The organism is Streptomyces sp. A3M-1-3 (assembly GCF_024213665.1).
Lineage (GTDB): Bacteria > Actinomycetota > Actinomycetes > Streptomycetales > Streptomycetaceae > Streptomyces.
Map to the genome: position 1 here is coordinate 26383 of NZ_JANAVP010000024.1, position 56145 is coordinate 82527.

At 70.1% G+C, this 56145-nt stretch carries 56 protein-coding genes and 1 tRNA gene (1 of these 57 only partly in view); 21 read left to right on the forward strand and 36 right to left on the reverse strand.

Translation table 11 applies throughout. From position 1 onward, the window contains the following. Positions 1-1767 (forward strand): MinD/ParA family protein (locus NLX86_RS24585; protein WP_254373950.1); only part of this gene is annotated, 1767 nt, incomplete at its 5' end. An 81-nt stretch (positions 1768-1848) separates the two neighbouring features. Here NLX86_RS24585 and NLX86_RS24590 read toward each other — a convergent pair. From NLX86_RS24590 to rimP, 8 genes are all read right to left on the reverse strand, one after another. Further along, a complete protein-coding gene (locus NLX86_RS24590) occupies positions 1849-2802 on the reverse strand; it encodes a bifunctional riboflavin kinase/FAD synthetase (RefSeq protein WP_254373951.1) in 954 nt (317 codons plus the stop codon). 286 nt (positions 2803-3088) lie between these two features. Continuing rightward, complete coding sequence (truB, locus tag NLX86_RS24595; RefSeq protein WP_254373952.1) at positions 3089-3988, reverse strand: tRNA pseudouridine(55) synthase TruB; 900 nt, start codon at positions 3986-3988, stop codon at positions 3089-3091. After that, on the reverse strand, positions 3985-4425 hold the full coding sequence (rbfA, locus tag NLX86_RS24600; RefSeq protein ID WP_254373953.1) for a 30S ribosome-binding factor RbfA: 441 nt from the start codon (positions 4423-4425) through the stop codon (positions 3985-3987). Before rbfA ends, truB begins: the two co-directional genes overlap by 4 nt. Positions 4426-4476: 51 nt before the next feature. Continuing rightward, positions 4477-4770 (reverse strand): DUF503 domain-containing protein, encoded by a 294-nt coding sequence (locus tag NLX86_RS24605; protein WP_254374023.1) that lies wholly within the window; start codon positions 4768-4770, stop codon positions 4477-4479. Positions 4771-4922: 152 nt separating this feature from the next. Then, a complete protein-coding gene (gene infB, locus NLX86_RS24610) occupies positions 4923-8030 on the reverse strand; it encodes a translation initiation factor IF-2 (protein WP_254373954.1) in 3108 nt (1035 codons plus the stop codon). A gap of 147 nt (positions 8031-8177) precedes the next feature. Further along, on the reverse strand, positions 8178-8471 hold the full coding sequence (locus tag NLX86_RS24615; protein WP_254373955.1) for a YlxR family protein: 294 nt from the start codon (positions 8469-8471) through the stop codon (positions 8178-8180). Between the two features lie 131 nt (positions 8472-8602). Beyond that, a complete protein-coding gene (gene nusA / locus NLX86_RS24620) occupies positions 8603-9607 on the reverse strand; it encodes a transcription termination factor NusA (RefSeq protein WP_254373956.1) in 1005 nt (334 codons plus the stop codon). 2 nt (positions 9608-9609) lie between these two features. Beyond that, complete coding sequence (gene rimP / locus NLX86_RS24625; RefSeq protein WP_254373957.1) at positions 9610-10110, reverse strand: ribosome maturation factor RimP; 501 nt, start codon at positions 10108-10110, stop codon at positions 9610-9612. Between the two features lie 183 nt (positions 10111-10293). Here rimP and NLX86_RS24630 point away from each other — a divergent pair, with 183 nt between their 5' ends. The 4 genes from NLX86_RS24630 to NLX86_RS24645 all read left to right on the forward strand — a co-directional run bounded on the left by NLX86_RS24630 (position 10294) and on the right by NLX86_RS24645 (position 13721). Continuing rightward, entirely contained in the window at positions 10294-11112 is an 819-nt protein-coding gene (locus NLX86_RS24630; protein WP_254373958.1) for a hypothetical protein, read from the forward strand. Next, positions 11109-11549 carry a ferritin-like domain-containing protein gene (locus tag NLX86_RS24635; protein WP_254373959.1) on the forward strand — a complete coding sequence of 147 codons (441 nt, stop codon included), beginning with the start codon at positions 11109-11111 and terminating at the stop codon, positions 11547-11549. Before NLX86_RS24630 ends, NLX86_RS24635 begins: the two co-directional genes overlap by 4 nt. A 26-nt stretch (positions 11550-11575) precedes the next feature. Beyond that, positions 11576-12469: an aminoglycoside phosphotransferase family protein gene (locus NLX86_RS24640; protein WP_254373960.1), complete on the forward strand. Its 894-nt coding sequence runs from the start codon at positions 11576-11578 to the stop codon at positions 12467-12469. A 262-nt stretch (positions 12470-12731) separates the two neighbouring features. After that, positions 12732-13721, forward strand: a complete 990-nt coding sequence (locus NLX86_RS24645) for a slipin family protein (RefSeq protein WP_254373961.1) — start codon at positions 12732-12734, stop codon at positions 13719-13721. A 12-nt stretch (positions 13722-13733) separates the two neighbouring features. On the opposite strand, the gene NLX86_RS24650 is transcribed toward NLX86_RS24645, so the two are convergent. The 8 genes from NLX86_RS24650 to NLX86_RS24685 all read right to left on the reverse strand — a co-directional run bounded on the left by NLX86_RS24650 (position 13734) and on the right by NLX86_RS24685 (position 23881). Next, complete coding sequence (locus NLX86_RS24650) at positions 13734-15428, reverse strand: proline--tRNA ligase (RefSeq protein WP_254373962.1); 1695 nt, start codon at positions 15426-15428, stop codon at positions 13734-13736. 70 nt (positions 15429-15498) lie between these two features. Next, complete coding sequence (locus tag NLX86_RS24655) at positions 15499-16068, reverse strand: GNAT family N-acetyltransferase (RefSeq protein ID WP_254373963.1); 570 nt, start codon at positions 16066-16068, stop codon at positions 15499-15501. Positions 16069-16085: 17 nt separating this feature from the next. Then, positions 16086-16931, reverse strand: coding sequence for a GNAT family N-acetyltransferase (locus NLX86_RS24660; protein ID WP_254373964.1), 846 nt, complete (start codon positions 16929-16931; stop codon positions 16086-16088). A 157-nt stretch (positions 16932-17088) separates the two neighbouring features. Beyond that, the gene (ispG, locus tag NLX86_RS24665) at positions 17089-18243 is read right to left on the reverse strand and encodes a flavodoxin-dependent (E)-4-hydroxy-3-methylbut-2-enyl-diphosphate synthase (RefSeq protein WP_254373965.1); all 1155 of its coding nucleotides are present in this window, start codon (positions 18241-18243) and stop codon (positions 17089-17091) included. Positions 18244-18444: 201 nt separating this feature from the next. After that, positions 18445-19746, reverse strand: a complete 1302-nt coding sequence (locus NLX86_RS24670) for an RIP metalloprotease (protein ID WP_254373966.1) — start codon at positions 19744-19746, stop codon at positions 18445-18447. Beyond that, the gene (dxr, locus tag NLX86_RS24675) at positions 19743-20993 is read right to left on the reverse strand and encodes a 1-deoxy-D-xylulose-5-phosphate reductoisomerase (protein ID WP_254373967.1); all 1251 of its coding nucleotides are present in this window, start codon (positions 20991-20993) and stop codon (positions 19743-19745) included. Before dxr ends, NLX86_RS24670 begins: the two co-directional genes overlap by 4 nt. Positions 20994-21017: 24 nt before the next feature. Further along, complete coding sequence (locus tag NLX86_RS24680; RefSeq protein WP_254373968.1) at positions 21018-21764, reverse strand: hypothetical protein; 747 nt, start codon at positions 21762-21764, stop codon at positions 21018-21020. A 110-nt stretch (positions 21765-21874) separates the two neighbouring features. Further along, positions 21875-23881, reverse strand: coding sequence for an acyl-CoA dehydrogenase family protein (locus NLX86_RS24685; RefSeq protein ID WP_302061712.1), 2007 nt, complete (start codon positions 23879-23881; stop codon positions 21875-21877). A 398-nt stretch (positions 23882-24279) separates the two neighbouring features. On the opposite strand from NLX86_RS24685, the gene NLX86_RS24690 reads away from it, so the two are divergent. Continuing rightward, a complete protein-coding gene (locus NLX86_RS24690; protein ID WP_254373969.1) occupies positions 24280-24438 on the forward strand; it encodes a hypothetical protein in 159 nt (52 codons plus the stop codon). A 252-nt stretch (positions 24439-24690) separates the two neighbouring features. Here the strand turns inward: NLX86_RS24690 and NLX86_RS24695 are convergent. Beyond that, positions 24691-24762: transfer RNA gene (locus NLX86_RS24695), tRNA-Val, on the reverse strand. A 180-nt stretch (positions 24763-24942) separates the two neighbouring features. Between NLX86_RS24695 and NLX86_RS24700 the strand changes: the two genes are divergently transcribed. From NLX86_RS24700 to NLX86_RS24715, 4 genes are all read left to right on the forward strand, one after another. After that, positions 24943-25536, forward strand: a complete 594-nt coding sequence (locus NLX86_RS24700; RefSeq protein ID WP_254373970.1) for a DUF4097 family beta strand repeat-containing protein — start codon at positions 24943-24945, stop codon at positions 25534-25536. A 34-nt stretch (positions 25537-25570) separates the two neighbouring features. Beyond that, positions 25571-26965 carry a hypothetical protein gene (locus tag NLX86_RS24705; protein ID WP_374213953.1) on the forward strand — a complete coding sequence of 465 codons (1395 nt, stop codon included), beginning with the start codon at positions 25571-25573 and terminating at the stop codon, positions 26963-26965. A 100-nt stretch (positions 26966-27065) separates the two neighbouring features. Further along, positions 27066-27638 carry a DUF4383 domain-containing protein gene (locus NLX86_RS24710; protein ID WP_254374025.1) on the forward strand — a complete coding sequence of 191 codons (573 nt, stop codon included), beginning with the start codon at positions 27066-27068 and terminating at the stop codon, positions 27636-27638. A gap of 30 nt (positions 27639-27668) precedes the next feature. Further along, positions 27669-27893, forward strand: coding sequence for a zinc ribbon domain-containing protein (locus tag NLX86_RS24715; protein WP_254373972.1), 225 nt, complete (start codon positions 27669-27671; stop codon positions 27891-27893). 21 nt (positions 27894-27914) lie between these two features. Here the strand turns inward: NLX86_RS24715 and NLX86_RS24720 are convergent, their stop codons facing one another. The 4 genes from NLX86_RS24720 to NLX86_RS24735 form a co-directional block, all read right to left on the reverse strand. Next, on the reverse strand, positions 27915-28574 hold the full coding sequence (locus NLX86_RS24720; RefSeq protein ID WP_254373973.1) for an O-methyltransferase: 660 nt from the start codon (positions 28572-28574) through the stop codon (positions 27915-27917). Positions 28575-28662: 88 nt separating this feature from the next. Next, a complete protein-coding gene (locus tag NLX86_RS24725) occupies positions 28663-29478 on the reverse strand; it encodes an HAD family hydrolase (protein WP_254373974.1) in 816 nt (271 codons plus the stop codon). Then, entirely contained in the window at positions 29475-32288 is a 2814-nt protein-coding gene (locus NLX86_RS24730) for a phosphoribosyltransferase domain-containing protein (RefSeq protein WP_374213954.1), read from the reverse strand. The genes NLX86_RS24725 and NLX86_RS24730 overlap by 4 nt, the downstream gene beginning before the upstream one ends. Beyond that, the gene (locus NLX86_RS24735) at positions 32289-33452 is read right to left on the reverse strand and encodes an HpcH/HpaI aldolase/citrate lyase family protein (RefSeq protein WP_254373976.1); all 1164 of its coding nucleotides are present in this window, start codon (positions 33450-33452) and stop codon (positions 32289-32291) included. Positions 33453-33638: 186 nt separating this feature from the next. Here NLX86_RS24735 and NLX86_RS24740 point away from each other — a divergent pair, with 186 nt between their 5' ends. Further along, positions 33639-34502, forward strand: a complete 864-nt coding sequence (locus NLX86_RS24740) for a TerD family protein (protein WP_254373977.1) — start codon at positions 33639-33641, stop codon at positions 34500-34502. 22 nt (positions 34503-34524) lie between these two features. On the opposite strand, the gene NLX86_RS24745 is transcribed toward NLX86_RS24740, so the two are convergent. From NLX86_RS24745 to NLX86_RS24770, 6 genes are all read right to left on the reverse strand, one after another. Then, complete coding sequence (locus NLX86_RS24745; protein WP_254373978.1) at positions 34525-35262, reverse strand: Tellurium resistance; 738 nt, start codon at positions 35260-35262, stop codon at positions 34525-34527. A gap of 99 nt (positions 35263-35361) precedes the next feature. Beyond that, a complete protein-coding gene (locus tag NLX86_RS24750; RefSeq protein WP_254373979.1) occupies positions 35362-36504 on the reverse strand; it encodes a DUF475 domain-containing protein in 1143 nt (380 codons plus the stop codon). A 49-nt stretch (positions 36505-36553) separates the two neighbouring features. Beyond that, entirely contained in the window at positions 36554-37129 is a 576-nt protein-coding gene (locus NLX86_RS24755; protein ID WP_254373980.1) for a TerD family protein, read from the reverse strand. A gap of 89 nt (positions 37130-37218) precedes the next feature. Beyond that, complete coding sequence (locus NLX86_RS24760) at positions 37219-37794, reverse strand: TerD family protein (RefSeq protein WP_254373981.1); 576 nt, start codon at positions 37792-37794, stop codon at positions 37219-37221. A gap of 126 nt (positions 37795-37920) precedes the next feature. Then, positions 37921-38385: a peroxiredoxin gene (locus NLX86_RS24765; RefSeq protein WP_254373982.1), complete on the reverse strand. Its 465-nt coding sequence runs from the start codon at positions 38383-38385 to the stop codon at positions 37921-37923. A gap of 121 nt (positions 38386-38506) precedes the next feature. Further along, positions 38507-38947 (reverse strand): DUF3052 domain-containing protein, encoded by a 441-nt coding sequence (locus NLX86_RS24770; RefSeq protein ID WP_254373983.1) that lies wholly within the window; start codon positions 38945-38947, stop codon positions 38507-38509. Between the two features lie 427 nt (positions 38948-39374). Between NLX86_RS24770 and aceE the strand changes: the two genes are divergently transcribed. Both aceE and NLX86_RS24780 read left to right on the forward strand, forming a co-directional pair. Beyond that, on the forward strand, positions 39375-42107 hold the full coding sequence (gene aceE / locus NLX86_RS24775) for a pyruvate dehydrogenase (acetyl-transferring), homodimeric type (RefSeq protein WP_254373984.1): 2733 nt from the start codon (positions 39375-39377) through the stop codon (positions 42105-42107). Between the two features lie 73 nt (positions 42108-42180). Beyond that, complete coding sequence (locus NLX86_RS24780; protein WP_254373985.1) at positions 42181-42954, forward strand: potassium channel family protein; 774 nt, start codon at positions 42181-42183, stop codon at positions 42952-42954. A gap of 50 nt (positions 42955-43004) precedes the next feature. Here the strand turns inward: NLX86_RS24780 and NLX86_RS24785 are convergent, their stop codons facing one another. The 3 genes from NLX86_RS24785 to NLX86_RS24795 all read right to left on the reverse strand — a co-directional run bounded on the left by NLX86_RS24785 (position 43005) and on the right by NLX86_RS24795 (position 45536). Beyond that, positions 43005-43316: a small hydrophobic protein gene (locus NLX86_RS24785; protein ID WP_254374026.1), complete on the reverse strand. Its 312-nt coding sequence runs from the start codon at positions 43314-43316 to the stop codon at positions 43005-43007. A gap of 49 nt (positions 43317-43365) precedes the next feature. After that, positions 43366-43749 (reverse strand): peptidase inhibitor family I36 protein, encoded by a 384-nt coding sequence (locus NLX86_RS24790; RefSeq protein WP_254373986.1) that lies wholly within the window; start codon positions 43747-43749, stop codon positions 43366-43368. A gap of 179 nt (positions 43750-43928) precedes the next feature. Further along, positions 43929-45536 (reverse strand): MFS transporter, encoded by a 1608-nt coding sequence (locus NLX86_RS24795; RefSeq protein ID WP_254373987.1) that lies wholly within the window; start codon positions 45534-45536, stop codon positions 43929-43931. Positions 45537-45627: 91 nt separating this feature from the next. Here NLX86_RS24795 and NLX86_RS24800 point away from each other — a divergent pair, with 91 nt between their 5' ends. The 3 genes from NLX86_RS24800 (at position 45628) to NLX86_RS24810 (ending at position 48595) form a co-directional block, all read left to right on the forward strand. Then, complete coding sequence (locus tag NLX86_RS24800; RefSeq protein ID WP_254374027.1) at positions 45628-46320, forward strand: TetR/AcrR family transcriptional regulator; 693 nt, start codon at positions 45628-45630, stop codon at positions 46318-46320. A 108-nt stretch (positions 46321-46428) separates the two neighbouring features. Beyond that, positions 46429-47640: an alpha/beta hydrolase gene (locus NLX86_RS24805; RefSeq protein ID WP_254373988.1), complete on the forward strand. Its 1212-nt coding sequence runs from the start codon at positions 46429-46431 to the stop codon at positions 47638-47640. Positions 47641-47716: 76 nt separating this feature from the next. Further along, positions 47717-48595, forward strand: coding sequence for a DUF4429 domain-containing protein (locus NLX86_RS24810; RefSeq protein ID WP_254374028.1), 879 nt, complete (start codon positions 47717-47719; stop codon positions 48593-48595). Between the two features lie 23 nt (positions 48596-48618). On the opposite strand, the gene NLX86_RS24815 is transcribed toward NLX86_RS24810, so the two are convergent. From NLX86_RS24815 to NLX86_RS24830, 4 genes are read right to left on the reverse strand one after another with little or no spacing between them, the layout of a single operon-like run. Continuing rightward, on the reverse strand, positions 48619-49638 hold the full coding sequence (locus NLX86_RS24815) for an aldo/keto reductase (RefSeq protein ID WP_254373989.1): 1020 nt from the start codon (positions 49636-49638) through the stop codon (positions 48619-48621). Positions 49639-49643: 5 nt separating this feature from the next. Continuing rightward, positions 49644-50027 carry a MerR family transcriptional regulator gene (locus tag NLX86_RS24820; RefSeq protein ID WP_254373990.1) on the reverse strand — a complete coding sequence of 128 codons (384 nt, stop codon included), beginning with the start codon at positions 50025-50027 and terminating at the stop codon, positions 49644-49646. Positions 50028-50083: 56 nt separating this feature from the next. Then, a complete protein-coding gene (locus tag NLX86_RS24825) occupies positions 50084-50407 on the reverse strand; it encodes a type II toxin-antitoxin system PemK/MazF family toxin (protein ID WP_254373991.1) in 324 nt (107 codons plus the stop codon). After that, positions 50388-50627, reverse strand: coding sequence for a hypothetical protein (locus NLX86_RS24830; RefSeq protein WP_254373992.1), 240 nt, complete (start codon positions 50625-50627; stop codon positions 50388-50390). Before NLX86_RS24830 ends, NLX86_RS24825 begins: the two co-directional genes overlap by 20 nt. A gap of 55 nt (positions 50628-50682) precedes the next feature. Here NLX86_RS24830 and NLX86_RS24835 point away from each other — a divergent pair, with 55 nt between their 5' ends. Continuing rightward, positions 50683-51504, forward strand: a complete 822-nt coding sequence (locus NLX86_RS24835; RefSeq protein WP_254373993.1) for a serine hydrolase — start codon at positions 50683-50685, stop codon at positions 51502-51504. Here the strand turns inward: NLX86_RS24835 and NLX86_RS24840 are convergent. Next, positions 51464-51958, reverse strand: coding sequence for an ATP-binding protein (locus tag NLX86_RS24840; protein WP_254373994.1), 495 nt, complete (start codon positions 51956-51958; stop codon positions 51464-51466). The two genes, NLX86_RS24835 and NLX86_RS24840, sit on opposite strands and share 41 nt — an antisense overlap. An 84-nt stretch (positions 51959-52042) precedes the next feature. Between NLX86_RS24840 and NLX86_RS24845 the strand changes: the two genes are divergently transcribed. The 3 genes from NLX86_RS24845 to NLX86_RS24855 all read left to right on the forward strand — a co-directional run bounded on the left by NLX86_RS24845 (position 52043) and on the right by NLX86_RS24855 (position 53861). After that, positions 52043-52891, forward strand: a complete 849-nt coding sequence (locus tag NLX86_RS24845; RefSeq protein ID WP_254373995.1) for a helix-turn-helix transcriptional regulator — start codon at positions 52043-52045, stop codon at positions 52889-52891. Then, positions 52851-53117, forward strand: a complete 267-nt coding sequence (locus NLX86_RS24850; RefSeq protein ID WP_254373996.1) for a DUF397 domain-containing protein — start codon at positions 52851-52853, stop codon at positions 53115-53117. The genes NLX86_RS24845 and NLX86_RS24850 overlap by 41 nt, the downstream gene beginning before the upstream one ends. 93 nt (positions 53118-53210) lie before the next feature. Next, positions 53211-53861, forward strand: coding sequence for a DUF262 domain-containing protein (locus tag NLX86_RS24855; RefSeq protein ID WP_254373997.1), 651 nt, complete (start codon positions 53211-53213; stop codon positions 53859-53861). Between the two features lie 443 nt (positions 53862-54304). On the opposite strand, the gene NLX86_RS24860 is transcribed toward NLX86_RS24855, so the two are convergent. Beyond that, entirely contained in the window at positions 54305-54970 is a 666-nt protein-coding gene (locus NLX86_RS24860) for a pirin family protein (RefSeq protein WP_254373998.1), read from the reverse strand. A gap of 59 nt (positions 54971-55029) precedes the next feature. Here NLX86_RS24860 and NLX86_RS24865 point away from each other — a divergent pair, with 59 nt between their 5' ends. After that, positions 55030-56145: the 5' portion of a helix-turn-helix domain-containing protein gene (locus NLX86_RS24865; protein WP_254373999.1), read on the forward strand. Its footprint extends 87 nt past the window's final position; only the first 1116 of its 1203 coding nucleotides appear in the window; its start codon is at positions 55030-55032; its stop codon lies off the right edge, out of view.

Below are 56145 nucleotides of genomic sequence, written 5' to 3' on the forward strand. Positions count from 1 at the left end.
TACGGATTCCCCCAGCCCCCGGCGCCCACCGCGCCCCACGCACCGGGCGGCCCCAACAGCCCCGCGCAGCAAACGCAGGACGGGTACGGATTCCCACAGGCCGGACCCAACTCCCCTGCCCCGCAGGACGGCTCCCCGCAGCCCACCGCGCACCCGGCTCCGCAGAGTCAGGCACCCACCTCCGCCCCGCAGCACGGGTACGGATTCCCCCAGCCCCCGGCGCCCACCGCGCCCCACGCACCGGGCGGCCCCAACAGCCCCGCGCAGCAAACGCAGCACGGGTACGGATTCCCCCAGCCGCAGGATGGCCACGGGGTCCCCCAGCCCGGGGCACACGCACCTGCGCCGCAGGGCGGGGGCAACGGCCCGGCATCCGCCTCCGTGCCCTCGCAGGGCGGGTACGGGTTCCCGCCGCAGCCGGGCCAGGCCGCGCCCTGGTCCGCCCAGCAGCCCCAGCCTCCCGCCGGGCCCGGCGCGCCCGCCGACCCCCGTACCGGGGCCGCGTGGCCGACTCCGGTCGCGCATGACCAGCGCCAGCGTTCCGTGCCGGGCGCCCCGCTCGGGTACACGGCCGCCGTGGAGCTGTCCTCCGACCGGCTGCTGCGCAACAAGCAGAAGGCCAAGAGCAGCCGGAACCCGTCCGGCGCCGCCGCCCGCTTCAAGCTCGGCGGCAAGAAGGAGGAGGCCGAGCGGCAGCGCAAGCTCGACCTGATCCGCACGCCCGTGCTGTCCTGCTACCGGATCGCCGTCATCAGCCTCAAGGGCGGCGTCGGCAAGACCACCACGACCACCGCCCTCGGCGCGACGCTGGCCACCGAACGGCAGGACAAGATCCTGGCCATCGACGCCAACCCGGACGCCGGTACGCTCGGCCGCCGCGTGCGCCGCGAGACCGGGGCCACCATCCGTGACCTGGTCCAGGCGATCCCGTACCTCAACAGCTACATGGACATCCGCCGGTTCACCTCACAGGCACCCTCCGGGCTGGAGATCATCGCCAACGACGTGGACCCGGCGGTCTCCACCACCTTCAACGACGAGGACTACCGGCGCGCGATCGACGTACTGGGCAAGCAGTACCCGATCATCCTCACCGACTCCGGTACCGGCCTGCTCTACAGCGCGATGCGCGGAGTGCTGGACCTCGCGGACCAGTTGATCATCATCTCGACGCCCTCCGTGGACGGCGCGAGCAGCGCGAGTACCACGCTCGACTGGCTCTCCGCGCACGGCTACGCCGACCTCGTCTCGCGCTCCCTCACGGTCATCTCGGGTGTCCGGGAAACCGGCAAGATGATCAAGGTCGACGACATCGTGCAGCACTTCGAGACGCGCTGCCGCGCAGTCGTCGTCGTACCCTTCGACGAGCACCTGTCGGCCGGCGCCGAGGTGGACCTCGACATGATGCGGCCGAAGACTCGGGAGGCGTACTTCAACCTCTCCGCGCTGGTGGCCGAGGACTTCGTACGCGCCCAGCAGCAGCAGGGCCTGTGGACGGCCGACGGCAACCCGCCGCCGCATCTGGCTCCGCCAATGCCCGGCGCCGGCGGCCGGCAGGGCTACCCCGGCCGGCCGCCGCAGCAGCAGCCGTACCCGCCCCAGCAGCCGCCCCAGCAGCAGCCGTACGGCGGCCGGCAGCAGCCCCCGGCACAGCCGTACCCGCCGCAGCAGCCGCCACAGCCTGGCTGGCAGCAGCCCCCGCAGGCCGGCCCCCAGGGTCAGGGCCCGGTGCCGCCCGGCTGGCCGCAGCAGCCGCCCCAGCAGTAGCCGGGCAGGCTGTAGCCGGACAAGCAGCGAGGGCTCGCACCGTCTCCGCGGTGCGAGCCCTCAACTGCTGTACTGCAGAACCTACTTCGCGTCGTACGCCTCGATCAGCTCCCGCGAGCGCTTCACATCGTCCGCGATCGCCTCGAGCAGCGACTCGATCGAGTCGAACTTCTCCTGGCCCCGCACATAGGCGAGGAAGTCCACGGCGACATGCAGCCCGTAGAGGTCGAGACCGACCCGGTCGATCGCGTACGCCTCCACGGTCCGCTCCGTGCCGTCGAACTGCGGGTTCGTACCGACCGAGATCGCCGCCGGCATCCGCTCGCCCGCCGCCGTCAGCCAGCCCGCGTACACGCCGTCCGCCGGAATCGCGGTGTGCGGCAGCGTCTCGACGTTGGCCGTCGGGTAGCCCAGCTCACGGCCGCGCTGCGCACCGCGCACCACGACACCCTCGACGCGGTGCGGACGGCCAAGGATCTCGGCCGCGCCCTCGACGTCGCCCTCGACGACCAGCCGACGGGTCAGGGTGGAGGAGAAGGGCTCGCCGCCGCCCGCCTCGCCGCGTACGTACAGGTCGACGACCTCGACGTCGTAGTCGTACGTCGGGCCGAGCTCGGACAGGAACGCCACATTGCCCGCCGCCCGGTGCCCGAAACGGAAGTTGGGGCCCTCGATGACCGACCGCGCATGCAGTTTGTCGACAAGTACCTTCGCGATGAAATCGGCCGGCGACAGCTGCGAGAACTCCGCCGTGAAGGGGAGGATCAGCACCGCGTCCACGCCCAGCTCGGCCATCAGTTCCGCGCGCCGGTGGTGCGGTGCCAGCAGCGGCGGGTGGCTGCCGGGGCGTACGACCTCGCTCGGGTGCGGGTCGAAGGTGACCACGACGGACGGCAGGCCCAGCTCGCGGGCACGGGCCACGGCCCGGCCGATGATCAGCTGGTGACCGCGGTGTACGCCGTCGTAGGAGCCGATGGTGACGACGCTGCGTCCCCAGTCCTGGGGGATGTCCTCCAAGCCACGCCAGCGCTGCACTGTGACCGCTCCTCGCCCGAACCTGTAGTGATTGCCCATTACGCAGGTCTAAGACTGCCATGCTCGCGGTCCTCGGCCCGCATCGGCCCAGTGGTCGAGGCCGAGCCCCCGGAACAGAACGCGAGTCGAACGCGCCCCCCTTGTGCCCCCTGGTTCACTCCGAGCGCCTGCCCGAAGGGGTGAATACGGGGGCTGGGATGGACAGACCTCTTGCGAGGGGGATCGTGGAGCGGTGAGTACGGCGGACCCTGCCTGCCTTACTCACCGCTCCACGGTAGTCACACCGTCAGGCGAAGACCGCAAGGCTCTTCGCCTTGCCGCCCTTGTTCTCCACGAGGGCGAGGAAACGGCCCTCGGGGTCGAAGACGGCGACGGCCCCCGCGGTGTACTCGTCGGGCATCTCCAGGCGGACGCCGTTCATCAGCAGCCTGGCCCGCTTCTCGTCCACGTCCCAGCGCGGGAACGCGGCGGAAGCGGCCTCGGCGATCGGCATGACGGTCAGCTCCTCCTGGAGCTGGTCGAGCGTCCGCGCCCGGTCGATCTTGTACGGGCCGACCCGGGTGCGCCGCAGCGCGGTCAGGTGCCCGCCGGTGCCGAGGTCCGCGCCGAGGTCGCGGGCGAGGGCGCGGATGTACGTACCGGAGGAGCAGACGACCGAGACGACGAGGTCGACGACAGTCGTCCCGTCCTCGGCGACGGCCTCGCGCATGTCGTACACCTGGAACGAGGAGACGGTCACCGGACGGGCCGGGATCTCGAACTCCTCGCCCTCACGTGCACGCTTGTAGGAGCGCACACCACTGATCTTGATGGCGCTGACCTTCGACGGGACCTGCATGATTGCGCCGGTGAGCTTGGCCACGCCCGCGTCGACGGCTTCGCGGGTGACCCCGGTGGCGTCGGTGGAGGCGGTGATGTCGCCCTCCGCGTCGTCCGTGACGGTGTTCTGGCCGAGCCGGACCGTACCGAGGTACTCCTTCTCGGTCAGCGCGAGATGACCGAGCAGTTTGGTGGCCTTCTCGACACCGAGGACGAGGACGCCCGTCGCCATCGGGTCGAGGGTGCCCGCGTGGCCGACGCGGCGGGTTCTGGCGATGCCGCGCATCTTGGCCACGACGTCGTGCGAAGTGAAACCGGACGGCTTGTCGACAATGACAAGGCCGTCCGGTGTGGTGGTGCTTTTCATTCCGCGGCTTCGTCCTCGCCCGGCTTGCGGTACGGGTCGGGCTCGCCGGCGTACGCGGCGCCCGAGGACGCCTCACGCACCGCGGCGTCCGAAGCCCGCGCCTTGTCCAGCAGGTCCTCGATCGTCTTGGCGTTCTCCGGGAGCGCGTCCGCCACGAAAGCCAGGGTCGGCGTGAACTTCGTCCCCGCCGCCGCACCGACCGCCGAGCGGAGGATGCCCTTGGCGCTCTCCAGCCCCGCCGCCGCGCTCGCCCGGTCCTCGTCGTCCCCGTAGACCGTGTAGAAGACCGTGGCCTCCCGCAGGTCGCCGGTGACCCGGGTGTCCGTGATGGTCACGTGCGTACCCAGACGCGGGTCCTTGATGCCGCGCTGCAGCTTCTCGGCGACCACCTCCCGGATGAGGTCCGCCAGCTTCTTCGCCCGCGCGTTGTCGGCCACTGGTCCGTCTCCCTCTTTCTTGCTTTCTCTTGCACAGTTCAGTCTTCGTCGTCAGTCTTCGTCGCCGTGCAGCCGCCGTCGCACCGACAGCAGCTCCACTTCGGGACGGGCGGCGACCAGGCGTTCGCACCGGTCCAGCACGTCCGTCAGATGCCCCGTGTCCCCCGACACCGCCGCCAGGCCGATCCTGGCCCTGCGGTGGAGATCCTGGTTCCCGACCTCGGCCACGCTCACCGCGTACTTGCGCTGGAGCTCGGCGACGATCGGCCGGACGACGGAGCGTTTCTCCTTCAACGACCGTACGTCGCCGAGGAGCAGATCGAAGGACAGTGTCCCCACATACATGCAGATCCGGATGTCCCGCCGGTACGGGATCGAGGGCCCTGCCATCGATTGGCAGGGACACAAGAAACCGTACACGGAACGGCCGGGGCCGATCGACGGAAATACGCTCCGCCGACCGGCCCCGGACCGCTGTACAGGTCCCGCTGCGCGGACTAGCCGCGCGGCTTCTCCCGCATCTCGTACGTCGCGATGACGTCGTCGACCTTGATGTCGTTGAAGTTGCCGAGGTTGATACCGCCCTCGAACCCTTCGCGGATCTCGGTGACGTCGTCCTTGAAGCGACGCAGACCCTGGATGTTGAGGTCCTCCGCGACGACCTTGCCGTCGCGGATGAGGCGCGCCTTGGTGTTGCGCTTGACCTCGCCGGAGCGGATGAGAACACCCGCGATGTTGCCCAGCTTGGACGAGCGGAAGACCTCGCGGATCTCCGCCGTACCGAGCTCGACCTCTTCGTACTCCGGCTTGAGCATGCCCTTGAGGGCCGCCTCGATCTCCTCGATGGCCTGGTAGATCACCGAGTAGTACCGGACGTCGACACCCTCGCGCTCCGCCATCTGCGCGGCACGGCCGGCCGCACGGACGTTGAAGCCGATGACGATGGCGTCGGAGCCCATCGCCAGGTCGATGTCGGACTCGGTGACCGCACCCACACCGCGGTGCAGGACCCGGATCTCCACCTCTTCGCCGACGTCGAGCTGGAGCAGCGAGGACTCGAGAGCCTCCACCGAACCGGACGCGTCGCCCTTGATGATGATGTTGAGATCCTGGACCAGACCGGCCTTGAGCACCTTGTCGAGGTCCTCGAGGGACACCCGGCGGGTGCGCTTGGCGAAGGCGGCGTTGCGCTCACGCGCAGCGCGCTTCTCGGCGATCTGGCGGGCCGTACGGTCCTCGTCGACGACCAGGAAGTTGTCGCCGGCGCCGGGGACGTTAGTGAGACCCAGGACCAGGACGGGGGTCGACGGACCCGCTTCCTCGACGTTGTTGCCGTTGTCGTCGAGCATCGCCCGGACACGGCCGTACGCGTCACCGGCGACCATCGTGTCACCGACGCGGAGCGTTCCGCGCTGGACGAGCACGGTGGCGACGGCGCCGCGGCCACGGTCGAGGTGGGCCTCGATCGCAATACCCTGCGCGTCCATCTGCTCGTTGGCCCGGAGGTCCAGCGAGGCGTCCGCGGTGAGGACCACGGCCTCCAGCAGGCTGTCGATGTGCAGACCCTGCTTGGCGGAGATGTCGACGAACATGGTGTCGCCGCCGTACTCCTCGGCCACGAGACCGAACTCGGTGAGCTGACCGCGCACCTTGGTCGGGTCCGCGCCCTCGACGTCGATCTTGTTGACCGCGACGACGATCGGCACGTTGGCCGCCTTCGCGTGGTTCAGCGCCTCGACCGTCTGCGGCATGACACCGTCGTTGGCCGCGACGACCAGGATCGCGATGTCGGTGGACTTGGCACCACGGGCACGCATGGCGGTGAACGCCTCGTGACCCGGGGTGTCGATGAAGGTGATCCTGCGCTCTTCACCGTTGACCTCGGTACCGACCTGGTACGCACCGATGTGCTGCGTGATACCGCCGGCCTCGCCCGCGACGACGTTCGTCTTGCGGATGGCGTCCAGCAGCCGGGTCTTACCGTGGTCGACGTGACCCATGACGGTCACGACCGGCGGACGGGAGACGAGCATCTCCTCGCCGCCCTCGTCCTCGCCGAACTCGATGTCGAAGGACTCGAGCAGCTCGCGGTCCTCCTCCTCCGGGCTGACGATCTCGACGACGTAGTTCATCTCGTCGGCGAGCAGCTGGAGGGTCTCGTCGGAGACGGACTGCGTGGCAGTGACCATCTCGCCGAGGTTCATCATCACGGCGACGAGCGACGCCGGGTTGGCGTTGATCTTCTCCGCGAAGTCGGTGAGGGACGCACCGCGCGACAGGCGGACGGTCTGTCCGTTGCCGCGAGGCAGCATCACGCCGCCGACGGACGGGGCCTGCATGGCCTCGTACTCCTGGCGCCTCTGCCGCTTCGACTTACGGCCACGACGCGCCGGACCGCCGGGACGGCCGAACGCACCCTGTGTGCCACCACGGCCACCGGGGCCGCCGGGACGACCGCCGAAGCCGGGACGACCGCCGAAGCCGCCGCCACCACCGCCACCGGGAGCGCCACCGCCACCGGGACGACCGGCGAAACCGCCGCCGCCACCGGGACGACCGCCGCCGCCGGGACCTGCCGGACGGCCCTGGAAGCCACCGCCGGCCGGACGACCGGCGCCACCGGGACGGCCTGCGCCGCCGCCGGGACCACGGCCACCGCCGCCGGGACCGCCACCAGGACGGGGACCGGCAGCCGGACGCTGCGGCATCATGCCCGGGTTCGGGCGGTTACCGGGGGCACCACCGGGGCCGCCGGGGCCCGGACGGGCACCCTGCGGACGGGGCATGCCACCGGGGGTCGGACGAGCGCCACCCTGGCTCTGCGGGCGCGGAGCGCCGCCGGGGGCACCCTGCGGACGCGGGCCGCCGGGACGGTCCTGACCGCCGCCGGGGCGCGGGGCACCGCCGGGACGGGGCGCCTGGGGGCGCGCCATGCCGGTGGAGCCACCCGAGGTGAACGGGTTGTTGCCGGGACGGGGACCCGCGGGACGGGCACCGCCCGGACGCGGGGCCTGAGCGCCACCGGGACGTGCCGGACGCTCGCCACCGGGACGGGGGGCACCCGTGGGGCGGGCACCGCCCTGGCCGGGAGTGGACGGACGGGACGCCGCCGGACGGGGGCCGTCCTGGCGCGGGGCGCCGGCGCCACCGGAACGCGGGGCGGCCGGAGCCGCCGGAGGCGCGGTGAACTCGGGCGCCGCCGGGGCCGGAGCCGCCGGGGCGGGCTTCGGGGCCGGAGCCTTGGGACCGGGACGCGGGCCGGTAGCGGCCGGAGTCACCGGGGTGCTGCTCACGGGGGCCTCGGCGGCGGCCGGCTTGGGGGCCGGGGCGCCGGGCTTCGGGGCAGCAGGACGGGCCGCCGCGGCCGGGGACGGCGCGGCGGGCTTGGCAGGCGTCGCCTTACGAGGCGCGCCGGGCTTGGCAGCGGTCTTGCCGGCGTTGCCGCCGGGCCCCTGCAAAGCGTCAGTCAACTTGCGTACTACCGGCGCCTCGATCGTCGAGGATGCCGAACGGACGAATTCACCGAGTTCTTGGAGCTTGGCCATGACGACCTTGCTCTCCACCCCGAACTCCTTGGCGAGTTCGTATACCCGGACCTTAGCCACTTCGCTCCTTTTAGGTCCGGGTTACGCCGGACCGTCGCTACTTCATGGGCGTACTCATCGCGTACTCATCGAGTGCTCATCGCAATCTCGACCTACTTCCAACTCGCGAGGTACCTGACCGCACGGTGCTCCGTGCCGTACTTCTTCTTACGGTGTCGCCTTCTCTGCGACTCTCTGCTCGACTGCTCGGCGTACTTCCGCGGTATCGAGCGCTTCCCGGACCCTGAAGGCCCGGGTGAACGCCCGGCGGCGGACCGCCAGGTCGATACAGACCAGGGCGGGGTGCAGATACGCACCCCGGCCGGGCAGCGTACCGCGAGGATCGGGGACACATTCGCCCTCGACCGCCACGATGCGCAGCAGATCGCTCTTGGCCGCTCGCTCCCGGCATCCCACACAGGTTCGCTCAGGGCATGCGCGGGCATGCGTCCGGCCAGACACGCTTAAGTCTACCTCCCCGCACCGACCTCACCTCATTGGGGCAAGAATCGAACGGATGTTGTCGAAATCCCTTCGGAACCCCAGCGGGATCCCGGCCGGATTTGTTCCCTGACCGACCCTGCCTGCCGGGGTCAGTCCTGGTCCGGGGCCTGGTCCGACCCCTGCTCGGTGTCCGGGCGGATGTCGATGCGCCAGCCGGTCAGCCGGGCGGCGAGGCGGGCGTTCTGGCCCTCCTTGCCGATGGCGAGCGACAGCTGGTAGTCGGGGACCGTCACCCGCGCAGAGCGCGAGGCCATGTCCACGATCTCGACCCTGCTGACCCGGGCCGGGGACAGCGCGTGCGCGACCATCTCCGCCGGGTCGTCCGACCAGTCCACGATGTCGATCTTCTCGCCGTGCAGCTCGGCCATGACCGCGCGCACCCGGCCGCCCATCGGGCCGATGCAGGCGCCCTTCGGGTTGAGCCCGGAGCGCGTGGAGCGCACCGCGATCTTCGTCCGGTGCCCGGCCTCGCGGGCGATCGCCTCGATGACCACGGAACCGTCCGCGATTTCCGGGACCTCCATCGCGAAGAGCTTCTTCACCAGGTTGGGGTGGGTGCGCGAGAGCGTCACGGACGGACCGCGCACCCCCTTGGCCACCCGTACGACGTACGTACGCAGCCGCAGGCCGTGCTTGTACTCCTCGCCCGGCACCTGCTCCTGTACCGGAAGCATGGCTTCCATCTTGCCGATGTCGACCAGGACGTTCTTCGGGTCCTTGCCCTGCTGGACGACGCCGGTGACGACATCGCCCTCGCGTCCGGCGAACTCACCGAAAGTGATCTCGTCCTCGGCGTCACGCAGACGCTGGAGGATGACCTGCTTCGCGGTGGTGGCGGCGATCCGGCCGAAGCCGGTCGGGGTGTCGTCGAACTCCTGCGGCTCCTGGCCTTCTTCGAGGTCGGCCGGGTCCTCCTTGGCCCACACGACCACATGGCCGTTGGTGCGGTCCAGCTCCACACGGGCGCGGCGGTAGCTGCCCTCGGTGCGGTGGTACGCGATGAGGAGGGCCGACTCGATCGCCTCGACCAGCAGGTCGAAGGAGATCTCCTTCTCCCGGACCAGACCCCGCAGGGCACTCATGTCGATGTCCACGGCTACGCCTCCTCTTCCTTCTTGTCCTTGCGGCTGAACTCGATCTCGACGCGCGCCTTGGCGATCTCGGCGAAGGTGACGCGGCGGGTGGTGGGCTTGCGCCCCTTCACGCCCGGAACCTCGAGGTCGAGCCCCTCGTCGTCCACCTGGAGGATGCGGGCGACCAGCTCGCCGTCCTCGTGCAGGGTCAGCTTGACCAGGCGGCCGGTGGCCCGTACGTAGTGGCGGTGCTCGGAAAGCGGGCGGTCCGCGCCCGGCGAGCTGACCTCGAGGACGTACTCGCCTTCCCCCATGGCGTCCGTCTCGTCGAGCTTCTCGGAGATGGCCCGGCTCAGCTCGGCACAGGCGTCCAGCTCCACGCCGTCGTCGGAATCCACGATGATCCGCAGCATCCGCCGCTTCCCCGCCCGCGACACCTCGATCTCCTCGAGATCCAGCTCCTTGGCGGCGACAAGCGGTTCCAGCAGTTCGCGCAGCCTCTCGCTTGGGGGGGTCGTACTCATCCGGGTGACTCCTCGGCCGCGTGTGCTGTTGTTGGGATCGTCGCGTGTCAGGTCAAAGGGTATCCGGTCCCGGAGGGTGTTGCCGTCCTCCCTGTTCGCGACCGCCACAGGTACGGTGATCACGCGCTCACGCGCCCTGACTTCCCCCACTCGCACCACTCGCACCCCACGAGGACGCCCACCGTGCCGTTCACCCTGCGCAGAAGCAGACGGAGCCTGCTGGCCGGCGCCGCCGGAGCGGCCGGCGCCGCGCTGCTCGCCGGCTGCTCCGACCGCGCCACCGATGCCGCCGGCGGCAAGGCCGAGCGCGCGTCGCTCTCCGCCGATCAGCGGACGCGTGAGCGCGCCGCACGGGAGAGCGCGTTGCTGCTCGCGCGGTACGACGCCACAACCGCGGCGCACCCCGCACTGGCCGCACGGCTGGCCCCGCTGCGAGCGGAAGTAGCGGCGCACGCAAGGGCATTCGGCGCACCGGCACCGAAGACCGCGGCGCCCCCGGGAGCGCCGGCGACCGCCCCTGCGGGGTCGGGCTCCGCCCCGGGCACGGCCGTCGGCCCCTCGGGTTCGGGCGCCGCGACCTCAGGCGCCGACTCGGCTGCCGGTCACGGTTCGGACCCGGCGTCGGGCACAGCCGCCGGCCCGTCGGGCCCTGCGTCGGCCGCAGGCCCGTCGGGTTCGGGCTCGGCCGCCGGCCCGTCCGGTTCGGGCTCGGCCGCAGGCGCGGGCACCGCCGGCGCGGGCACCGCCGGCGCGGGCACCGCCGGCGCGGGCACCGCCGGCGCGGGCACCGCCGGCGCGGGTGTGCTCGCCGGATTCGGCGATGCCGTGCCCGGCGAGCCCGAGCAGGCGCTGGCCGCGCTTGCCGCGGCGGAGCGGCGGACTGCCGATTCGCGGGCCGCCGCGCTGCTCGGGGCGCCCGGGGAGCTGGCCCGGCTGCTGGCCTCGGTCGCGGCCTCCGGAGCCGTACACGCCTACCTGCTCACGACTGGAGAGCCGAAGTGAGTGCCGCCGAGTTCGACGCCGTACAGGCCGCCCTGGCCGCCGAGCACGCCGCCGTCTACGGATACGGGGTGGTCGGCGCCCGGGCGCACGCGGACCGCAGGTCCGAGGCCCGGGAGGCGTACGACGCCCACCGCGCCCGGCGCGACGCACTGGTGCGGACCGCGCGCGACCTCGGCGGCAAGCCCGAGCCCTCGGCCGCCGCGTACGCCCTGCCGTTCGCGGTCGCCGACGGCACCGCGGCGGTGCGGCTGGCAGCCGAGATCGAGGACCGGGTCGCCGGCGTCTACTCCGACCTCGTACGGGCCACCCGTGGCCCTCTGCGCCGCCAGGCCGCGGACGCCCTGCGCGAGGCCGCGGTCCGGGCCGTGCGCTGGCGGGGCACTGGCGTAGCCTTCCCAGGGCTCGCCGAACGAGCGGAAGCACCAGAAACCACCTGAAGCAGCCTGAAGGGGACCACGCACGCATGGCTTTCGAACCGCCGGAGCGGCTTGTACGGGCGCTCGGCGAGACGCTCGGAGACACCGCCGGTGACTGGCTGGAGCACCTGCCCGGCCTGACCCAGGAGGCACTGTCCCGGCGGGGGTTGAGGGCCCAGCGGGTGCAGGTTCCGGGCGGCCGGAGCAGCCTCGTCGTCCTGGTGCAGTACGCCGACGGCACCCCCGCGACACTGAAGATCGCCCCGCCCGCCGCCCGCCCCGATCTGGAACAGGCCGCCCTCGCCCACTGGGGCGGATTCGGCGCCGTACGGGCACTCGACACGCGGCACGAAGACGGCGCGCTCCTGCTGGAGCGGCTGCATCCGGAGGTCTCGCTGCGTTCGCTGCCCGAAGCCAAGGCCGTGCTGGAGGCGGCCGGAACGATCCGGCGGCTGTGGGTCGAGCCGCCCCCCGGCCACCGGTTCGAGACGGTCTCCGAGCGCACCGCACGCCAGGCCACCGCACTGAAGGACGCCCCCGCCGAGGCCCAGCCGCTCGCCTCCCAGTCCCTGGCCGTCCGGGAGGAGCTCACCGCACTCCCCCCGGAAGAACTGCTGCTGCACGGCAACTTCCGGCAGGGCAAGGTGCTCGCCGGTGAGCGCGCGCCGTGGCTGACGGTCGGCCCCGAGCCCCTGGTCGGCGAACGAGCGTACGACCTCGCGCGGCTCGTCCGGGACCGCCTGGAGGACCTGGTCGCCACGGCGGGCGGCGCCTCGGCCGCCCGCCGCCGGGTGAACAAGCTGGCAGACGCGCTGGACGTGGACCGCGAGCGGCTGCGCGGTTGGACGCTGTTCCGCGCGGTCGAGTCGGGCGTACGGGCGGCGGGCGCCGGCCGGCACCAGGACGCGGAGCTGCTGCTGGAGTTCGCCGGCTGGCTTTAGGGCCTCTCGTTCGGATCTTGCCGGGCTCGCGGGGTCTGGCACCGCACCTCGCCGCGTTGTCGTCAGTCGCCAGGGCTCCGCCATGGCTCCCTCCTCCGCCTTGCGATGCACGGCACCAGACCCCGCTCACTGATCCGGCCTGATCCAAACGAAAGACCCTAGCCGGGCCGGGCGGGGCTTTCGGCCGCTCAGGAGGGTCGACCGAGGGTGAATCGGGGCATAACGTAGGCGTAACACCCGACTCGGACGGCAGGGGGCCGTGATGGTCGAGGATCTGGTGGCAGCAGGAGTGGCGGCGGGCTCGGTCGTCGTGCTGTACGCGGCCGCGGCGGCCAGAGTCGTCAAGCAGTACGAGCGGGGCGTCGTTCTCCGCTTCGGCCGGCTGCGCACAGGCGTACGCCAGCCCGGGTTCACCATGATCGTCCCGTTCGTGGACCGGCTGCACAAGGTGAACATGCAGATCGTGACGATGCCCGTGCCCGCCCAGGACGGCATCACCCGCGACAACGTCACGGTCCGGGTGGACGCCGTGATCTATTTCAAGGTGATCGACGCTGCCGACGCGCTCATACGGGTCGAGGACTATCGGTTCGCGGTCTCCCAGATGGCGCAGACCTCACTGCGCTCGATCATCGGCAAGAGCGACCTCGACGACCTGCTCTCCAACCGCGAGAAACTCAATCAGGGCCTGGAGCTGATGATCGACAGCCCGGCCATGGGGTGGGGCGTGCAGATCGACCGCGTCGAGATCAAGGACGTCTCCCTGCCGGAGACGATGAAGCGCTCCATGGCCCGGCAGGCCGAGGCGGACCGGGAGCGCCGGGCCCGCGTCATCAACGCGGACGCCGAACTCCAGGCGTCGAAGAAGCTCGCGCAAGCCGCCGGTGTCATGGCCGAGCAGCCTGCCGCGCTCCAACTCCGGCTGCTCCAGACCGTGGTGGCGGTCGCGGCGGAGAAGAACTCCACCCTCGTACTGCCCTTCCCGGTGGAGCTGCTGCGCTTCCTGGAGCGGGCGGCGCAGCAGCCCGGGGAGCCGAAGGTGCCGCCGGTGGAACCGGCAAAGGCCAAGCCCACGCTGAACGCACAGCACCCGGACCCGGACACGGACCCGGACACGGGCTTGGGTACGGCCACGGCCTCGGCCACGGCCGCGGGCATGGACGCCGACGCCCCGGTGGAGCCGGCGACGGCCCCGCCCGGGCCGGACTGGCGACAGCCGCCCGGCACGCCGGCGGGGACCGACTCCTTCTGACAACCCGGGGCGCTACGCCGTGAGGCGGGCGATCGCCTCTTCGACCGTCAGCTCCTCGCGCTCACCGGTACGGCGGTCCTTCAGCTCCACCACGCCCTCGGCGGACCGGCGGCCCGCGACGAGGATCTTCGGCACGCCGATCAGCTCCGCATCGGTGAACTTCACGCCCGGCGAGACCCCGGCCCGGTCGTCGACCAGGACGCGGACACCCGCGGCGCCCAGCTTCCCGGACACCTCGAGAGCCAGCTCGGTCTGCAGCGCCTTGCCCGCCGCGACGACGTGGACGTCGGCCGGGGCGACCTCGGCGGGCCAGCACAGGCCCTGCCCGTCCGCCGTCTGCTCGGCGAGGGCCGCCACCGCGCGGGAGACACCGATGCCGTACGAGCCCATCGTCACCCGGACCGGCTTGCCCTGCCGGCCGAGCACGTCGAGCTCGAACGTGTCGGCGTACTTGCGGCCGAGCTGGAAGATGTGGCCGATCTCGATCGCGCGGTCCAGCTTCAGGCCGGTGCCGCAGGACGGGCAGGGGTCGCCCGCCTCGACGACGACCACGTCGAGGTAGTCGTCGACCTCGAAGTCCCGGCCGCAGACGACGTTCCGGGCGTGGGTGTCGGCCTTGTTGGCACCGGTGACCCAGGCCGTGCCGGGCGCGACGCGCGGGTCGGCGATGTAGCGGACCTTGGCCAGGCCCTGCGGGCCGACATATCCGCGTACGAGATCGGGCCGGTCCGCGAAGTCCTCGGCGGTGACCAGCTCGACCACGGCGGGCGCGAGGTGCTCGCCCAGCTTGCCGAGGTCCACCTCGCGGTCACCGGGCACACCGACGGCCGTGATCTCGCCGTCCACCTTGACCAGCAGGTTCTTCAGGGTCGCCGAGGCCGGTACGGACAGGAACTCGGCGAGCGACTCGATGGTCGGGGTGTCGGGGGTGTCCAGCTCCTCGACCGGTCCGTGGCCGGAGCCGTCCACGGCCACGGCCCTGAAGGTCACCGCCTCCGTGTTGGCCGCGTAGTCACAGGCCGGGCAGTCCACGAAGGTGTCCTCCCCGGCCGCGGCCGGGGCCAGGAACTCCTCGGACGCCGAGCCGCCCATCGCACCGGACACCGCGGACACGATGCGGTAGTCGAGACCGAGACGGGCGAAGATCTTGGTGTACGCCTCGCGGTGCAGCGCGTAGGACTGCGCCAGGCCCTCGTCCGTCGTGTCGAACGAGTACGAGTCCTTCATCTGGAACTCACGGCCGCGCAGCACACCCGAGCGCGGCCGCGCCTCGTCCCGGTACTTCGTCTGGATCTGGTACAGCATCACCGGCAGGTCCTTGTAGGACGTGCACTGGTCCTTGACGACCTGCGTGAAGATCTCCTCGTGGGTCGGGCCGAGGAGATAGTCGCCGCCCTTGCGGTCCTTGAGACGGAAGAGCAGGTCTCCGTACTCCTCCCAGCGACCGCTCGCCTCGTACGGCTCCTTCGGCAGCAGCGCGGGGAGCAGCACCTCCTGGGCGCCGATCGCGTCCATCTCCTCGCGCACCACACGCGAGATGTTGTCGAGCACCTTCTTGCCCAGCGGCAGCCAGGTCCAGATACCGGCCGAGTTCCGGCGCACATAGCCGGCGCGGACCAGCAGCTTGTGGCTGAGTGTCTCGGCGTCCGCCGGGTCGTCGCGCAATGTCTTGACCATCAGACGGGACATGCGCTGGACCTGGGCCATGGTGATACTCCTGCGTGCGGTCGGGTGATGCCAGGAGGTTAACCGGGGCCGAGGGGCGGGCGGAAATCGGTTATCGGTGGCGGCGCAGCGGCAGCGGGGCGCCCATCACCGCGTACGGCTGCGGAGCACTCGGGAAGTGGACCTGCCGCGCGAGGTCGGTGTAGCCGAGGTCGCGGTACAGGCCGCGGGCCGGACTCTCGGTGTCGATCGCGGAGAGGATCGAGCGCGGCAGCCCGGCGGTGTCGGTGATGTCGGTGATCAGCTCCCGGCCGATGCCGCGGCCCTGGAAGTCCGGGTGCACATGCAGCTCGGTGATGACGAACGCGTCGTCCAGCCAGTCGTCCAGGCCCGCGTTGCGCAGATACGGTTCGACGACCGTGGACCACCAGTGCGTACGGTCGTTGGGCATCCCGTACACAAAGCCGACCAGCCGTCCGTCGGCGGTCGTCGCGCCCCGCGCGCGGGCGCCCCGGCTGGTCAGATGCCGCAGCACGATGTGCCGGCGCACCCCCATCTCGTCCGCGCTGAGACCGAAGGCGAGCGCCTGCACGGCCAGCGCCTCGTCGACGCGCGTGGCGAGGTCGAGCGGGGCGACCACAACATCGTCCGGGGTCCGGGGTTCCCCGGGAGAATCCAGCATGCCGGGGAGACTACCTCTCAGAACAACACGCTCATGAAGGCCCCGACCTCACGGAAGCCGACCCTGCGGTACGCCGCCCTCGCCGCGGTGTTGAAGTCGTTCACGTACAGGCTGACCACGGGCGCCACATCGGCCAGCGCGTAGCGCAGCACCGCGGCCATACCCGTCTCCGACAGGCCGCGGCCGCGGAACTCCGGGTCCACCCAGACCCCTTGGATCTGGCATGCCTGCGGGGTGGCCGCCCCGATCTCGGCCTTGAAGAGGACCTTGCCGTCTTCTATCCGGGCGAACGACCGCCCGGAACCGACCAGTTCGGCGACTCTCGCCTGGTAGAGCAGCCCGCCGTCGCCGGCCAGCGGCGAGACGCCCACCTCCTCGGTGAACATCGACACGCACGCCGGCATGATCAGGTCCATCTCGTCCTTGCGGATCCGGCGGACGTGCGGGTCCGGCACCACCTTGGCCGCCGGCTGCTCGGTGATCATCAGCGGCTGGTTGGGGCGGACGTCACGGGCCGGGCCCCAGCTCGGTTCCAGGAGCTTCCACAGCACCCCGGTCGACTCGGCGGGGCCGACGATCGAGGAGCAGCGACGGCCGGTCCGGCGGGCGCGGTCGGCGAAGGCCCGTACCGCCTCGGGGGTCGCGCAGATCGGCACAAGATTGGCCCCGGCGTAGCAGAGGGAGCGCAGCTCCCCTTCCGCGTACCAGCCCCACATCTCGCCTCCGAGCCGCCAGGGGTCGAGCCCGGCGACCTGCACCCGGGAGGCGACGAACGCGTTGGCGACCGGGTCGCGGCCGAGTACCTCGAGCGCGGCGTCGAGATCGCTGGGCTCGAGGACCCGGGTGGTGGTCTGCGTCAACACGTTGCGGGGGCCTCACCATGCGGTTCTGCTGATCTCCGCACTGTACCCGGCGCCGCTGCGGCCCGCCGTCCCCGGATAAGGACTCCGTAAGAACCCCAGCGAGCGGCCCCGCCCCCGCGGAGCTGCGGGAACGGGGCCGGCCATGGTCCTACGAGGGTCAGCTGACCGACACCTCGGGCTCCCCGGAGAGAACCCCGTCCTTCTCCATCTGCTCGGCGATCTTCAACGCCTCTTCGATCAGCGTCTCGACGATCTTCGACTCGGGGACGGTCTTGATGACCTCGCCCTTCACAAAGATCTGGCCCTTGCCATTGCCCGAGGCGACGCCGAGGTCGGCCTCGCGCGCCTCGCCGGGACCGTTGACGACGCAGCCCATGACGGCGACGCGCAACGGCACCTCCATGCCTTCCAGACCGGCGGAGACCTGGTCGGCGAGCTTGTACACGTCGACCTGGGCGCGGCCGCAGGACGGGCACGAGACGATCTCCAGGCGTCGCTGGCGCAGGTTCAGCGACTCCAGGATCTGGATACCGACCTTGACCTCCTCCGCGGGCGGCGCGGACAGCGAGACGCGGATGGTGTCGCCGATGCCCTCGCTCAGCAGCGCGCCGAAGGCGACCGCCGACTTGATGGTGCCCTGGAAGGCGGGACCGGCCTCGGTGACGCCGAGGTGCAGCGGGTAGTCACACTGCGCGGCGAGCTGCCGGTAGGCGTTGACCATCACGACCGGGTCGTTGTGCTTGACCGAGATCTTGATGTCACGGAAGCCGTGCTCCTCGAAGAGGGAGGCCTCCCACAGCGCCGACTCGACCAGCGCCTCGGGCGTCGCCTTGCCGTACTTCTGCAGCAGCCGCGCGTCCAGGGAGCCGGCGTTGACGCCGATCCGGATCGGCGTACCGGTGGCGGAGGCCGCCTTGGCGATCTCCTTGACCTTGTCGTCGAACTGCTTGATGTTGCCCGGGTTGACCCGGACCGCCGCGCAGCCCGCGTCGATCGCCGCGAAGACGTACTTCGGCTGGAAGTGGATGTCCGCGATCACCGGGATCTGGGACTTCCTGGCAATGGTGGCGAGCGCGTCCGCGTCGTCCTGGGTCGGACAGGCGACCCGTACGATCTGGCAGCCCGACGCCGTCAGCTCGGCGATCTGCTGCAGCGTGGCACCGATGTCGGAGGTCCGGGTGGTGGTCATCGACTGCACCGACACGGGCGCGTCCCCACCGACGGCCACCGTGCCGACCTGGATCTTCCGGCTGACCCTTCGGTCCGCGAGCTTCGTCGGAATGGCCGGCATTCCGAGAGAAATTGCAGTCATCTGCTGTGCAACCCCAAGTGTGGATCAAGGTCCCGAGATCGGCGGGCTCCAGTCTTCGAGGTTACGGCACGGCGTGCGGCTGCTGTGCACCCCGCCTGGAAGTCCACCCAATGGCGGGCGGACCTGTCAGGAACGATGCACGTCACCACTGGGGGTGACAGGAAGACATGCATCGGTTCCATTTTGTGCCGAATTCTCCGGCTATGAGATCCGCACCGGGTTGACGACATCGGCGACCAGGACCAGGAGCGTGAAGCAGACGAAGACTCCTGCCACCACATAGGCGACCGGCATCAGCTTTGCCACGTCGAACGGGCCCGGGTCCGGGCGTCTGAAGAGGCGGGCCAGGTGGCGGCGTACCGACTCCCACATCGCTCCCGCGATGTGCCCGCCGTCGAGCGGGAGCAGCGGCAGCATGTTGAACAGGAACAGCGAGAGGTTGAAGCCCGCGACCAGGAACAGGAACATCGCGACCTGGTTCTCCGGTGGGATGTCCAGGTTGACGATGTCGCCGCTGACCCGGGCCGCGCCGACCACGCCCATCGGGGAGTCCTGCTTGCGCTCGCCGTCGCCGAAGGCCGCGTCCCACAGGTCGGGGACCTTGGACGGGAGGGCGATCAGTGACTCGACACCGGTCTGCATCATGTCGCCCATGCGGTCCACGGACTGGCCGAAGGACTGCTCGACGATGCCGCTGGCCGGGCTGAAGCCGAGGAAGCCGGCGACGACGTACTGGCCCTCGATGGAGCCGCCCTCGCCGTCTATCTTGCTGACCTGGTTCTCTATGAGATTGGCCTTCAGCTCCAGCTGCTGTCCGGCGCGCTCGACGGTGATCGTGGCGGGGCCGACGGTCTCGCGGATGTGCTTCTGCAGCGTGGCCCAGTCCTCGGTCCGGTCACCGTTGAACGCGACGATCTTGTCGCCCGCCTTGAGGCCCGCGGCCTTGGCGGGGGCGGCCTGGTCGGTCGGCTTGCAGGTGTCGCGGTTCTCGCTCTGCTGGATGACGCAGTCGGAGACCTTGCCGACGGTGGTGGTCTGGGTGTTGATGCCGAAGGTCATCATCACGCTGAGGAAGATCGCCACCGCGAGGATCAGATTCATGAACGGGCCAGCGAACATCACGATCACGCGCTTCCACGGCTTGCGCGTGTAGAACAGCCGGGTCTCGTCGCCGGGCTTCAGCTCCTCGAACGCGGCCGAGCGCGCGTCCTCGATCATCGAGCGCCAGGGCGAGGTCGAGCGGGCAGTGACCTTGCCGTCGTCGCCGGGCGGGAACATCCCGATCATGCGGATGTAGCCGCCCATCGGGATCGCCTTGATCCCGTACTCCGTCTCACCCTTGTGCCGTGACCAGAGGGTCGGGCCGAAGCCGACCATGTACTGCGGCACGCGGATGCCGAAGAGCTTGGCCGTCGACAAGTGTCCCAGCTCGTGCCACGCGATGGAGAAGAGCAGGCCGATCGCGAAGACGACTACGCCGAGGACCGTCATCAGAATCGTCATGCGCGAGCCTCCGCTGTTGCCTTAGCTGCCAGTTCACGGGCCCTGGCCCGTGCCCAGGTCTCTGCTTCCATGACGTCCTCGACGGTGAGGGAAGTTCCCGTACGGGGGGTGCCGTGGTCCGCGACCACTGCGGCGACCGTATCCACGATTCCGTTGAACGGCAGCCGGCCGCCGAGAAAAGCGTCCACGCACTCCTCGTTCGCCGCATTGAACACCGCGGGAGCGGTGCCGCCCAGGTGGCCCACGAGCCGGGCGAGTCCGACGGACGGGAAGGCGTCCGTGTCGAGCGGGAAGAACTCCCAGGTCGACGCCTTTGACCAGTCGAAGGCGGGGGCGGCGCCGGGGACCCTTTCCGGCCAGCCGAGGCCGATGGCGATGGGGCCGCGCATGTCGGGCGGCGTGGCCTGCGCGAGCGTCGAGCCGTCGGTGAATTCCACCATCGAGTGGACATAGGACTGAGGGTGGACGACGACCTCGATTCGCTCGAACGGGATGTCGTAGAGCAGGTGCGCCTCGATGACCTCCAGCCCCTTGTTGACCAGGGTCGCGGAGTTGATGGTGATCATCGGGCCCATCGCCCAGGTGGGATGCACGAGGGCGTCCTCCGGCGTGACGTGGGCCAGCTCCGCCTTCGTACGGCCGCGGAAGGGGCCGCCGGAGGCGGTGACGACCAGCTTGCGGACGTCGGCGCGGTTGCCGGCGGCGAGGGCCTGGAAGAGTGCGGCGTGCTCGGAGTCGACCGGGATGATCTGGCCGGGCTTGGCGAGCGCCTTGACGAGCGGGCCGCCGACGATGAGCGACTCCTTGTTGGCGAGGGCGAGGGTGCGGCCGGCTTCGAGGGCGGCGAGGGTGGGTGCCAGGCCGATCGAGCCGGTGATGCCGTTCAGTACGGTGTGGCAGTCGCTCGCGGCGAGCGCGGTGGCGGCGTCGGGGCCGGCCAGGATCTCGGGCGCGGGTTCGTTTCCGTACTGGGCCTTCAGTGCCTCGCGCAGGGCGGGGACCACGTCCTCGCGGGCGACTGCGACCGTACGTACGCGCAGCTGCCGGGCCTGCTCGGCGAGCAGTCCGACCCGGCCGCCGGCCGCCGAGAGCCCGGTGACCCGGAAGCGGCCGGGGTTGCGCAGCACCAGGTCGATGGCCTGGGTGCCGATGGACCCGGTGGAGCCGAGGATGACGATGTCCCGGCGGCCTTCGGCGGCGTCGAAGGTGAGGTGCGGGTCGGCGAGGGGGGCTGGACTGTCGCTCATGCCCTCCATTGTGGCCGCAACCGTTCAGGGGATGGACACGGCGCCCCCTCCGGAGCGGTGCTTGAGGCAGTACGACGTCGCCCCGTCAGCGCTGTACTCCAGGCGCATGAGGTAGTCGGTGGGGCCGCAGTCCTCGTGGCGGGCGACTTCGTAGCGCTCACCCGTCGTATCGCAGCCGACACGTTCCAGATCCTGGTCGGGCCAGTCGGCGTTGTTGCGTACGCAGTCGCCGGCCGTGAAACCGGTCGACTCCGAGTCGCTGCCCACGACCACACCCACCGCGATCAGGGCGGTCACCGCCGTGAGGACCAGCCCCAGCGGAATGAGGAACAGCAGCCCCTGGGGGCGCAGTGGCACGGGCTTTCCGGGGTCGAGGGGCGGGCGCCAACCGCCGTACGGCTGGGGCAGTTTGCGGAAGGCGGCGCGGGCGAAGAGGTTCGCCAGCAGGGTGAACGGGGTGATGAGGGCGGAGAGCGCCCCCCACCACCCCTGGACCAGGGTGTCGGCGGTCATCTTGCGGTAGGTGGCGATGCCGCAGGTTCTGCAGAACGGGCCCTCGGCCTTGAGGAAGCGCATGATGACGATGAATCCCTGGTGACCGCGTACGGCCGCCGGGGACACCGGCATGGACCCGCAGATACGGCAGACCGGAACGGGGGCGGGGACCGCTCCCCAGGGCGCCGGGTACGGGCCGGGCTGGGCGTGCGGCTGGGCGGCGTACGGGTGGTACGGGTGGTACGGGTGCGGGCCCGGCGGCGGTGCGGCAGACATGGTGGTTCCCCCTCGGTGCGTGGCGGATGCACCTTAGCCGCAGGTGGTGTTGGGCACGCAAGCCGTGACCGCCGCCCCTGAGCGGGACGGCGGTCACGGCTTGGTGCGGTTCAGCGGATCGGACGGTGGACGTTGTCCCGCTTGGAGGGGCCGGGGGTCGCGTCCGCGATCCAGGGGCCGTCGCCCGAGGGGTCGAGGACGCCCTCCTCCAGCCAGGTGTACGTACCGGACAGGACGCCGTCGACGACCTTGCGGTCAAGGTCGTCGGTGTTGGTCCACAGGCGGGCGAAGAGTTCGTCGACGCGGATGCGGGACTGGCGGCAGAACGCGTCGGCGAGTTGGTACGCCTCGCGTCCGTGTTCGCCGGTGGTGCGCAGGTGTTCGGCGCGTACGCAGGCCGCGCTCATGGCGAAGAGTTCGGCGCCGATGTCGACGATCCGGCCCAGGAAACCCTGTTTGGTCTCCATCCGCCCCTGCCAGCGCGACATGGCGTAGAAGGTGGAGCGGGCAAGCTTGCGGGCTCCGCGCTCGACGACGCGGAGGTGGGCGGACAGATCGGGGTGGCCGGCGGGGTGGAACTCTGCGTACGTGCGTGGGAGTTGGCCGGGCCCGGCGACGAGCTTGGGCAGCCACTTGGCGTAGAACCCCGCGGCGTTCGCCCCCGCCTTCGCCTTGTCGGAGAGGGACTTGTCGGGATCGATGAGATCGCCGGCCACCGCGAGGTGGGCATCCACGGCCTCGCGGGCGATGAGGAGATGCATGATCTCCGTCGAGCCCTCGAAGATGCGGTTGATACGCAGGTCGCGCAGGATCTGCTCGGCGGGGACGGCCCGTTCGCCGCGGGCCGCGAGCGATTCCGCGGTCTCGAAACCGCGGCCGCCGCGGATCTGGACCAGTTCGTCGGCCATCAGGCAGCCCATCTCACTGCCGTACAGCTTGGCGAGGGCGGCCTCGATGCGGATGTCGTTGCGGTCCTCGTCGGCCATCTGGGAGCTCAGGTCCACGACCGCTTCGAGTGCGAACGTGGTCGCGGCGATGAAGGCGATCTTGGATCCGACGGCTTCGTGCTGGGCGACCGGCCTGCCCCACTGCTCGCGTACGGACGACCACTCACGGGCGATCTTCAGACACCACTTGCCCGCGCCGACGCACATCGCGGGCAGTGAGAGGCGGCCGGTGTTGAGCGTGGTCAGTGCGATCTTGAGGCCGGCGCCCTCGGGGCCGATGCGGTTGGCCGCGGGGACCCGGACCTGGTGGAAGCGGGTGACGCCGTTCTCCAGGCCGCGCAGGCCCATGAAGGCGTTGCGGTTCTCGACGGTGATGCCGGGCGAGGCGGCTTCGACGACGAACGCCGTGATGCCGCCCTTGTGGCCCTCGGACCTGGGGACGCGGGCCATGACGACGAGCAGGTCGGCGACGACGCCGTTCGTCGTCCACAGCTTCACGCCGTCGACGATGTAGTCGTCCCCGTCCGGGACCGCGCTCGTGGCGAGGCGGGCCGGGTCGGAGCCGACGTCCGGCTCGGTGAGCAGGAAGGCGCTGATGTCGGTCCGGGCGCAGCGGGGCAGGAACTCGTCCTTCTGCTCCTGGGTGCCGAACATCTTCAGCGGCTGCGGTACGCCGATGGACTGATGGGCGGAGAGGAGGGCGCCCAGGGCTGGGCTGACCGAGCCGACCAGGGCGAGCGCCTTGTTGTAGTACACCTGGGTGAGGCCGAGCCCGCCGTACTTGATGTCGATCTTCATGCCGAGCGCGCCGAGATCCTTGATCCCGTCGATCGTCTCGTCGGGGATCCGCGCCTCGCGCTCGATGCGGGCGCTGTCGATCTTCGTCTCGCAGAAGTCGCGAAGCTTGGCGAGGAACTCCTCACCGCGCCGGGCGTCCTCGCCTGTCGGCATCGGGTGGGGATGGATGAGGTCCAGGCGAAAGCGGCCGAGGAAGAGTTCCTTGGCGAAGCTGGGCTTCCGCCAGTCCTGCTCGCGGGCGGCCTCGGCCACCTGGCGGGCTTCCCGCTCGGTCACCTTGGGTCCGGTGCCGGCTGGGCTTGCTGAGCTCGCGGAGGGCTCGTGGGGCCTGGAGGTCTCGTCGGGCTTGGAGGTCTCGGATGGTGCGGACATGAGGGGGCTCACCTCGCCGCTGCGTCGATGTCAGGGGCCGGCGCCGGTGTGGCTACCGGTCAGTGCTACCTGTGAGTCTCTACCCGATTCGTACAAGTTGCACCAGGCGTCGCGCAGGTACGCGAACGGCCGGAGCCCCCGCACAGTGGGCCCCTTACATGGCCTCTGACGCGTAAATAACAGCAGGTCAGGGTGGGTGTGGGCAGGGCTGGGTGCCCGGTGGCTGTTGAGGGCTGCCGGGTGTCCCGTGTCCGGGACTGTCAGGCGGCGGTCTCCCTCGGGTTGACGGTGACGGTGTAGCCGAGCTGGTTGAGCTGGGTGATGGCCCGGCGGGTGGCGCGTTCGGGGTCGCGTTGTAGGTGCCGCCGAGTTCGTGGTAGGCGACGTTGTCGGTGAGCATGTGCCAGATCGCGGTGATGATCGAGTGCTCGACGGCGACGAGGGCCCTGAGCGGGCCGCGGCGGGCGGTCAGCCGCTGGACGACGGTCTACGTGTACGACGACTGGGGCAACTGCACCTCGCAGACGACGTGGCCCTGCACCGTCTGCGGCCAGTAGCACCCGGCCCCGGCTGCTGTTTATAAGCACTTCTTCCAAGTGCTTACAGACAGGCACGCGTGGGGACGACCGGCCCCTCCCATGGACTGCGCTCTACGTGCTCAGGGCAGCGAGTCCGTCCCTCGATTGAGTGACGATCTCAGGGCTGTCCGGTGGGGATGTGGCATCCATGTGGCATCGATCATGAAAACGGCCCCCCAGTCGATCATGACCGGGGGGCCGAAGCAGGCTCTCACCTGCTACTTAACGCGGTGGGCGCGGACGGTTTCGAACCGCCGACATCTGCTTTGTAAGAGCAGCGCTCTACCCCTGAGCTACGCACCCGTGGATGAGTGGACAGCCTACATTGCATCAGCGCCCCTGACGCACCGTCGGACGGGCGGGGGGTAGCCCCACCCCGGATTCGGTGGGCGGCCGGATGCTGGTTGGCGGGGGGTGTTCGTAGGGTCGTTGGTGGGCTCGGCAGATGGCCGTGGTGCCCGTCGATGATCTTGGGGGATCAGCATGGCTCTCCGCACTCGTACGTTCCTCGCCGCCGGCGGGGCCCTGGCTGCCGCGCTGGTCATGACCGGGTGTGGTTCCGGTTCCGCCGTGTCCGACGACGAGAAGCCGGAGACCCGCGCGTTCGCGCTGAGCGGCAAGACGCTGACCGTCGATTCGGACGGCTCCGACATCGAGATCGCTCCCGCCGATGTGAAGGAGCTGGAGGTGACCCGGTGGTTCAGCGGGTGGACCGCGCTCGGGGAGGATCCCAAGGTGACGTGGGGGCTCGACGGGGGCACGCTCAAGCTGCGGACCGAGTGCGACGCGCTGGTCAGTGACTGCGCCGTCAAGCACCGGATCAAGGTGCCCCGCGGGGTCGTGGTGAAGGTGGAGGACGACAACGGGGCCGTCGTCGCGTCCGGGTTCGACAACAAACTCACGATCCGTTCCGACAACGGGGATGTGACCGTCGAGCTGCCCCGGGCCGCTTACAAGGTGACGGCCGAGAGCGAGAACGGGGACGTCGATGTAAAGGTCGACCGCAGCGAGAGCAGTGCGCACGTGGTCACGGCCCGGAGCGACAGCGGGGAAGTAACGGTGCGAAGCGCGAACTAACCGGCCCGTGTGTTCGTCCTTACCTGGTGGGAGAATGAACCGGGCAGGGCGGACACAGCACGGGAGAGGGATTGTGACGGCCAGACGCGCGCAGCCGTACACGAAAGTGGGTGCTGTCCGGGGTGTCGTTGCGCTGATGCTGCTGCCGGTGGCGCTGTCGGCCGTCCTCCCACTGGCCGTCGCCGGCGGGGGTACGCGGCGCTGGTTCGGCGGGCGGGACGACAGCCGACGGGCCGAAGCGCAGGCCGCGAAGGATGCCGCGGCCGCCGCCTTCTACGAGCTGGACACGGCGCAGCGGGATCTGCGGATCTCGATCGAGACGATCACTGCCGTGGACAGTTCGCCCGGGGCACGTAGGGCCGTGGAGGACTTCGCCGCGCTGGGGCGCCGGATCGACGAGGTGAGCCATGGGTACATCACCGCCGTCGACGCGCATGATCTGGACCGGGACGACCTGGAGGCTTCGGTCGCCGTCCGCGCTCGGGCGGAGCTGGACCGGGCCAAGGACGAGTTGGTACGGGTCAAGGGGGAGCTGGACCGCTTTACGCAGGGGCTGGGGCCGCTGCTGGACAAGGCCGAAACGCAGCTCGCCCGGCTCGCTCCGGCGGTCGAGCGGGCTCGACAGGCGCTCCTCGCCGCGAGCAATGCTCTCGATTCGGTGCGCCAATCCGGAATGAGAGCGGACGATCTGGCCGCGCGGCTGGCCGCCCTCGCCCCCGACCTGACCAAGCTCAACCAGGGAGCGGGCCAGCACGGCGTACAGGAGACCATCCAGCGCGCCGACCGCGTAGTGCGTGACGCGGAAGCCGTACGGACCGAAGCCGAGCGGCTTCCCGAGCGCGCCGCCGAGATCGACCGCCGGCTCGTCTCGCTGAGGACGCGCGCGCAAGCCCTCACCACCCGGTCCGGCAAGGTCGATCCCGTACTGAGCGAGCTGCGCCGCCGCTTCACCGCCGCCTGCTGGCAGGACCTGCAGCCGGTGCCGGAGCAGGCGGCCAACGCCGTACGGCAGGCCGAGGAAAAGCTGCGCGAGGCCGGTAAGGCGCGCGAGGAGCAGCGCTGGGCGGATGCGACCTCCCTGCTCAGTACGGTCAGGGCACTGCTGAACTCCACCGACGAGGCGGTCTCCGCGGCCGGCGACAGGCTGCAGCGCCTCAACGCCGTGTCGAAGGATCCGCAGCAGGAGATCCAGCGCACACGCTTCGCGATCCGGGACGCCCAGCGGCTGGCGATGGCCGGCCGCAACACCCCGGACCCGCGGCACGCCCGCCCCCTCGACGACGGCGTGGCGCGGCTGGAGCGTGCGATCGCCGGCCTGGAGGGCCGCCACCCCGACTACTGGCACTTCCTGACCGAGACGGAGGCCGTCCGGCGGACCACGGCCCGGGTGGTGGCCGAGATCCGTGAGGAGCGGGGTTCGGGGAGCTGAGCGGGAGCTGAGCGGGAGCTGACTTGTCGCGCGCGGGGGGGCAGGCGGATCCTGAAGAGACGTGGTCCGTACGGCTGACGCGCTGAGCAAGGAGGCCGAGATGGCCGGTCAGGTACTCCACTCCCACCCCCGGCGCCGCATTCACCTCGACGAGCATCTGCCCGTCGATCACCGCCTCAGCAAGTTCTACCGGGTGGGCGCGGGCCTGATGGGCCTGGTGCTGCTCGCGTTCGGCATCCTCGGGCTGGTCGACAGGATCGGCTTCTTCGACACCGGCGGTGACACGGTCGCGGGGCTGAACACCAACGGCGCGCTGAGCGTGCTCTCCATCTGCGTCGGCCTGCTGCTCTTCGTCGGCATGGTCATCGGCGGCAACTTCGCCTCGAGCCTGAACATGATCCTCGGCATCGCCTTCATCCTGAGCGGCTTCGTCAACATGGCGCTGCTGGAGACGGACTTCAACTTCCTGGCCTTCAGGATCCAGAACGTGCTGTTCAGCTTCGTGGTCGGCGTGATGCTGATGTTCTTCGGGATGTACGGACGCGTCGGCAGCGCCCTGCCGCACGACAATCCGTACTGGCAGGCCCGCCACCCCGACCGGGCAGCTCGCGAGCAGCGGGAACGGGAGCTGGCCGGATCCGCGGCCAGGAGGAAGTGGCTGACGTCCGCGTAGGCCCGACCCCCGAGCGGATAGCCTTGGCCCATGCCTCGTTACGAATACCGCTGCCGGACCTGCGACGACACCTTTGAGCTCAGCCGCCCGATGGCCGAGTCCTCCGCGCCCGCCGCGTGCCCCGGCGGTCATGACGACACGGTCAAGCTGCTGTCGGCCGTCGCCGTCGGCGGAAGCCGGTCAGCGGCGCCCGCGGCCGCCCAGGGCGGCGGAGGTGGCGGGGGCGGCTGCTGCGGAGGCGGCTGCTGCGGCTGAGTCCCGCCGCCAGGCGGCGCGCTACCGCTTGCGGGAGAGGGTCAGGCCGTCCGCGACCGTCAGCATCACGCTGTCCATGCGCCCGTCCGACACCACGTGCTCGTTGAACTCCTTGATCGCCGCCGCGGCCCCGGCGGCACCCGCATCGGTCACCGCGCCGTGGAACAGCACGTTGTCCGTGACGATCAGGCCACCCTGCCTCATCCGCGGCACCAACTCGTCCCAGTACGCGATGTAGCTGCTCTTGTCCGCGTCCAGGTACGCCATATCGATGTGCGGCTCGGCCGGCATGGTCCGCAGGGTCTCCAGCGCGGGCGCGATGCGCAGGTCGATGCGGTCCGCCACGCCTGCCTTCGCCCACGCCTCGAGTCCGTACGCCGTCCACTCCTCCGACACGTCACAGGCGATCAGCCTGCCGTCGGCCGGCAGCGCCTCGGCCATCGCCAGCGCGGAGAAGCCGGTGAACGTGCCCACCTCCACGATGTGCCTCGCGCCCGTCAGGCGGACGAGGAAGGCCAGCAGCGGACCCTGCTCCTCCGCCGACGTCATGCCGGCGTGCTCGGGCAGCTCGGCGTACGTCGTCTCGACGAGCTCACGCTGGACGGCGCTCAGCGGCGGATTGTGGGCGAGCATATACGCGTACAGCTCGTCGGTGATCTTGGTGGTGTTGCCCTTGCTCATCGTGCGTCGCGCTCCCTGTCGGAGGGGTCAGAGGGGTCGGGCGGGTCCGACCCCTCTGATACCAAGGTTTCGACCACTGATACCAAGGTCAGGACCGGCCCACGGCCGCGGCGCGGCCGAACTCCCGCAGGATCTCCTCCCCCGCCGCCACGCCCTGCTGCGGCAGCACGGTGAGGTGCGGCGCGCTCCAGCCGGCCTCCGCCAGCTCCCCGTGCCCGGGCCGCCAGCCGCGGTCCGCGGCCAGCAGCAGATCCGCGTCGAGGAGCGAGTCGCCCGCGGCGAGGGTGAGCGTGGCACCGGTGCGGCGCGCGACCTCCCCTACTGCCGCGCTCTTGGTGAGCGGCTTCGGTACGGCGTAGATCTTGCGGCCCTGCAGGGACACGGTCCAGCCGCGGCACTCCGCCCACGCGCCCAGCTCCTTGACCCAGTCCTCGGGCAGCAGCGCGCGCTCGACGACGAGGTAGGCGAAGAGGTCTTCGGCGACCCGCTCCTTGCGCAGCCAGGCCGGGTCGGCCACGGCGGCCAGATGGGCGCGGATCTCCTCCAGCGGGGCGCACTCGTCGGCCAGGGTCCCGGCCACCTGGGCCCGCCAGTCGTGGTCGGAGACGCCGTCGACGAGGAGATGCCCGCCGTTCGCGCAGATCGCGTACTTCGGGGCGGTGCCGGGCAGCCGGATGCGCTGGTACTGCTTGCGGGTGCGGGTCGTCGTCGGTACGAACAGGGTGTCGGCGGTGAGCTCGGTGAGCAGCGCCACCGCGCTCTCCGTCATGTACGACAGCGGCTTGCGCTCGTGCACCTCGACGCAGAGCAGGCGCGGGGCCTCCGCGTCGGGCATGGTCAGGCCGAGCGCGGCGGCCGAATAGATCAGCGTACGGTCGAGGTCGCTGGCAATGAGGATGCTCACTTGGCAGCCACCGCCTTGCCGTCCGCGCCCGTCGCGCCGCGCGTGTACTGCGGGTGGATCAATCCGACGCAGGTGTACGGGAGTTCGTCGACCTCCTCGACCGGTACGCCGCGCTGCTCGGCGAGCAGCCGCACATGGTCGAGGTCGCCGCCGGCTCCGCGCTTGGCGAGGATCCTCCAGGGGACGCGGCGCAGCAGGACACGGGTCGTCTCGCCGACGCCCGGCTTTACGAGGTTCACGTCGTGGATGCCGTACTCCTCGCTGATCCGCTCGACGGCCGCCCAGCCCTCCCAGGTGGGCGCGCGGTCCGCCGCGAGCAGCTCCTTAACGTCGGCGTCCACCGCGTCCGCGACCTCGTCGAAGCGGGCCGCGACGGTGTCCAGGAAGTGTCCCGAGACATCGGCGCCGGCCAGCTCGCGGTAGAACTTCGCGCCGTGGAAGTCGTCCGGACCGACGAGGTCGGCGCGCAGGACAGTACGCGATATCAGCCCGGACACGGTCGAGTTGAGGCACGCGGACGGGATGAGGAAGTCCTCGCGCGTCCCGTACGTACGGACGCAGCCGCCCGGGTCGGCGAGGACTGCGATCTCCGGGTCGAAGCCCTCGAACTCGGCCAGCGCGTCTGCCAGTTCGCGCGTGATCGCTCCCTTGCCGGTCCAGCCGTCGACGAACACGACGTCGGCCGGGTCGTGGTGGGCGGCGAGCCAGCGCATCGCGTTGGTGTCTATGCCGCGGCCGCGCACGATGGACACCGCGTAGTGCGGCAGGTCCAGGCCGTACCGGTACTGCGCCCAGCGGCGCATCAGTACGCCGACGGGTGTGCCGGCGCGGGCGAGGGAGACCAGCACGGGATGGGGCGACCGCTCGGCGAGCACGGTTTCGGTGACGGCGCCGACAGCGCGGGCGATCCTGGCCGCGGAGGCGTCCAGCGCGTCGTGGAACAGCTCCTGGTACGCGGCGGTCGGCTGGTACTCGACGGGCAGCGACTCGGCGTAGTGCGCACCACCCGCCTGGATCGCCTCCTCGCGTTCCTCGGTGGGGGCTTCCAGCTCCACGTCGGAGAGGTCCTGGAGCAGCCAGCCGACCTCGTCCGGGGCGTACGAGGAGAACGCGGGGCCGCGCAGGGGCTCGGGCATGGACGGCTCCTGCCGTTGAGGGGCGTGCGCTGGTACGTATGTGGGGACGACGGCCAGCACCACGCGCGGGGCGTGGGCGGCGAGCTGGGCCAGCAGGCCGTCGGGGGCGTGCAGTTCGGGGGTGTCGGCGGCGGAGTCGACGACGGCGACGATCGCGTCGAAGCCGGCGCCCGCGACGTTGTAGGCGTACCGCTCGCCGGGGCCGTCGGCCGGGGCGTCGTGGGCGGGGAAGACGATCCGGCTGCGTATCGCGTACCCGGGGTCGTCCACGGCGAGGACGGGCGACCGGGTGGTGGTCGAGTACCGCACCTCGGGCGCGGCGCCGGCGTCCTCCAGGGCGCGCGCCAGCCTGAGCGGGGCGTACATCAGCTCCTCGAAGCCGAGGACGAGGACGCGTTCGGCGTGCGGGGCGTCCGGCGCGCAGAGCGCGTCGGCGATCCGCGCCGCCATGCCCGGCAGCGCGGCCTCCAGCGCCGCGCGGTGCGCGGGCGTAAACCCGTGCCGCCCCCCATCGGGCACCCCACCGGGCCACCCGAGCGCCACCCGGACGCACCCGCCGGCAGCAACGACCGCCTCCCGACCGCCCGCCGGTCCCCCGACCCGGGCCGAACCCTCGCCGGCGCCAGGACCCCCCGGCCCATCGGCCGGAACCGCCGTCGGGGCCACCCCCGCGGCACGGGACGAACCGCTGACGGCGGGAGCCCCTGGCACGTCGGCCGGAACCGCCGTCGGGGCCACCCCCGCGGCACGGGACGAACCGCTGATGGCAGGACCCCCTGGCACGTCGGCCGGCCCATCGGCCGGAACCGCCGTCGCTGCCACCGCCCCGGGAGCCCCAGGCCCGTCGGCCGGGCCGACGGCCTGGACCACCGCCCCGGCCCCGGCCGAACCGGCGGGTGCCGGGGCCTCTGGGACCTCGGACAGTGCCCCGACGGTCGGCGCTGACGTCGCTTCCTGTTGCGCGACCAGTCGTTGGCCCTTCTCCAGTACGCCCGCCGGGAGCCGGACCGTTCCTCGGGCAAGGGCTATCAGGTCGATCTGGGCCGTCAGCTCCCCGGCGAGCGCCTCCATCCGGGCCACGTCCGCCGGCGAGCGCATGTCCACCAGGGCGACCACTACGTACCGCTTGCGCGGGTAGCGCTCGTGCAGGGCGCGGATCGTGTTCAGCACCGTGTTGCCGGTGGAGAACTCGTCGTCCACCAGGACCAGCGTGCCGTCGCCGGCCAGCAGGCGCGGGTCCTCGGGCAGGAGCAGGTGCGAAGTCGCGTGGGAGTGCGACTCCTCGAAGCCGCCCGCCTGGGCTACCCCCTCGACCGGGCGGCGCGTCGAGTGCAGATACGGCGCGAGGCCCACCCCGTCGGCGACCGAGTGGCCGAGCCCGGTCGCCGTCTCGGCGTAGCCGAGGACGACCGCGCGCGCCGCCTCCGCGTCGCCCAGCAGCGCCCGCACCCGCTCGCCGAGTGCGAATCCCGCGTCGTATACGACCGAGGGCGACTGCGGCACGTGCTTGCCCAGCACGTTCGACACCAGCAGATGCGCCCGCTTGGGATTGCGGCGCAGGGCCAGTCCCAGCAGCTCGCTCAGCCGCTCGTCACCTTCGAGCGCGACGCCCAGGCGCTCCGCGACCCACGTTCCCGACCAGACCACCACTTTGACTTTCTCTTCCCTCGTCATTCAGCCGGAGAGCCCGGCCGTGAGCAGCTCCACGAAGCCGACCTCTTCCTTCGCCACGCCGAAGACCTCGGCCCGCAGCAGCGTGCGCTCGGCCCAGGCCCGGTGCGGCTTCACTTCATTCATTTTGTTCGTATACGCCGAACGCAGCACCCCGCCGCCGCCCCGTTCGGGCCGCAGGATGTCCTGCGCGTCAGTGAACTCCTCGTGACTGACGACGGACAGTGCGTGCACGGGCAGCACGTGCGACGGGTGGATACAGGTCTTGCCCTGCAGGCCATTGGCCCGGTCCAGCTCTATCTCCCTGAGCAGTCCGTCCAGGTCGTGCTCGATCAGCGTGGCCCGCAGGTCCTCCGCCCGTCCCTCCATGAAGGGGCTGCGGCGCAGCTGGGGCTTGAACATGCGTTCCTGGAGGCGGAAGTACTCCCACACCGGCCCGGTCACGGTGAAGCCCGTACCGTCCGCCCGACCCAGCACGTTCACGACATCGGCGATCACCGCGGCGACGATCTGGACGTCGTACGCGGTCATGTCCGGAGACCTGCGCAGACCGTACGCCGAGCAGAAGTCCGTGACGCCGAGCCGGAGCGCAAGGACCCGCTCGCGGTATTTGTCCACCGTGCGGGCGATTCCGCTGAGCGTCTCGGGGCGGGTTTCCAGATGGAGCAGCTCGGGCGATTCCAGTACGGGCATGGCGAAGAGGCGGTGTCCGCTCGCCGCTTCCGCCGTGGCGAGCGCCTCCAGAAACGGAACGCCACGCTCCTCCGTGAACTTCGGCAGTACGAATCCGGACAGCCGCCGCACCGAGGGGCCGAGCCTGCGCACCAGGTCCGGAATCTGGCCCGGTTCACGGACCCGGATGAAAAGCAGCGGACTTTCCTCGTCGCGCGCGTCGAGGTCGGCGAACTGCCGGACCAGGTTCTCCTCGCCGGGTGCGACTTCGGCGTCGTCGATGGAATCCTCCAGGCAGAGCACCATGGAGACGACGCCACGGCCGGCCTGCTTCCGTACGTCGTCGGCGAGCCTGGGCCGGGTGGCGGGGCTGTAGAGCGTGGCACCGAGGGCAGCGGCGAGTATGCGGGCCGGGGAGGCGGCGGTGAAGTCGCACGGCTCCTGATGGAAGAGACCCGCACGGACGGCAGGCGAAAGATGCCCGAAATGACGCATGTGTTTCCCCGTACTGCCTTGGCGGCCCGATCGAACGTGGCCGGTAATAGTACGTACGAATGCATGTCAAGAGTTCCCCAAGCACATGAAATCCAGGTAACCCGCTTGCACCATGCCCATGTCGCGCGCGGAGAACAAGAGCCCCCGCGTTGTCCCTCCAGTGTCGGGGAAGGCAGGATGACCGGCATGACGCACGCGATGCTGAAGGGCTCGAACGTCCCCGTAAACGCCACGGCGGTCAGGGCCGTGCTGCGCTGGACCCCCGGCCCGGACGTTCCGGACGTGGACGCCTCGGCGCTGCTGGTGGGCGCCGACGGCCGGGTGCGCTCCGACGAGGACTTCGTCTTCTACAACCAGCCGCGCCACCCCTCGGGGCTGGTGTGGCGGCTGGGGAAGAAGCGTCTGGCGGACGGCGTGACGGACGCGGTGCAGACGGACCTCGCCGGTCTCGAACGCGCGGTGGACCGGGTACTGATCGTGGCGTCCGCCGAGGATGTCCCCTTCGAGCGGGTACGGGACCTGCGCATCCTCGTCTACGACGCCACGGCGCAGGGCAGCGGCGAGCCGCTCGCCTATTTCGACGTACGGCCCGAGACCGGCGCGGAGACCGCGCTGATCTGCGGCGAGCTGTACCGGCGCGGCGACGGCTGGAAGTTCCGCGCGCTGGGCGAGGGGTATTCCAACGGCCTGGTCGGCCTGGCCACGAACCACGGCATCTCGGTGGACGAGGGCGACGGCGAGTCCGCGACTCCCGACCAGGGCCAGGCCGTCGCAGAGCCCGCGCCCCAGCCGCAGCCCCAGCCGCAGCCCCAGCCGCAGCCCCAGCCCCAGCCCGCGTACGGGTACCCGCAGGTGCCCCCTCAGCCCACGGCGCAGCCCGCGTACGGCTACCCCCAGCCGGCCTCGCCGCAGCCCGCGTACGGCTACCCCCAGCCGGCCTCGCCGCAGCCCGCGTACGGCTATCCGCAGCCGGCGGCCACGATTCCGGCGCCCACGGCCGACCCGGACTTCCGGCTGCCGCCGCAGGGACCTCAGTTCCTCCGGCGCTGAGTGCCCTGTCGGACCGCGCCCGTCAGACCTTCGTCTTGTAGCCCCTGCCCCACTGCAGCCCCCACCCGTAGAGCCGGTCCAGCTCGGCCTGGAAGCCGTACACGAACTTCACCTCGCGGCGGACGATCAGCTCGCCCTTGACGTTCTCGATGGAGACGACCGCGCAGGAGCGGGCCTGCGGTGCCCGCTCGTCCAGCGCGATCTCGATGCGCGGCCCGTTGCTCGGGTAGAGCGTCACCACGGCGTGGGTCCGGTCGAAGGCGGGCGTCTGGTCATAGATGTAGACGAACACCAGCAGCCGCTTGATCTGCTCGGCATGGTCGAGATTGACGAAGATCGTCTCACCGGACGGGGCACCGAACCGGTCGTCGCCGCTGAGCTTGACGTACGGCGGCGCATTGAGGCTCCCGAAGAAGTTGCCCAGCGGCTGCACCACGCCCCGGCTGCCGTCCGTCAGCTCGTACAGACAGCCGATGTCGAGGTCGACGTTCACCATCCCCTGGGTGTGTGCCTGGACCACCTCGGGCTTGAACAGCTTGAACGGGTGACGCAGCAGCTGACCGCTCTGCCGGGACCTGCCGCCTATGTCGGAGGTCCTCATCTGCCAGGACAGGTTGACGCGCAGATTGCCGCTGACCGCCCCCTGTTTGCTGAGCGAGACCGTCGTGTGCCGCTTGGTCAACTCGATGGCGTTGGACGAGGCGCTGCCCGACTCGAACTGCGCGGTCCTCCTCGGAAACAGACCGTCCCAGAAGCCCATTCCACCCCCCAGGTGGCTCGCGAACATGGCCGCGGGGCGGCCTGCGGGCTGGTGCCCGTGTGGCCGCCCCGCGTAGAGCGTTCCGCAATCCCGTCCCGGTCACACCCCGGACGGAACCTGTTCCTTGTCGCTGGAATTTCCTCCGTCCTCCGCCGCGATCCGCCTGTTGCGGCGGACGGAGGACCAGAAGGACCAGGCGATCAGGAACACACCGATGAGGCCGGTGATGATCTCGCTGATCTCGTACTGGATGGTGATGAGCAGGATCACCGCGAGCGCGCCGATCGCGTAGTGCGCGCCGTGCTCCAGGTAGACGTAGTCGTCGAGGGTGCCCTGGCGGACCAGGTAGACCGTGAGCGACCGGACGTACATGGCGCCGATTCCGAGGCCGAGCGCCATCAGCACGATGTCGTTGGTGATGGCGAACGCGCCGATGACGCCGTCGAAGGAGAAGGACGCGTCGAGGACCTCGAGGTAGAGGAACATGAAGAACGCGGCCTTGCCGACGAGTACGACGGCCGAGACCGGCTTGCCTCTCTTCTTGGCCTCCTCCTCGGCCTCGTGTTCGCGCTCCTCCTCCTCTTCGAGCTTGTTCTCGAAGAAGCCGGAGAGCCCGCCGACGACGAGATAGGTGATGAGGCCGGCGATGCCGGAGAGCATCACGGTCGCGGACTTGTCGACATGCGCGCCACCGTGCTGGTGGGCCTGGGTCGCGACGGTGATCGCGGCGACGAGCAGCACGATCAGCGCGATGCAGGCCGACAGCATGTCGATCTTGCCGAGCTTGGCCAGCGGGCGCTCCAGCCAGCCGAGCCACTTGATGTCCCGGTCCTCGAAGATGAAGTCGAGGAAGATCATGAGCAGGAACATGCCACCGAAGGCGGCGATCGACGGGTGGGCGTCCGTGACCAGCTGCTGGTACATGTTCTTGTCGTTCAGCGCCAGGTCGACGGCCTCGATGGGGCCGATCTTGGCGCTGACGGCGACGATGACGACGGGGAAGACCAGTCGCATGCCGAAGACGGCGATGAGAATGCCGACGGTGAGGAAGATCTTCTGCCAGAAGGCGCTCATCTTCTTCAGGATTCCGGCGTTGACCACCGCGTTGTCGAAGGACAGCGAGATCTCGAGGACGGACAGGATCGCCACAATCCCAAATGCGGCCCATCCGCCGTAGAACACCGCTGCGACCAGACCGAGCGCGGTGACCGCGAACGACCAGCCGAAGGTTTTCAGAACCACTGGCTACCCAATCATGTGTGTACGGGTCTCCCCCGCGCCGTGCGCGGCTTTACGAAACGTTGACCCCGAAGTCTAGAGCGATGCCCCTGAGCCCCGACGCGTACCCCTGTCCTACTGCCCGGAACTTCCACTCGCCGCCGTAGCGGTAGACCTCGCCGAAGATCATCGCCGTCTCGCTGGAAGCGTCCTCCGAGAGGTCGTAGCGGGCCAGTTCCTGGCCGTCCGCCTGGTTCACCACACGGATGAACGCGTTGGTGACCTGACCGAACGTCTGACCTCGGTTGTCGGCCTCGTGGATGGAGACCGGGAAGACGATCTTGTCGACGTTGGCCGGCACCTTGGAGAGGTCCAGCAGGATCGACTCGTCGTCGCCCTCGCCCTCCCCCGTGAGGTTGTCACCGGTGTGCTCGACCGAGCCGTCCGGGCTCTTGAGGTTGTTGTAGAAGACGAAGTACTCGTCGCCCAGTACGCGTCCGGCGTTGCACAGCAGCGCGCTGGCATCGAGGTCGAAGTCGGCCCCGGTGGTCGAGCGCGCGTCCCAGCCGAGCCCGATCATCACCTGGGTGAGGTTCGGTGCGGCCTTGGAGAGGGAGACATTGCCTCCCTTGGCGAGCGTGACGCCCATGATCTATGTCCTCCCCAGCTGACGGTGTGGATGAACAGGCACGTCCGGCGCCGCACTCGGAGTGCGGCGCCGGACGGAGTGCGGCCTGCTCAGACGTTGACGCCGAAGTCCTGCGCGATGCCGCGCAGGCCCGAGGCGTAGCCCTGGCCGATGGCGCGGAACTTCCACTCCGCCCCGTTGCGGTAGAGCTCGCCGAAGACCATCGCGGTCTCCGTCGAGGCGTCCTCGCTCAGGTCGTAACGGGCCAGCTCGTTGTTGTCCGCCGAGTTCACGACGCGGATGTACGCGTTGCGCACCTGGCCGAAGCTCTGCTGGCGGCTCTCGGCCTCGTAGATCGAGACCGGGAAGACGATCTTGGCAACGTCGGCAGGTACGCCGGCGAGGTTCACCTTGATGACCTCGTCGTCGCCCTCGCCCTCACCGGTGAGGTTGTCACCGGTGTGCTCGACCGAGCCGTCCGGGCTCTTCAGGTTGTTGAAGAAGACGAAGTTCGAGTCGTTGGCGACCTTGCCCGCGTCGTTCGTCAGTATGGCGCTGGCATCGAGGTCGAAGTCCCCGCCGGTGGTGGTACGAGCGTCCCAGCCCAGACCGACGATGACCGCCGTCAGGTTGGGGGCGGCCTTGGTCAGCGAGACGTTGCCGCCCTTGCTGAGGCTGACTCCCACGAGTCCTCCATTGGTTTGAGGGGATGGGCCCCGTCGTGCGTTGGTAATCGGATCAACGTGCCGATCCTAGTGACCGGTTCCCGGCCTAAACACCCTCTTCACGCAGGTTCAGAGGGTGGGGAGGGTTCAGGGGGCGAGGGTGTCGAGCGCCTTGACGTACGCGTTCAGGTCGCGGGCGTCAGGCAGCCCGTTGACGACGGTCCAGCGCACCACGCCGTCCTTGTCGATGATGAAGGTGCCGCGCACCGCGCAGCCCTTCTCCTCGTCGAAGACCCCGTACGCGCGCGAGGCCTCGCCGTGCGGCCAGAAGTCGGACAGCAGCGGGTAGTCCAGCCCCTCCTGGTCGGCGAAGACGCGCAGCGTGTGGATCGAGTCGTTGGAGACGGCGAGCAGCTGTACGTCGTCGTTGACGAACTTCGGCAGCTCGTCGCGCAGGGCGCACAGTTCGCCCGTGCACACGCCGGTGAAGGCGAACGGATAGAAGAGCAGCACCACGTTCTTCTCACCCTTGAAGTCCGAGAGCCGCACGGTCGCGCCGTGGTTGTCCCTGAGCTCGAAGTCCGGGGCCTTGGTGCCGACCTCGATCGCCATGAGTCGCGTATCCCTTCAATGGGCCGTTCGGGGTGCCCAGCCTACGCATCGACGCCACGCACAGGGCCCCCGCCGACGGATGTCGGCGGGGGCCCTGATCGCTCACGGCAGAGCCTGCGGCTCAGCGCTTGCCGGACTTGGCTGCCTTGGGGGTCACCAGACGGCTGCCGGTCCAGTCCTTGCCGGCGTTGACGCTCTTGGTCTGGGACAGGCCCGCGGTCTGTGCGGCCTCGTTGATGTCGCTCGGTTCGACGTACCCGTCGCGGCCGGTCTTGGGGGTGAGCAGCCAGACCGGCCCACCCTCTTCGATCAGCTGGGTGGCATCGACCAGCGCGTCCGTCAGGTCACCGTCGTCCTCTCGGAACCACAGCACCACTGCATCGGCCACATCGTCGTACTCCTCGTCGACGAGCTCGGTGCCAATGAGTTCCTCGATGGCCTCGCGGAGCTCCTGATCGACATCGTCGTCGTAGCCGATCTCCTGGACCACCTGCTCGGGCTGGAAACCCAGCCTCGCGGCAGGGTTGGTCCGCTCCTCCGCGTGGTCCGCGGTCGCGCTCACGGCTTGCCTCCTGATCATGTTTTGGGGATTGCCTTCAGCCACGCGCGTACGCGCAGCATTGGGCGTAGTCCACACGGGCGCGGCGGATCGCGCAAGTACCCGGCCGTCGAGACCGTCGAAACGGTGACGTTTACGGCCGTGTCGCCGCAACTCCAGGCACAGCCAGGGCGCCCTCTGGTGATCCACACCACACCGTTTGGGCGCCTTTGCAACCTTCTGCCGCATCCGTACGCCGTTCGGGGCCGAACGGCTTTACGAACCACATGAACGTCTTGGGCGTAAGGTTGCGATTTGGCCAAGACCGGCCCCTGGTTACCTCTCGGTAGAGATGACGTTTCCGTCCCCGCGGTACACGATGGGAGGCGGCGCGACACCAGCAATAGCCCGGCAGAACACCCCGTAGATCAACCGACAGCGAAGGAACAGCGTGGCTTCCGGATCCGATCGCAATCCGATCATCATTGGCGGCCTTCCGAGCCAGGTCCCGGACTTCGATCCCGAGGAGACGCAGGAGTGGCTCGACTCCCTCGACGCCGCCGTGGACGAGCGCGGCCGTGAGCGCGCCCGTTACCTGATGCTCCGCCTGATCGAACGGGCACGCGAGAAGCGTGTGGCCGTGCCCGAGATGCGCAGCACGGACTACGTCAACACCATCGCCACCAAGGACGAGCCGTTCTTCCCCGGCAACGAGGAGATCGAGCGCAAGATCCTCAACGCGACCCGCTGGAACGCGGCCGTGATGGTCTCCCGTGCGCAGCGCCCCGGCATCGGCGTCGGCGGCCACATCGCCACGTTCGCCTCCTCCGCCTCCCTCTACGACGTGGGCTTCAACCACTTCTTCCGGGGCAAGGACGAGGGCGACGGCGGCGACCAGATCTTCTTCCAGGGACACGCCTCCCCCGGTGTCTACGCCCGCGCCTATCTGCTGGACCGGCTGGGCGAGCAGCAGCTCGACGCCTTCCGCCAGGAGAAGTCGAAGGCTCCGTACGGCCTCTCCAGCTACCCGCACCCGCGGCTGATGCCGGACTTCTGGGAGTTCCCGACCGTCTCGATGGGCCTCGGCCCGATCGGCGCGATCTACCAGGCCCGGATGAACCGCTACATGGAGGCGCGCGGCATCGCCGACACCTCCAAGTCCCACGTATGGGCGTACCTCGGCGACGGCGAGATGGACGAGCCCGAGTCGCTCGGCCAGCTCTCCATCGCCGCCCGCGAGGGCCTCGACAACCTGACCTTCGTCGTCAACTGCAACCTGCAGCGCCTCGACGGCCCGGTGCGCGGCAACGGCAAGGTCATCCAGGAGCTGGAGTCACAGTTCCGCGGTGCCGGCTGGAACGTCATCAAGCTGGTCTGGGACCGCACCTGGGACCCGCTGCTCGCGCAGGACCGCGACGGCGTCCTGGTCAACAAGCTCAACACCACGCCGGACGGCCAGTTCCAGACGTACGCGACCGAGACCGGCGCGTACATCCGCGAGCACTTCTTCGGCGGTGACCACCGGCTGCGCGCGATGGTCGCGAACATGACCGACGAGCAGATCCTGCACCTCGGCCGCGGCGGTCACGACCACAAGAAGGTCTACGCGGCCTACGCGGCTGCCAAGGCCCACAAGGGGCAGCCGACCGTCATCCTGGCGCAGACGGTCAAGGGCTGGACGCTCGGCCCGAACTTCGAGGGCCGCAACGCGACCCACCAGATGAAGAAGCTGACGGTCGAGGACCTCAAGCGCTTCCGCGACCGGCTGCACATCCCGATCACCGACCAGCAGCTGGAGAACGGCGCGCCGCCGTACTACCACCCGGGCCGGGACTCCGAAGAGATCCAGTACATGCACGACCGCCGCAAGGGCCTGGGCGGCTACGTCCCGACCCGCGTGGTGCGCGCGAAGCCGCTGGTGCTGCCGGAGGAGAAGACCTACGCGGCCGCGCGGAAGGGCTCGGGCCAGCAGTCGATCGCCACGACCATGGCGTTCGTCCGCATCCTGAAGGACCTGATGCGGGACAAGGAGATCGGCAGGCGCTTCGTGCTGATCGCCCCCGACGAGTACCGCACCTTCGGCATGGACGCGTTCTTCCCGAGCGCCAAGATCTACAACCCGCTGGGGCAGCAGTACGAAGCGGTGGACCGCGACCTGCTGCTCGCGTACAAGGAGTCGCCGACCGGGCAGATGCTGCACGACGGCATCTCCGAGGCGGGCTGCACGGCCTCGCTGATCGCCGCCGGTTCGGCGTACGCGACGCACGGCGAGCCGCTGATCCCGGTCTACGTCTTCTACTCGATGTTCGGATTCCAGCGCACCGGCGACCAGTTCTGGCAGATGGCCGACCAGCTCGCGCGCGGCTTCGTCCTGGGCGCGACCGCCGGACGTACGACGCTGACCGGCGAGGGTCTGCAGCACGCGGACGGCCACTCGCAGCTGCTCGCCTCGACCAACCCGGGCTGTATCGCCTACGACCCGGCCTTCGGCTACGAGATCGCGCACATCGTCAAGGACGGTCTGCGCAGGATGTACGGCCCCGAGGCCGAGGACGTCTTCTACTACCTGACCGTCTACAACGAGCCGATCCAGCACCCGGCCGAGCCCGACGACGTGGACGTCGACGGCATCCTCAAGGGCATCCACCGCTTCAAGGCCGGCGAGTCCGGTGCGATCCCGGCCCAGATCATGGCGTCCGGTGTCGCCGTGCCGTGGGCCGTGGAGGCCCAGCGGATCCTTGCCGAGGAGTGGAACGTCAAGGCGGACGTCTGGTCCGCGACCTCCTGGAACGAGCTGCGCCGCGAGGCCGTCGAGGTGGAGGAACACAACCTGCTCCACCCGGAGGAGGACCAGCGCGTCCCGTACGTGACGCAGAAGCTCTCCGCCGCAGAGGGTCCCTTCGTGGCGGTCTCGGACTGGATGCGCTCGGTACCGGACCAGATCTCGCGCTGGGTCCCCGGCTCGTACACCTCGCTCGGTGCGGACGGCTTCGGCTTCGCCGACACGCGAGGCGCGGCGCGCCGCTACTTCCACATCGATGCCCAGTCGATCGTGCTGGCGGTGCTCACCGAGCTCGCCAAGGAGGGCAAGATCGACCGCTCGGTGCTGAAGACGGCCGTCGACCGCTACCAGCTGCTGAACGTGGCCGCGGCCGACCCGGGCGCGGCGGGCGGCGACGCGTAGCGCAGGAAGGCTGATGCGAGGGGCGGCGGGACCCACGGGTCCCGCCGCCCCTCGGCGCTTTACGATGCCGGACATGAAGCAGCAACCAGCACAGATGCGGTGGGAACGGCGCACACAGACGCCGTTGCTGGCGCTCGCGGTGGCGTTCGGCATCGCCTACGCCGTGCCGATCGTGGCACCCGACGCCAACTCCGCGGTGCGCACCGCCTGTACGGTCACCGAGTGGGTGGTGTGGGGCGCGTTCGCGGCCGACTATCTGGTACGGCTGGTGCTCACGCCCAACCGGTGGTTCTTCGTACGCAGCCACTGGCTGGACCTGCTCGCGGTGCTGCTCCCGCTCCTCCAGCCGCTGCGGCTGCTGCGTGTCGTCGCCACACTGATGCTGGTCGGGCGGCGGGCCAGGATGGCTCCGCAGATACAGCTGACGACGTATGTCGCCGGCTCGGTGGTGGGTCTGCTGATGTTCGGCTCCCTGGCGGTGCTCAGCGTCGAACGGGACGCGCCGGGCGGCAACATCAAGAACCTGGGCGACGCGGTGTGGTGGTCCTTCACGACGATGACGACGGTCGGGTACGGGGATCACGCGCCGACCACCGGGCTCGGCCGGGTGCTCGCCGTCGGGCTGATGCTCTCGGGCATCGCCCTGCTCGGTGTGGTCACCGCCAACATCGCCGCCTGGTTCATCGCCCGCTTCGAGCGGGACGACGTGGAGGAGCGCCGGCAGACCGCCGCGATCGCCGCGTTGACCGAGGAGGTCAAGGCGCTGCGCGCGGAGGTCGGCCGGCTCACCGGGGCCGCACAGCTGCCCGTACAGGCAGCCGCGGCCCCGGATCGGCCGCCGGTGTAGCCGGAGAGGATCTGCCGGACAGGATCCACAAGAAGCCCGTCGGGCAGGACCTAGAAGAAGGCGGTCGGGGCGGACGCCCCGGCCGGCCAGCCGATCGCCAGTACGGTGTCGATCGCTCCCAGCACGACGGCGACCAGCGCCGGTACCGGCTGTGCGCCGTTCCAGCGGCGGCCCATGCCGAGCCATCCGCACACGATCGCCAACGGGCCGAGGATGATCCCCAGCACGAAGAATCCGGCGATCGCACAGATCAGCCCGACGATGCCCGGCGTCGCGCGGTCCGGCCCGCTCCTTGACCACATGCGGCCTCGCGAGCGAGGGTTCTTGCGCGTACGCGTGGTGTGTCCAAAGCCCGCCATCATCACTCCCTGGGGTTGTCGATATGTGGGCTCGGACATCGCGTACCCCCGTTCAGCTCTCCCAGACCTTGAACGCCCTTACCTGATAGGGCGACTGGGGCAGCCAGGTGCCGCCCCCCGGGTACGTCTCGAACTCGCCCGTCTCCGCGCACTCGGCGGACTGGTAGGTGGTGACGGGCCGTCCGGTGCGGTTCGCGAGTGCCTGTGCGGTGGTTCCCGCCGGGAGGGCCACACAGCTCTCGATGTCGATGCCGGTCAGTTCATACGTCTGCCGGGCGCCCTTGAAGTCGGGTTTCGCCCAGACGCAGAGCTGGCCCGCCCCGCATGCTCCGAGCCGGGGCGGCGAGGCGGCGGCGTGGGCGCCATGGGCCGCAGCCTGCGGCAGCAGGGCGGCAGCGGCCAGAACAAATGCGGCAGCGGTGACGGTCTTGCGCATACGGATCAACCCCCGTGGTCGTGCGGATCAGTTGTCTGCACCCTGACCTGCGCGGGAGCCTCGGGGAAAGACCCGCCGGCCGGTTCCACCCGGATAGGCGACAGCCCCGCCGGAACCGCCCGGCGGGGCTGTCGTACGTACGCGGTTGACGCCGGACGCGGCGTCAGATGTGGGCGCCGTCAGACGTGCGCGGCGCCCGCACCGGCCTCGGCGTTCGTACCGCGCTTGGTGAACAGTGCGACGACCGCCGCGATCACCGCGACCACGCCGGCCACTGTGAAGGCCAGCCCCATACCGGACATGAACGTGTCGTGGATGACTGTGCCGATCCGGTCCGTCAGGTCCGGGGTCATGCCGGGGGCCTTGGCGAGCTCGGCCGGCACGATGCCGAACTCGGCGGCCTGCTCCAGCCTCGGGTCGGCCGGGCCGGGGATGCCGGCCGCCTGCCAGTTGCCGGCGAAGTCGGCACTGACCTTGGCCGACATCACGGCGCCCAGCACGGCCGTACCGAGCGCGCCGCCGACCTGCATGGCGGCCTGCTGGAGACCGCCCGCGACACCGGACAGCTCCAGCGGGGCGTTGCCGACGATGACCTCGGTGGCGCCGACCATGACCGGCGCGAGGCCGAGGCCGAGCAGCGCGAACCAGAGGGACATCGCCAGTGTGCCGGTGTCCGTCGAAAGGGTGACCATGCCGAACATGGCGACTGCCGTGCAGACCATGCCGCCGACCAGCGGGATGCGCGGGCCGAACTTCGTGATCAGCGCGCCGGCGAGCGGCGAGGAGACGATCATCATGGCGGTCAGCGGCAGCAGGTGCCATCCGCTGTCGACCGGGCTGAGGCCCTTGACGCCCTGCAGGTAGAAGGTCACGAAGAACAGGCCGCCCATGAAGGCGAAGGCCATCAGGACCATCAGCACGACACCGGCCGACAGCGGCACGGACCGGAACATGCCCAGCGGGATGAGCGGTTCCGCCACCTTGGTCTCCCAGAAGGCGAAGAGGGCGAAGAGCAGGACCGCGCCGCCCAGGAAGCCCCAGGTGTTGGCGCTGCCCCAGCCCCACGACTCACCGGCCTTGATGATTCCCCAGATGAGGGACGCCATGGCGGCGGAGAGCAGCACGATGCCCAGGAGGTCGAAGGACCGCGGCGCCTTCTCGGCGCGGTGGTCCCGGAGGATCACCAGGCCGAGGACGAGCGCGATCACACCGACCGGCACGTTGATGAAGAACACCGACTGCCAGCTGACGTGTTCGACGAGGAGGCCGCCGACGATCGGGCCGCCCGCGGTCGAGGCGCCGATGACCATGCCCCAGATGCCGATGGCCATGTTCAGCTTCTCGGCGGGGAAGGTGGCACGCAGCAGGCCGAGCGCGGCCGGCATCAGCAGTGCGCCGAAGAGACCCTGAAGGACGCGGAAGGCGATCACCAGGGAGATCGAGTCGGACATGCCGATGGCGCCGGAGGCGAGGGCGAACCCCGCGATGCCGATCAGGAACGTCTGGCGGTGGCCGAAGCGGTCGCCGAGCTTTCCGGCCGTGATCAGGGCGACGGCGAGCGCGAGCAGGTAGCCGTTGGTGATCCACTGGACGTCGGCGAGCGACGCGCCCAGGTCTTTCTGGATGGCCGGGTTGGCGATGGCCACGATCGTGCCGTCGAGCGCGACCATCATCACGCCGATCGCGACGGAGAACAGCGTCAGCCAGGGGTGGCCGCGCAGCCCCTTGGCCGGCCCGGTGACGGGAGGTTCCGGCGCCGCGTCGGCGACGGTGATCTGACTAGTCATACTCCGAGACTAGTGTCAGCGACTGACAATTGACAAATTGGTTCATGAGTCGGTAACTGTCACGTTGCTCACAGGTATCGTGAGCGAGCCAATGTGGCGAGAAGAGGACCATGCGGTGACGACGGACCAGCCAGCGGCCCCACCGGCCGGGCTGCGCGAACTGAAGAAGCAGCGCACCCGCGACGCGCTGCTGCGCGTGGCGCTCGAACTCTTTACGACCAAGGGGTACGAACGGACGACCGTCGACGAGATCGCCGACGCGGTGGAGGTCTCCCAGCGCACGTTCTTCCGCTACTTCGCGAACAAGGAAGAGGCCGCCTTCGCGGTCCAGGACCTGGTGGAGTCGCACTTCTACGCCTCCATGCTCGAACGACCGGCGCACGAAGGTCCGTTCGAAGCGATGCGCAACGCGGTTCTGGGCTCGTGGGACACCATCGGCGAGGCCATCGCCGAGGTGGTGCCGGTCGAACTTCACATGCGCGCCTACCAGTTGATCGAGTCGACGCCCGCCCTGCTCGCCGTACACCTGCGCCGCTCCGCCGAGCTGGAGGAGAAGGTCGCCCGGCTGATCGCCGAGCGCGAGGGTCTGGACGTGGACACCGACCCGCGTCCCCGTGTCGCCGTCGCGGCGTTCAGCGGCGTGATGCGGGTCACGGGGCGCCTCTGGGGGCAGGGGGAGGACGCGAGCATGGAGGCGATCCGCGGTCTGACGGAGAGTTACCTCGACCATCTCGGACCCGCCCTCGCGGCGAACTGGCGTACACCGGATGCGCACGGAGAGTGACGTAATTCTCGGCGCAGTGCCCTGAATTGCCCCGATCCCGCAGCCGGATACGTGAGCTTGCTCACCCAGTGCACAGACGCCGCGGCGCGTCTCCTAGGGTGTTCAGCAGTGACTTACTTCGGCTCCTCCCCCACACTCAGCGCCTGGCGCGCGCTGCTCGCCCTCGCCGTGGTCTTCGTGATGCTGTCGACGACCGGCTGGACGGCCGTACGCCATCAGCCGACCGAGTCCGAACCGCGCCCGGCCGCACTCGCGGCGTGGGAGCGCGGCTCGATCGACGGGCGCGACCTACCGGATCCGCTCGCGCCGCCGGAGGCGGTGGACCGTTTCTTCGACCGGCTCGGCGGAAAGCAGCGGACCCGGCTCGCCGACCGCCACCCGCTGGTCGTCGGCAACCTGGAAGGCGCGCCTGTCACGCTGCGATACCGAGCGAACCACCGGGCACTCGTCATGGCCCGCAAGACCGAGGAGCAGCGCACCCGCGACCCGCGGCTGTCGCCCGCCGGACGGCACGAGGCCGGGCGCCGGCAGCACCGCATCGAGTCGCTCCTGCGCGGCGGCCGGCAGATCCTGTCCTTCGACCCCACGGGGGCCGGCCGGGCCGCCGAGGTCTTCGGCGACCTCGACCGCGCGGAACGCGTCTCCGTGGTCGTGCCCGGAGTCGACACCAATCTGCTGACGTTCGAGAAGACCAAGCGCCGCTACACCGCGCCGGTCGGCATGGCGCAGTCGCTGTACGCGGCCGAGCGCACCGCGAGCCCCCGGTCCAGGACCGCCGTCATCGCCTGGGCCGACTACACCGCGCCCGTCGGCCTCGGCATGGACGCGGCCATCGGCAGACTGGCCAGGGACGGCGCGGAGCGGCTCGGATCGATGGTCGGCGCCCTGCCCGGGCAGCCGAGCGTCGCCCTGTTCTGCCACAGCTACGGTTCCGTGGTGTGCGGCGTCGCCGCCCGCGAGCTGCCCTCCCGGGTCACCGACATCGCGGTCGCGGGCAGCCCGGGCATGCGGGTCGAGAACGCCGCCGAGCTGGGCACGCGGGCTCGCGTGTGGGCCATGCGCGACGCCGACGACTGGATCGCCGACGTGCCGTACCTGGCGGTGGGCGGGCTGGGCCACGGGGCCGATCCCGTAGCCCCCGACTTCGGTGCCCGGATACTCTCCGCGGACGGCGCGGTGGGGCACGCCGGCTATTTCGAGCCGGACACCGGGAGCCTCGACAACTTCGCGCGCATCGGCGTCGGTTCGTACCGCACGGTGAGCTGCGCGAGCGCCAACACGGCGTGCAGCAGTGGAATTTACGGCGCGGAAGGCATCTGACGCGCGTAGAGACCGCCCGGAGGGGCGGAAATCGCGCCGGGCGACGAGGGGGACGCGGAAGCGCGTGCCGCATACGATGAGCCGCATGGGTGATGTGCTGGCCGGAGTTCATGCCGCCTGGGAGTTCGACACGGACTCCGTGCTCATCCGCTTCGAACGGGGCATCCGCACGCCGAAGCTGTTCCAGGCGCTCGGCGAACGCCGCATCCCCCACGAGGCGTTGGCGGCGGTGACCCTCACCCCGGGCAAGCGGGGCACCGTTGTGCTGCACGCGGTGCCGAGAGCGGGCGCCGATCCGCTGATGGAGGCCGCGGCCGGCCAGCTGAAGGAGTGCTGCGACCCGTACCGGCTGGTGCTGCCCGCCGAGCGCGAGACGCCGGCCGGGTATTACGCGGACGAACTGCGCGCCGCCCTGCCTGCTGCCGGGGACGGCTCGCCCGCCGACCGCTTCCTGATTCCGGCGCCCACCGCTCCGCAGCACTTCAAGGCGTACGACGGGAAAGCGTCCTTCGACGGGTCGCACGTGTCCTTCCGGTGGTTCTGGACGGGCGCGTCCTCCGCCAAGTGGAAGGCGGGCGACCAGAGTTTCCCGGTGTCGGCGCTCAGCGGTGTCGAGTGGCGCTCCCCCGACGTGTTCGACGGCTACCTGCGGCTGGTCCCCCGCGACGGCGTCGGCACTGGGACGGTGCCGCAGCCGCCGCAGGCGGACCAGGACCCGGCGGCCGTGGTGTTCGGGCTCGGCTACGGCCCGGTGCACGAGTCGCTGCCGTTCGCGGCGGCCGTACTGCGGGCGGTACGGGACCGGGGGCCCGCGCTGCCCGCAGCATCGGCCGCCCGCCGCGACCCGGCGGACATCGCCGAGCGGATCCGCCACCTGGGCGAGCTGCACGGCACCGGCCTGCTGACGGACGAGGAGTTCAGCACGAAGAAGGCCGACCTACTGGCAGAGCTGTAGCCCCCGGCCGCCAGGGCCGTCGGTTACTCGCGGGCCGCCGCCGTGGACGACATGTCCGGGTAGCGGTCGCCCGCGACCTGGGCGGCGATCGGCTCCAGGAGCGCCAGTTCACCGGCGGTCAGGGTGAGCCGCGTGGCGGCGACGTTCTCCAGCAGCCGACTGCGCTTGCGAGTGCCGGGGATCGGCACCACCGTGAGCCCGTGCACCTCGGCCCGCTGCTGTACCCACGCCAGGGCCACCTGCGCGGCCGTCGCGCCGTGGGCCGCGGCGATCTTGTGGACCGGCTCCAGCAGTGCCGCGTTCGCCTTCGCGTTGTCGCCCGTGAAGCGCGGCTGGTACTTCCGGAAGTCGCCTTCGGAGAGGTCCTTGCCGGCGTCCGCGAACGCGCCGGTCAGGAAGCCGCGCCCGAGCGGCGAGTACGGCACGAAGGTCACCCCGAGCTCCGCCGCCGCGCCCACCGCGCTGCGCTCGACGTCGCGGCTGAACAGCGACCACTCCGACTGAAGGGCCGCGATCGGGTGCACGGCGTGCGCCTCGCGCAGCTCCGCGCCCGTCACCTCGCTCAGCCCCAGCTGCCGTACCTTGCCCTGCTGTACGAGTTCGGCCATCGCCCCGACCGACTCGGCCAGCGGCACGGACGGGTCCCGGCGGTGCATGTAGTAGAGGTCGATGACCTCGACGTTCAGCCGCCGCAGGCTCGCCTCCACCGCCTGGCGGATGTACGGGGCGTCGTTACGCACGCCCCGGACCTGCTCGTCGTCGGTCCGCTCGATGGCGAACTTCGTGGCGAGGGTGATCTCGTCGCGGTGCGCGGCGACGAACGGCGCGAGGAACTCCTCGTTGGCTCCGCTCCCGTACATGTCGGCGGTGTCGAAGAGCGTGACCCCCGCCTCCAGCGCCGCTGCCAGGGTGTCGCGCGCCGCCGCCTCGTCCGTATCTCCGTAGAACTCACTCATGCCCATGCAGCCGAGCCCCTGCACGCCGACCTGCGGGCCGTCCGTGCCGAGTTCCACCGTCGCGATCCTGCTGTTCCTGTCAGTCATCAGGCTCATGCTTTCTCCGACGCCCGCCGGGCGCCGGCATAGGAGTCGATCTTGTAGTCGAGTACGGCGAGCGTGTCGTTCAACTCCGCGATCCGCGCCCGCACATCGCGCCGCGTCTGCTCCAGCAGCTCCCGCCGCGCCTCGAAGGTGTGCTCGCCCTCGCGTACGAGTTCGGCGTAGCGGACCATGTCGGCCACCGGCATCCCGGTCAGCCGCAGCTTGGTCACGAAGGCGAGCCAGTCCAGATCGCGGTTGGTGAAGCGGCGCTGGCCGGTGTGCGACCGGTCCACGTGCGGCATCAGGCCGATCCGCTCGTACCAGCGCAGGGTGTGCGCCGTCAGTCCGCTGAGGGCGGCGACCTCGCTGATGGTGTAACCCGTCACGGTCATGTCCACCACGCTAGAACCTTGGAGTGCACTCCAAGCAAGCCTGAGACGTACGGGCGTCAGAGCAGCCCGAGCACCAGCTTGACCGCATGCTCGATCTCCGCCCACTCCTCGGGCTCGACCCGCCCCGCGAAGTCGCCCAGTCTTTCGGAAGCCACGGCGGTCATCTGCTCGACGAGCACCACGGTCGCCGTGCCGTCCATGTCGAGGCGCGGGTGGATGATCCCCGGGCGGGCACTCGTGGACGTCGGGGCCACGACGAGCGTCGACGTGGCCAGCAGTTCCGTCTGCAGGACGACCGCGAAGCGCGCGCCCTGCCGCCCATGGCCGACTGCGGTCTTGTCGGCACGCAACCGGTAGAGGTCACCACGCACGCAGGTCACTCATCTCTTCCTGCACGGCAGCGATTTCCTGCTGGTAAGCCGGGTCCGCCTGCCATTCGGCCAGCTCTGCCCGCGCGCGGCGGTACTGCTCGGCCACGTAGACCTCGTGGATCGCCTGCCTTATGACGTCGGACGCCGTGGCTCCACGCTGTTCTGCCAGCGCCTCCAGCTCGCGCCGCGTGACCTCGTCCGGCCGGAAGCTGATCGCCTTGACTGTCATACGGCCACTGTAAGACAGGCTGTATGACGCGGCAACGCCCCAGTATGCTCACCCCATGGACAGCCTGCGGATGATCGAGAACTGGCCGGTACCGACCGCGGCGGCCGCCGTCGTACGAGCCGACGGGACCGTCGCCGGTAGCCACGGCCCCACCTCGCAGTGCTTCCCGCTCGCCTCGGTCACCAAGCCCCTCGTCGCCTACGCGGCGCTCGTGGCGTACGAAGAGGGCGCGATCGAGTTCGGTGAACCGGCCGGGCCCGACGGCGCCACGGTCCGCCACCTGCTCGCCCACACCTCCGGCCTGGCCTTCGACGAGCACCGCGTGGTGGCTCCGCCCGGCGAGCGCCGGCTCTACTCCAACGCCGGCTTCGAGGCCCTCGGCGACCACATCGCCAAGGCCACGGACATCCCGTTCGCCGACTATCTCCACCAGGCGGTCCTGGAGCCGCTCGGCATGGTCGCCACCAGCCTCGACGGCTCCCCCGCCAAGGACGCCGTCTCCACCGTCGACGACCTCGTCCGCTTCGCGGCCGAACTCCAGGCCCCGCGCCTGCTCGACCCCCGCACGGTCGCCGAGGCCACCTCGGTCGTCCACCCGGGCCTCAAGGGCGTGCTCCCCGGCTACGGGCACCAGTCGCCGAACGACTGGGGCCTCGGCTTCGAGATCCGCGACGCCAAGTCCCCGCACTGGACGGGCGGTTCGTCCTCCCCGCGGACCTTCGGGCACTTCGGCCAGTCCGGTACGTTCCTGTGGGTCGACCCGGACGCCCGCGCGGCGTGCGTCGCGCTCACGGACCGGGCGTTCGGCCCCTGGGCGATCGAGACGTGGCCCGCCTTCACCGATGCGGTCCTCGCGGAAATCGCCTCCGGGCGCTGAGAGAACGTGATGGACCCGGCCGCCGCACATCAGCAGCCGTGGCGGCCAGGCACTCGAACCACACCGTCTTGCCCCCGCCGTCAGGGCGGGTCTCCACGCCCCAGTCGTCCGTAACGGCGTCGACCAGCAGCAGCCCTCGCCCGCCCTCGGCCAGATCGTCGCCGCCGGCCGGGCGGGGCAGTCGAGGACAGCCGTCCGCGACCTCGACCCGCACGCCGCCGGCCTGGAGCAGGATGCGCGTCTGACAGCGGCGGCCGGGGACGTGCCCTACGACGTTCGCGATCAGCTCGGTCAGCGCCAGCTCGGCCGCGTCGGCCACATCGAGCAGGTCCCAGCTGGTGAGGTACATGCGCAGGATGCGGCGCAGATGCCGCGCCGAGTGCTCACCCACGGAGAAGTCGGTGCGGTATTCCGCCGCAACATCCGCCGCCTGCGGATCGGTTGTGTGATTCATGCCACCAGCGTGCGACGAAGCGATTACGCTCGGCTATGTACCGAAACGAACGCCGCGAGGCATTGCAGGCCGGAGGTGCCCACCGTGGCCAATGTGCAGTCACTCGACCCCAGCGCTTCCCCGTTGGACTACTACGGCTGGGAGCTCCGCCGCCAGAGAGAGGCCAGCGGCCTCAGGCAGGGCCAGCTGGGCGAGATCATCTTCTGCACGGGCTCCCTGATTGGCCAGATCGAGACCACGAAGAAGGTCCCCACCCGTGATTTCTCCGAGCGGGTGGATGCGGCACTCGGTACGGACGGGGTGTTCTCGCGGCTCGTCGGCCTGGTCCTGCGCAGCCAGCTGCCGACCTGGTTCCAGCCATATGCGGAGATGGAGGCCCGCGCCGCGTACATCTCCACGTACCAGGCACAGCTGGTGTACGGGCTGCTGCAGACGGAGGAGTACGCGCGGGCGGTGCTTGCCACCGGAATGCCGGACGATCTTGAGGGCCTGGTCGCGGCACGGCTGGAGCGCCAGCGCATCCTGCAGCGGGATCGGCCGCCGCTCGCCTGGGCGATCCTCGACGAGGCCGCGCTGTACCGGCCGATCGGCGGCCGCGAGGTCATGCGAAGGCAACTCACCCGCCTGTTGGACTTCACCGGTCACCGCTGGATGCGTATCCAGGTGCTGCCCTTCGCGGCTGGTGAACACGCGAGCCTGGCCGGTTCGTTCAACCTCCTCCGCTTCGAGGACGACCCGGATCTCGTCTACACGGAGGACGTCATCTCCGGCCACATGACCGCCAACCCCGAGACCATCCGGGAAGCCGCACTCCGTTACGCTCACTTGCAGGCCGCCGCCCTCTCCGTCGAGGATTCGGCGGCACTGATCACCCGCGTGATGGAGGAACGCTATGGAGACAGGTCCCGACCTGAAGAACGCGCGGTGGCGTAAGTCCAGTTACAGCGGAAACACCGGCGGCGACTGCGTCGAGTGCACGGTGACCGGCGGCGCGGCCTGGCGAAAGTCGTCGTACAGCGGCACCAGCGGCGGTGAGTGCGTCGAGGTGGCCGACGGCTGCCACGGCGCGGTCCCGGTCCGCGACAGCAAGAACCCGGCCGGCCCCGTCCTGCTCTTCGGAGCGCCCGCCTGGCGGACCTTCGTGGACGGACTCCGTTAGACCGCGGGCCGGTTCGATTGTCAGTGCTGCCCCCTACGATCGTTTTCCATAGCTGATTTAGCACGGAAGTACGGCGACCAGGGGGTACACACGATGGGGACGTCACCGCTGTCAGCGTCGCAGATGCGTGCGCCCGAGCCGACCATCGCACCGATCACCTCACTCGCCTCGCGGGTCCTGACCGGCGACATAGTTTTACCCAAGTTCCAGCGGGCGTTCGTGTGGACCCCGCAACAGATCCTGTACTTGCTTGACTCGGTGCGCCGGAACTACCCCATCGGCAGCCTGCTCATGTGGCGTACCACGGCCAAACTGGCCAGCGGACATGAGATCGCGGGGCTGGACACCGTGCCGCAGCACGAGGGTGCCCCGGTGCACTACGTCCTCGACGACCAGCAGCGGCTGGCCAGTCTGGTGGGCGCGCTGCACGGCTCGGGGGCGGTGTGGGAGATCGCGTACGACCTGGAGCGCGAGGAGTTCCTTCACCTCACGGAGGACGCTCCGACCGGACCGCACATCATGCCGGTGCGGGATCTCACTTCCGTCGGTGCGATGCTGTCGTGGATCCGGCGGGACAACCCGGACGACGAACTCCAGTGGCGTGCCCAGGCGTTGAGCGAGCCTGCTCATGTCGCACGAGAAGCCTCTGGACCTGAACACGGGCCGGGTCATCGACGTGGCGGACGCTCTGTCCTGGCAGAACGGGAAGCAGTTCCAACACTCCTTAACCGCGCGCGTACCTGAAGAACCAGAGGGTGAGCGCGGGAAAGGCGAGGTCTGCGGCATCCGCGGCGGCGGTCGGCCTGTGCTTCCTGGACCATGTGGCGGTCACCGACGGGGGGTGGCGGCGGGTGCCACCCGAGTGACGTGGGGGCGGGGCTACAGCCGCCCGGAGAAGGCGGCGTTGAGCAAGGATGGCCGACGGTCGGTCAAGAGGTCGTTGCGGTGCCGCTGCCGCTGCGCGACCATGATGACGCGCTGGTTGAACGCCTCGACAGCTGCCGTGGCCTGCTCATGGTGCTCTGGCGGGATGGGTGAAACTCAAAGACAACTTTAGTTTTGCCACATACGTGCCCGTAAAACTAAAGTCACCTTTCAGTTGTACTGCATGGCTCTGACAAAGGAGTCCGGACAGCGAAATCACCTGGACCTTCTCCATCGCGGGTCCAATGGCAACCTGCGTACGCCTACCCGAGTTCCCAGAGCAGCACCTCGGCCGGCCCGGCGGCCAGGATCTCCAGATCCCCCCGGTCCGTGATGCGCGCAGAGTCGCCGTCCTCCAGCAGCTCGCCGCCGAGCCGGACCGGTCCCCGCACCACATGCGCGTACACCCATGGCGCCTCGGGCACGGCCGTCCGTTCGCCCGCCGCGAGCCGCCGGACATGCAGCACGGCGTCCGCCGCCGGGACGGCGTACGGGGTGCTGTCCGCGATGCCGTGGACGAGGTCGTACGCGGGATCGCCGCCCAGTTCCAGCGGCGCCAGCCACATCTGTACGAAACGCAGCGGAACCGGCCCGTCGTTGCGCTCCTCATGCCGGACTCCGGACGCCGAGCTGAGCCGCTGCACGTCTCCGGCGCGGACCACCGTGGCGTGCCCGGCCGAGTCGCGGTGCGTGAGTTCGCCCTCGACGACCCAGGTGACGATCTCGGTGTGGCTGTGCGGGTGCTCCTCGAAGCCGGCGCCCGGTTCGAGGCGCTCTTCGTTGCAGGCGAGTACGGCGCCGAAGCGGAGGTTGTCCGGATCGTAGAAGTGGCCGAAGGAGAAGGCGTGCCGTGAGGAGATCCCCGCCGTCTTGTCCCCGCCCTCGTACCGCTCGCCACTGCGTCGTACATCCAGTCGCACATCCGTCATGGAGGCCACGGTAGACCCGGGACTCCGCACAGCCCTTCCGATAAGGCAGTCTTGTCCACGTGCCCCAACCCGATCCTGAGCATCCCGCAGCCCCCGTGGTGGCCCATCCGCACACCGCGACCCTCCGCCGGCTCGAGAAGTCGTCCGGCCGGCTCGCGGCGAACGCGATCGCCCGCATGGACGAGACGCTGCCCTGGTACCGGGCGATGCCCCCGGAGAACCGGTCCTGGATCGGCCTGGTCGCCCAGGCCGGTATCGCCGCGTTCACCGAGTGGTTCCGGCACCCCGAGACCCCGCAGGCGATCTCCACCGATGTCTTCGGTACGGCTCCACGCGAGCTGACCCGTGCGATCACCCTGCGCCAGACCGTCGAGATGGTGCGGACCACGATCGAGGTGATGGAGTCCGCGATCGACGAGGTCGCGGCGCCCGGCGACGAGTCGATTCTGCGCGAGGCGCTGCTCGTGTACGCCCGGGAGATCGCCTTCGCGACCGCCCAGGTGTACGCACAGGCGGCCGAGGCCCGCGGCGCCTGGGACGCGCGCCTGGAGTCCCTGGTCGTGAACGCGGTGCTGTCCGGCGAGGCCGACGAGGGCGCCCTGTCCCGGGCCGCGGCCCTCGGCTGGAACTCCCCCGAGCATGTCTCGGTCGTCCTCGGCACAGCCCCCGACGGGGACAGCGAACTGACCGTCGAGGCGATCCGCCGGGCCGCCCGGCACGCCAAGCTCCAGGTCCTCACCGGGGTGCTGGGCGACCGGCTGGTCGTGGTCGCGGGCGGCAGCGACAACCCGCTCAAGGTCGCGAAGGCGCTGATCGGTCCGTTCGCCGCGGGCCCGGTGGTCGCCGGACCCGTCGTGCCGGACCTGCTGGCGGCCACCAAGTCCGCGCAGGCCGCCGCGGCCGGCCTCAAGGCGTGTTCCGCCTGGCAGGACGCTCCGCGCCCGGTTCTCGCGGACGATCTGCTGCCGGAACGCGCGATCGCGTCGGACCCTGCTGCGCGGGAGCAGCTGGTGGAGGAGATCTACAGACCGCTCGAAGAGGCGGGCTCGGCGCTGCTGGAGACTCTCAGTGTCTATCTGGAGCAGGCGAGCAGCCTGGAGGGCGCGGCCCGGATGCTCTTCGTTCACCCCAACACCGTGCGCTACCGGCTCCGACGTGTGACGGACGTCACCGGA

Coding starts and splice junctions, on each gene's coding strand:
- truB (WP_254373952.1), bottom strand. CDS start 3,988: ATGAAAAGCACCACCACACCGGACGGCCTTGTCATTGTCGACAAGCCG.
- NLX86_RS24605 (WP_254374023.1), bottom strand. CDS start 4,770: ATGTATGTGGGGACACTGTCCTTCGATCTGCTCCTCGGCGACGTACGG.
- rimP (WP_254373957.1), bottom strand. CDS start 10,110: ATGAGTACGACCCCCCCAAGCGAGAGGCTGCGCGAACTGCTGGAACCG.
- NLX86_RS24640 (WP_254373960.1), top strand. CDS start 11,576: ATGGCTTTCGAACCGCCGGAGCGGCTTGTACGGGCGCTCGGCGAGACG.
- NLX86_RS24645 (WP_254373961.1), top strand. CDS start 12,732: ATGGTCGAGGATCTGGTGGCAGCAGGAGTGGCGGCGGGCTCGGTCGTC.
- NLX86_RS24650 (WP_254373962.1), bottom strand. CDS start 15,428: ATGGCCCAGGTCCAGCGCATGTCCCGTCTGATGGTCAAGACATTGCGC.
- NLX86_RS24655 (WP_254373963.1), bottom strand. CDS start 16,068: ATGCTGGATTCTCCCGGGGAACCCCGGACCCCGGACGATGTTGTGGTC.
- ispG (WP_254373965.1), bottom strand. CDS start 18,243: ATGACTGCAATTTCTCTCGGAATGCCGGCCATTCCGACGAAGCTCGCG.
- NLX86_RS24670 (WP_254373966.1), bottom strand. CDS start 19,746: ATGACGATTCTGATGACGGTCCTCGGCGTAGTCGTCTTCGCGATCGGC.
- dxr (WP_254373967.1), bottom strand. CDS start 20,993: ATGAGCGACAGTCCAGCCCCCCTCGCCGACCCGCACCTCACCTTCGAC.
- NLX86_RS24680 (WP_254373968.1), bottom strand. CDS start 21,764: ATGTCTGCCGCACCGCCGCCGGGCCCGCACCCGTACCACCCGTACCAC.
- NLX86_RS24685 (WP_302061712.1), bottom strand. CDS start 23,881: ATGTCCGCACCATCCGAGACCTCCAAGCCCGACGAGACCTCCAGGCCC.
- NLX86_RS24690 (WP_254373969.1), top strand. CDS start 24,280: ATGTGCCAGATCGCGGTGATGATCGAGTGCTCGACGGCGACGAGGGCC.
- NLX86_RS24700 (WP_254373970.1), top strand. CDS start 24,943: ATGGCTCTCCGCACTCGTACGTTCCTCGCCGCCGGCGGGGCCCTGGCT.
- NLX86_RS24705 (WP_374213953.1), top strand. CDS start 25,571: ATGAACCGGGCAGGGCGGACACAGCACGGGAGAGGGATTGTGACGGCC.
- NLX86_RS24710 (WP_254374025.1), top strand. CDS start 27,066: ATGGCCGGTCAGGTACTCCACTCCCACCCCCGGCGCCGCATTCACCTC.
- NLX86_RS24715 (WP_254373972.1), top strand. CDS start 27,669: ATGCCTCGTTACGAATACCGCTGCCGGACCTGCGACGACACCTTTGAG.
- NLX86_RS24720 (WP_254373973.1), bottom strand. CDS start 28,574: ATGAGCAAGGGCAACACCACCAAGATCACCGACGAGCTGTACGCGTAT.
- NLX86_RS24730 (WP_374213954.1), bottom strand. CDS start 32,288: ATGACGAGGGAAGAGAAAGTCAAAGTGGTGGTCTGGTCGGGAACGTGG.
- NLX86_RS24735 (WP_254373976.1), bottom strand. CDS start 33,452: ATGCGTCATTTCGGGCATCTTTCGCCTGCCGTCCGTGCGGGTCTCTTC.
- NLX86_RS24740 (WP_254373977.1), top strand. CDS start 33,639: ATGACGCACGCGATGCTGAAGGGCTCGAACGTCCCCGTAAACGCCACG.
- NLX86_RS24745 (WP_254373978.1), bottom strand. CDS start 35,262: ATGGGCTTCTGGGACGGTCTGTTTCCGAGGAGGACCGCGCAGTTCGAG.
- NLX86_RS24755 (WP_254373980.1), bottom strand. CDS start 37,129: ATGGGCGTCACGCTCGCCAAGGGAGGCAATGTCTCCCTCTCCAAGGCC.
- NLX86_RS24765 (WP_254373982.1), bottom strand. CDS start 38,385: ATGGCGATCGAGGTCGGCACCAAGGCCCCGGACTTCGAGCTCAGGGAC.
- NLX86_RS24780 (WP_254373985.1), top strand. CDS start 42,181: ATGAAGCAGCAACCAGCACAGATGCGGTGGGAACGGCGCACACAGACG.
- NLX86_RS24785 (WP_254374026.1), bottom strand. CDS start 43,316: ATGATGGCGGGCTTTGGACACACCACGCGTACGCGCAAGAACCCTCGC.
- NLX86_RS24790 (WP_254373986.1), bottom strand. CDS start 43,749: ATGCGCAAGACCGTCACCGCTGCCGCATTTGTTCTGGCCGCTGCCGCC.
- NLX86_RS24795 (WP_254373987.1), bottom strand. CDS start 45,536: ATGACTAGTCAGATCACCGTCGCCGACGCGGCGCCGGAACCTCCCGTC.
- NLX86_RS24800 (WP_254374027.1), top strand. CDS start 45,628: ATGTGGCGAGAAGAGGACCATGCGGTGACGACGGACCAGCCAGCGGCC.
- NLX86_RS24810 (WP_254374028.1), top strand. CDS start 47,717: ATGAGCCGCATGGGTGATGTGCTGGCCGGAGTTCATGCCGCCTGGGAG.
- NLX86_RS24815 (WP_254373989.1), bottom strand. CDS start 49,638: ATGACTGACAGGAACAGCAGGATCGCGACGGTGGAACTCGGCACGGAC.
- NLX86_RS24820 (WP_254373990.1), bottom strand. CDS start 50,027: ATGACCGTGACGGGTTACACCATCAGCGAGGTCGCCGCCCTCAGCGGA.
- NLX86_RS24830 (WP_254373992.1), bottom strand. CDS start 50,627: ATGACAGTCAAGGCGATCAGCTTCCGGCCGGACGAGGTCACGCGGCGC.
- NLX86_RS24835 (WP_254373993.1), top strand. CDS start 50,683: ATGGACAGCCTGCGGATGATCGAGAACTGGCCGGTACCGACCGCGGCG.
- NLX86_RS24840 (WP_254373994.1), bottom strand. CDS start 51,958: ATGAATCACACAACCGATCCGCAGGCGGCGGATGTTGCGGCGGAATAC.
- NLX86_RS24850 (WP_254373996.1), top strand. CDS start 52,851: ATGGAGACAGGTCCCGACCTGAAGAACGCGCGGTGGCGTAAGTCCAGT.
- NLX86_RS24855 (WP_254373997.1), top strand. CDS start 53,211: ATGGGGACGTCACCGCTGTCAGCGTCGCAGATGCGTGCGCCCGAGCCG.
- NLX86_RS24860 (WP_254373998.1), bottom strand. CDS start 54,970: ATGACGGATGTGCGACTGGATGTACGACGCAGTGGCGAGCGGTACGAG.